The sequence below is a fragment of the Halorubrum marinum genome (genome assembly GCF_048381195.1).
Taxonomy (GTDB): domain Archaea; phylum Halobacteriota; class Halobacteria; order Halobacteriales; family Haloferacaceae; genus Halorubrum.
This window is the reverse complement of the sequence record NZ_JBLWMM010000006.1, coordinates 443,747-497,918: the sequence shown is the minus strand read 5'-3', so window position 1 is coordinate 497,918 and position 54,172 is coordinate 443,747. Positions and strand designations below refer to the sequence as shown.

Sequence of the window (54,172 nt, the reverse complement as noted above, 5' to 3'; positions counted from 1 at the left end):
GGCCCCCAGACCGAGTTAGGACAGATCGAGTGCGATCGGGGTTTCTCCGCCGAGGTTATCGCTCACGGGACATCGCTGCTCGACGCGAGCGAGCCACTCGTCGCGAGTCTCGTCGTCGACGGGATCACCGTCGTTCGACCGTAGCTCCGCCTGGACCGACGCGCGAATCTCTTGGAAGCCAGCGCGGGTGTCGACGTCCGCTCCCTCGAACTTCGCCGGGTCGAGGTCTCCTTCGAGGTCGATCGCCAGCTCGACGATCTCGATGTCCATCTCGCCGGCGACGACGCGCCCGACGATACTCAGACAGCCGCCCAGGGAGCCGAGCAGGTACTCGACCGGATTCGGTCCCTCGTCCGTGCCGCCGAGCGATTCCGGCTCGTCGATCACGAACTCGAACTGCCGGGTCTCCGCGCGGACCTCCATGCCGTCTTTGAGTTCCGTACGGGCGTCGAACGTCGCGGTCTGGTTTACGTCGCTCATACGTGACGACACGTGTCAGTCGAATATCAACGTCGGGGACCGTTCCCACGACAAGAGATCGGCTACGCCAGCCGCTTATCGCGAAACGCGCGGATCACGTCCTGTCGAGCGATGATCCCGACGAGTCGCCCGTCGTCGTCGACGACCGGAACGCGGTTGATGTCCGGGTCGTCGCCAGCGAGCAGGTCGAGAACCGTATTGACGTCGGCGTCCGGCGTGACCGTCGCCACGTCAGTACTCATGACGTCGGAGATAGGGCGGTCGGCGTTCCGTACCATGTCGACGCCCAGATCGAGGTCGGCCCACGGCGGCTTTATCTGATACGTGAGCGTGTCGACGAACGGCGGGAGCCCGATCGGGATCCACAGCGTCTCGTCGTCCGGCTCGAACAGGTCCACGAGGTCGGACTCGGTGACGACACCGACCACCCGGTCCGCGTCGTCAACGACGGGGAACCCGCTGAATCCGTAGCGGGCGAATCGCTTGAACACGTCCGCGACGTCGTCGTCGGGAGCGACCGTCTTCACGTCGGACTCCATGAGGTCACGCGCTTGCATACGGGAGCCGTCGCGTCACGGGCGGGTAGTCGTTTCGGCCGCGAGCAGGCGACCCGAAAGCACTCCTCGAGAGTGTGGACGGAGGGTAGACGGGAAGAAGGCCGAAAAAGGAGGGTCGCCGCGTCACCTCACCGGCGAGTCACGTCGGCTCACTCTCGTCAGATTCGTGAACCTGAACCCACCCGTTGCCCCGCACTCTGATCAGGTATTCGGTGTAGCGAAACTCGACGCTACCGGTGCCGTTCGTAACGATTCGTTCGCCGTCGCGACCGAAAAGGGCCGTTTCGATGGCAGCCACGTCGACGCTCTCGTACAGGGGTGGAGACGATATCTCGTCCGGAGGTACCCCCTTAGCGTCCGCGATCGCGAACACGATAACGGTCGAGAGCTCCGTGTTGCCTGCAGGGTCGTAGGGCCGTTGTGCGACTTGCTTCCAGTGCGCGTCTCGCCCGAGGGTCGAATCGTCGTCACGGTCTGAGTTGCTATTATCACTCATCGTCATCCTGATCGCTCCGTGCGTGTGCCTCTCGGGGGCTATCGAGGCTGCCGCCTATCCCTTCGAGTGCCGCCAAGACCTGCTCGGCGTTCCTCGCAGCCGTAACCGTCTCGCTCGCCGCGTCGAACCAGACAACACCGTCATCAGCCAGCTTCGGAACGTGGACGTGGTAGAGCGAAACGTACACACGTTGCTGCTGGCTGTCGGTGACGGCGTCTTCGGGTATCTCGTTCTCCCAGGCGGCGATATTTCTCGCCAACTCTCGTAACGACCTCCGTGTGTCCTCGAGAAGCGAATAACAGAGGTATCGGCGCCGAGGGTGACTCAGTGCCTCGTAGACGTGGGCTAACTCCAGTACCTCTACCGGGATCTCCTGTCCCTCGCTCGACGGACTCTCAGAGCCAGTGTCAGTCTCGGTATCCTGCTCAGGCTCTTCATCCATGTGATATCTACCAAGCAACCAACGTATTAACCGGTTTCGTCGATTAGTATATAACTGGCGCAGATCTGGTGAACTCCCCGGTAGAGACTACAATCGAAACCGGTTACGGTCGACAGAGAGACAGCGCGTGTCCGGTCTGGGCGAGCGATTCAATTGACTCGCCAGCGAAACTACCGCCATGAGTGATAACCCACTCAACAACCTCGATCGCCGGATCCTGCACCTGTTGCAGGTGGACGCCCGTGGGGCCTCCGACACGGACATCGCGAATGAGACGGACGTGACTGGAACGACGATTCACAACCGAATCACGCAATTGGAGGAAAAGGGCATCATCACCGGCTACAATCCGGAAATTGACTACGAGCAGGCGGGGTATCCGATGCAAGTGTTGTTCATCTGCTCGACGGACCTCTCCCGTCGCTCGGAGATGGCGGAGAAGGCCCTCGAAGTTCGGGGTGTCGTTAACGTCCGGGAGATGCTGTCCGGCGAGGAAAACCTACATATCGAGGTCGTCGCCGAATCGACTTCCGAGATCAAGGAGAGTACCGACCAGTTAGACGACCTCGGCCTGCGAATCGTGAGCAGCAACCTGCTGGCAGAAGAACACATCCAGCCGTGGAATCACTTCCATCAACGGCTCGCCGGAGAGGACGCCGATGCGCCCGAGGAAATCGGTTCGTCCGAAGAGTAGCCGCTCGCCGAACGGAAGAGAGTAGTTGGAGAACCGAATCCGATCCCCACGCGCTCCGGTCTGCTGACTCTGTTTCCTTGGAGAAGTCAAACAAACACCCGGTTTCGTTCGATATTATCAATTATGTATAATTATATTAAAAAAGACATTAAGTCGGTCCGGCCAGGAGGACAGGCAGTGACATCATCGAACACAGCGAGTTTGGGCGAGACATTCGATCTGCTGACGCACCCCTACCGACGCTACGTCTTATATTACCTACGAACACACTCCGAGGTAGTCGCCATCGACACCCTCACGGCGATGCTCGCCAACGAGCTGGAAGATCCATCCGCGACGGCTGCGAACGATACGACCGAACGCATCGAGATCGCCCTCCATCACATGCACCTCCCGAAACTCGCCGACGCTGGCCTCATCACGTTTGCTCGGGGCGGGCAATCGGTTGCATTCGACGGGATAAACGGGCACGGCCAGTTCATCGATCAAGCGGCACGTGTCGACGGCTATGTACCGCCCGCCGCGGGCGATTGAGAACGGTGGCTCGACCAGATCGATTCCATCCACGGCGCGAACGATAGAGATAGTATGACAGGGAATCGTGACGACGAACTCATTCATCGGGAATTGAACACCGACAGAGGGGTGCCGGCTGTTGCGATCGCGGAAGGTGTCGCTGACTTTGAGGGAACGCGAGTGAGCGAACTGACGCCGACATGCGACTGTATCGACGGGATGATCGCGGAATCGTATCCGAACCCGCCCTCACCAGAGGCACAGATAACGGTCGAGTTCACGTATCGCGGCTACCGCAGTACCGTCGAGCGGAGCGGCGCCGCGCAGTTCGTCCGGGCTGCGTACGCGGGCTGTATCACTGGACAGGTTAACGACAGTGTAGTATGGCCGGGGTGGGCTCCGAACCCACGATCTCCGCATGTCCCAGGTCCGAGGCTCGGCGGAGCCACGGGAAGGACGCGGACGCTTCCAAGGCGTCACCGCACCGAATCTCCGAACCCTATGAGTGCGGCGCTATGTCCAGCTAAGCCACCCGGCCTCACTCGATCGTACCGCGATGAAACTCTTTAACCTTCCCATCCGTCGGAGGGTTGTGAGTGGGTGACAGAGGCGGTCCGGGCGAGCGGATCTGAGAACTGGACCCCGCGGATTTATCACCGGCGGGGCGGATAGCCGCGATATGAGCCTTCCCGAACTGCTCGCGGAGACCGTCGGCGACGAAAGCGTCGTCGCCGCGGTCTCACTCGGGGGTGACGACCGCCTCGCGGTCACGCCCACGCGAACCCTCATTTACCGCGGCGACGGGCTGTTGTCCGACGAGTCGGTCGCGGAGTACTCCCACGACGTCGAGCGCATCGCGCTCTCGACGGGTCGCCGCAAGGCGAAGCTCACTCTCGACTACGGCCTCGACGGCGACGAAACGCTCTCCGTTCCGACGAAACGCGCCGACGAGGTCCTCCATCCGATCCTCGCGGGAGTCCTCTCCGCGAGCGGCGTCACCGGTCCCGGCGAGTCGGTCGTCCGCACGTTCCGCTTTTCGGAGCTCACCCTCGTCGTGACCAGCGACCGGCTCGTCAAACACGTCGGCTCCGCGGTGTGGGACGACGAGTTCGAGGAGTTCCCCTACGCCTCGCTCACCGACCTCGACTTCGAGGAGGGAACCGTTGCGACCGCAGTCGTGTTGACGCACGACGGTCGATCGGAGCGGTTTAAAGCGCCAAACGAATCCGCCCGGGCCGTGCGGGAGACGCTCGTCGATGCAGTCTGTGCGTTCCACGGCGTCGACAGCCTCGAAGAGTTCCGAGTGACCGTCGCCGAAGACGGGGACGGCGAAAGCGGCGGCAGCACGGAAGACGCCGCGACGAGTACCACCGACTTCGGCGAGGGTCCGGACCCGCTGTCGGCCTCCCCCGTCGCAGACGCGGAGGCCGAGGCGGAAGCCGAGGCAGGATCCGGGACGAACACGGCAGTTGAGACGGACCGGACGACCGAGGCGACCGGGACAGGCGGAACGGCCGGGACGAGTGCAGACCCGCTCTCTGCCGACGTGGGCGACGCCGAGCCGTCTCCCGACGTACCGACGGAGGCGGCGGACGAGGACCAATCCGAGGGCGCCGCAGCCGCGCGGGATGCGACGAATACGGACGTAGACGCGATTGACGACTCGGTCGGCGGCCACCCGGCCGACGCTGACCTCAGCCGGAGCGAGTCGGACGACGGCGGCGGGGTCGACACCGGTTCAAGTGACGGCCCGGCAGCCGACTTCGCGACCGTCGGGACCGGCGAACCGGACCCCGCGTCTCCCGCGACTGACACCTCGGCAAACGCGGCGGATATCGACGACGCGACCGACGACGCCTTCGATGGGTCACCGTTCGAGACCGCTGGCATCGAGGGGGAAGACCTCGCGACCGAAGTCGCCGAACTCCGCCACGCCGTCGAGACGCAGTCGGAACGCCTCGACCGGCAGTCGGCGCTCATCGAGCAGCTGATCGCGGAGCTCCGGCGGGGTCGGTGAGGCCGCAGTCGGCCGTTTGTCGGCAGTTGATAGGACCGCAGTCGGCCGTCCGTCGACGGGAAATGCACTCGTCGCGGCGTTCTCCGATCCGATAGCTGCGACGCGGGGTTTATAAGCGAAACGACGAAGCTTCGAAGAGTGACCGCGGAACTCGGAACACAGGCCGACGCGCTGCTCGGCAGCGTCGCAACGATAGAGGCGCGGCTCGCGGTGACTGTCGGGATCCTGTTCGCGACCGTCGCCGTCGGCTGGCTGGTGCTCCCCCGGCTCGTTCGTGTGGCCGAGCGAGCCGTGTCCCGCTGGGTGGAGCGCTTCCTCGACGACCGCGGGGAACACTCGATCGAGACGCTCCGCGAGGCGGTTCCGATCTCCTTCGGACTGCGGCTGCTCGTCGGCACCCTCCAACTGGCGCTGTTCGCGCTTGCCGCCGCCGCAACCCTGACCCTGTGGGGCCAGTTCAACGTCGTCGTCGCGGTGCTGCCCGTCGCGGAGAACGCCGTGACGATCGGGGCACAGGCCGTGCTTTCGGGGCTGCTACTCGGCGCCGCCTACGTCGCGAGCGACGTCTTAGAGGAGTACGTGTCGGCGATGTCGAACGACAGCGACCGCATCACGGCACACCAAGAGCAGCTGCTCACCCGGATCATGCAGGTGGGACTGCTCGTGGTCGCCGGGATCACCGTCCTCGGCATCTGGGGGGTGAACCTCGGTGGACTCCTCGTCGGAGCGGGGTTCCTCGGCATCGTGCTCGGGATGGCAGCCAGACAGACGCTCGGGTCGCTCATCGCCGGCTTCGTGTTGATGTTCGCGCGCCCGTTCGAGATCGGCGACTGGGTCGAGATCGGCAACGAGGAGGGGTTCGTCACGGAGATCACCATCATGAACACGCACATGCGGAACTTCGACGGGGAGTACGTGGTGGTGCCCAACGATCTCGTGACGAACCAGGCGATCACGAATCGGAGCCGCGAGGGACGGCTCCGGATCCACATGGAGGTCGGGATCGGGTACGACGACGACCCGAACCGCGCGAGCGACGTCGCCGAGGACGTCCTCACGGAGATCAACACCGTCGCGAACAACCCGGAGCCGTACGTGATTCCCTCGGAGTTCGGCGACTCGGCGATCGTGCTCGATCTCCGCTTCTGGATCGACCCGCCGACGCCACAGGCGCGGTGGCGGTCGAAGGCGACCGCCGTCGAGGAGATTCAGCGCCGATTCGCCGAGGCCGGGATCACCATCCCGTACCCCCAGCGCACGGTCTCGTACCCGCCCGGAACCGCCGAGGGCGACGAGACGGTCGAACGCGTCGAGCGGTTCGAGACGCCGGAGGGGCGACCGACCGGCGACGACTGACCCCCGCGAAACGCGCAGCGTCTGGCAGGCGGGGATCAGTCACCGATCCCGACCGAACGCCGCCGCGAACGTCGCTTCCTCGACCGCCATCACGGTCGGCCGTCCGTGCGGACACGCGTACGGGCGCTCGCACTCGCCGAGCCGATCGAGCAGCGATCGCACCTCGTCACGCGTCAGTTCTCCGAGGTCGCCGCGCTTCAGCGACGGGTGACAGGCGAGGTCGGCGAGCAGCGCCTCGCGGGCGTCTCGCGGCGACTCGCCGTCAGTCAGGGCCGCGAGCGCGTGCCGGAAGGCGTCGTCGTCGGCGGTCCGGCCGAACGGGGCCGGGACCGCGCGGAGCCGGACGGTTCCCCCGCCGAACGGCTCCGTCTCGAAGCCGAGCGCGGTGAGGGCGTCCGCGTGCGCCTCCGCCGCGGCCGCCTCGGGCGCCGACAGCGACGCCGTCGCGGGCGGGTCGAGCTCGGCCGTCGGCACTGGGTCGCCGTCGAACGCCCGCGAGAGCCGCTCGTAGTTCACCCGCTCGTGGGCGGCGTGCCCGTCGATCACGAGTAGCTCGTCGCCCGACTCGACGAGCACGTAGAGGTCGCGAAACGTCCCGATCGGCTCGGCGTCGGCGAACGCCACCGAGCGCGTCCCGTCCGCCTCCCCGACCGAACCGAGTGCGCTCTCGAGGTCGGTGTCGACCGCGGCCTTCCGCCGGAGGTCCGCACCGGTGAGCGCGTCGTCCACGGCGGACTCGACCGCCTCGGCGACCCGGCCCGCGTCCCGGAGGCCGATCGCTCGCTTCGCGGGGTGGACGTTCGGGTCCACTCGTTCCGGTGGCACCGCGACGTCGACGGCGGCGATCGGCTCGCGGCCGTCGGGGAGCAGTCGACCGTACCCCGCCCGGACCGCGGCCGCGAGCCGGTCGTTCCGGACCGGCCGACCGTTCACCGCGATCCGGACGTAGTCACGCGAAGCGCGGGTGATCGAGGGGTATCCGAGCGCACCGGAGACGGCGACAGAAACCGACGTGGCGTCCGTCTCGTCGACCTCGATGTCGACCGTCGCCGCGAGAGCCGTCGACCGGCTCGCAGTCTCGCGGTCGTACACGCCCAAGAGCGCGTCAGTGATCCCAGATCCGGGCGTCGACAGCGTCGTCGAGCCGTCGTGGTCGAGGGTGAACGCCACGTCCGGGACCGCGAGCGCGTAGTCGGCGACGACCGTCGAGATCCGGGCGAACTCCGCGGCGGCGCTCGCGAGCGACTCCCGCCGCGCCGGGCGGGTCGCGAACAGGTCCTCGACGACGACCGTGGTACCGCGGGCGCGGCCGGCGTCCGTGACGGTCGGGTCGTCGCCGTTCGTTGAGGTACCGTCGCCGTTCGCCGCCGTCCCGTCGACGACGACCCGAGTCCCGACCGGACCGCCGTCGCTCGTCGTCAGTTCGAGCCGCGAGGCGTCGGCGATCGCGGCCAGCGCCTCCCCGCGGAAGCCGAGCGAGTCGACGCCGACCGGGTCGCCGTCGGGAGCCAGCTTGCTCGTCGCGTGACGCTCGACGGCGAGACGGGCGTCCTCGCGGGTCATACCCCGGCCGTCGTCGGCGACCCGGATTCGGTCGGTGCCGTCGCCGTCGACCGCGATCTCGACGCGTGACGCGCCGGCGTCGATGGCGTTGTCGATCAGCTCGGCGACGACGCGGGCGGGTCGGGTGACCACCTCGCCGGCCGCGATCCGGTCGACGGTGTCGGCGTCGAGCCGACGGACGCGAGACGATTCGTCGTCGACGGGGCCGGGGTCGGTCGTCTCGCACTCACTGACCGAGTCGTCGTGATCGCCAGTCGGCCCGTCGCGCTCACCGCTCATCGTCGAGCCTCGACTGAATGTCGTGTAACGCGTTCAGGGCCTCGATCGGGGTCATTCGTGCGAGGTCGAGGTCGCAGAGATCGGCCACAAGGTCGGGTGGAGCGCCGGATTCGGCCTCGCGAATCGCATCGTCTCTTCCGCGTTGTCGGATCTCGTCGTCCCGTGCGTCGACGGTGTCGGCGGGGTCGGCGTGCTCGGCGGTGTCGGCGTGCTCGGCGGTGTCGGCGTGCTCGGCGGTGTCGTTCACTGCGGATCCGTCGGACCGCGCCACCTCGTCTCCGTCGACGAGCGCTCGCGAGCGATCGACGACGGGCGCCGGGACGCCGGCCAACTCAGCGACCTCGACTCCGTACGACGAGGAGGACGCGCCGGGAACAACCCGGTGGAGGAACGTCACCTCGCCGTCCTCGCGGGTGGCGGTAAAGTGGAGGTTGAAGACGCGCTCGCGCTCGTCCGCGAGGTCGGTGAGTTCGTGGTAATGCGTGGCGAACAGGGCGGTCGCGCCGAGTTCGTCGTGGACGAACTCGATCGCGGCGCGGGCGATGGCGCGCCCGTCGGTCGTCGCGGTGCCGCGGCCCACCTCGTCCAAGAGCACCAGCGAGTCCGGTCCGGCGTCGTGGAGGATCTGCGTTAGCTCGCTCATCTCCCGCATGAACGTCGACTGCCCGCCGGCGATGTCGTCGGAGGCACCGACTCGGGTGAACAGCCGCTCGAAAACGGGAAGTGTGGCGGCCTGTGCGGGAACGAACGACCCGGTCTGTGCGAGTACCGTCGCGAGCGCGACCGACCGCATGTACGTCGACTTCCCGCTCATATTCGGGCCGGTGATCACGGCGACGCCGCCCCGCGGGAGGTCGACATCGTTGGGGACGAACGACGGCTCGGTTCGCTCGACGACGGGATGACGACCGCCCTCGATCGAGACGCCCGCGTCGGGGTCGCTAACCATCACGGGGCGGACGTAGTCGCCCTCGACGGCGACGGTCGCCAGCGAACAGAGCGCGTCGAGGGCGGCGAGCGCGTCCGCCAGCGACTGGATCCGCTCTGTCTCGCTCGCCACGCGCTCCCGGACGTCGACGAACAGCTCGTACTCCACCGCGTCCGCGCGCTCGGCCGCGCCGACGATCTCCTCCTCGCGCTCCTTCAGCTCGGGGGTGACGTACCGCTCGCTGTTCTTCAGCGTCTGGCGCCGACGGTAGTCGTCCGGGACGCGATCGAGGTTGGCGTCGGTCACCTCGATGTAATAGCCGTGGACCTGGTTGTGTCCCACCGACAGCGAGTCGATCCCGGTGCGCTCGCGCTCCGACACCTCCAGGTCCGCGACCCACTCCCGCCCCTCTCGCTCGGTCGCACGCAGCGCGTCGAGCTCCTCGTCGAATCCCTCGCGGATCACGCCGCCGTCGGTGATCTCCGGCGGCGGGTTCGCGGCGATAGCGCCGTCGATCAGCTCGCGGATCTCGGCCAGTTCGTCGAGCCGGTCGCGGAGTTCGCGGAGGTGAGCGGTTCGGGGGTGCTCCTCATCCGTGCCCTCCGGGTCGCCCTCACCCCCCGCTAGCGTCGACTTCAGCTCCGGGACGACCGCGAGCGTCGCGTGCAGCGATCGGAGGTCACGGGCGTCGGCCCGCCCGCGGGAGACCCGCCCGACCAGCCGTTCGAGGTCGTACGCGTCGGCGAGCGCGTCGGCGACGCCCTCCCGGACGAGGCTTCGGTCAGCCAGCTCGCCGACCGCGTCGTGGCGGCTCCGGATCGGGTCGGCGTCGACGAGGGGCCGCCGGAGCCACCGCTCCAGACAGCGGCGGCCGAGCGCACAGTTCGTCTCATTGAGGGCGTCGAACAGCGTGTCGCTCGCCCCGAGCCCGCGGTTCTCGAACAGTTCGAGGCTCCGCTGGGCGGCCGCGTCGAGTCGGAGCCGGTCTCGCGGGTCGTACCGGCGAATCCGGGTGACGTACGAGAGCGGGCCGTCGTCGCCCTGCGTGTACTCCGCGTACGCGAGCACGGCACCGGCAGCGCGAAGCTCGGCGTCGGCCTCGAAGCGACGCTCGGGAGCGGGGAGATACGCCTCCAGCCGCTCCGTCGCGGCCCGCCGGTCGAAGACGCTCGAGTCGTACTCGTGGGCCGTCCAGCCGCGCTCGGCGTCTGCGGGCTCGAACCCCGGTGCGTTCGGACCCGCGATCAGCTCCGCCGGGGCGACGCGGTCGAGTTCGCCGGCGATCGCGTCGCGGTCGCCGGACGTGACGAGACACTCGCCGGTGGAGACGTCGACGGCGGCGAGGCCGATAGAATCCAGAGAGCCGTTCGTCTCTCCACCCCCGGCCGCCACCGCCGCGACGTAGTTCGTCGTCCCCGCCTCCAGAAGGTCGTTCTCGACGACGGTACCCGGGGTGATCACCTCGGTGACGGCGCGGTCGACGAGTCCGGAGGCCTGTTCGGCGTCCTCGACCTGATCGCCGAGCGCGACCCGGTACCCCGCGTCGAGCAGCGATTCGAGGTACGGGGCCGCGTTGTCGATGGGAACGCCGGCCATCGGATAGTCGCCGGTCGAGTCCGATCGCTCGGTCAAGGTCACCTCGCAGACGCGGGCGACCGCCTCGGCCGCCTCGCAGAACGCCTCGTAGAAGTCCCCGACCTGGAACAGCACGAGCGCGTCCTCGTGGGCGGCACACAGGTCCGCGTACTGCGAGAGCATCGGCGTGAGCTCGTCGCGGGCGGCAGCGACCCCGGGCGGGAGCCCCGTCACCGTCTCTCGGTCCGCCGTTGGCATATCACGGATCCGGTCGGCCGCGGACATAAACGGTGCGGAGGCGTCGCTCCGCGAGAGCAATCGTTCTCCCGATCACCGGTCGCCGCAACCGTTGCCGTGCCCCCGCCGAGACGCTTACAACGCTGGCGCCCCGATTACGGCCGTGACGAACCGCGCGATCATCGTCGGACTGGCCGCGACGTTCATCGGGCTGACGGCCCTGCTCGCCGTCGCCGGAGTGGTCGTCTCGCCGGTGCTCCTCGCCGTCGCCGTCCCGTTCGGCGTCGTCTCCTACTTCCTCTGGTACCACGCCAGCGGCCGACTCCGCGACCGCGTCCGTCGAGAGGCGTCGCAAGCGGGCCCGGCCGAGCGCGAGCGGGCCCGACGGCGAGCCCGAGCCGCGGAGCACCGCCGGAACGCCTACCGCTCCGCCGGGGCGACAGACGGGGGCGTCGGCGGGTCAGCCGACGGGTTCGGCCCCCGAGGAAGCGGGAACGCCGGTGCGTGGGACCCGCGCGACCGCGCGCCGCCCGCCGACGGGATGACCGAACGGGAGGCGTACGAGACGCTCGGCCTCGACCGGACCGCCGACCGCGAGGCGATCCGCTCGACGTACCGCGAGCGAGCGAAGCGACTCCACCCGGACGGCGAGGACGGCGACGAGGAGGCGTTCAAGCAGCTGAACGAGGCGTACGAGGTCCTGAAGGGCTGAGTCGGAGGCCGGCGTGTGACCCGGGTTGTGGCGAATTCGTTACTCGTTCCGAGCCGCAGCGACGACCGCCTCCGCCTCCGCGAGCTCCCCGCGCGTGTTGACGTTCGTGAACGTGCGCTCCGTCGTCCGCTCGTGAACCGTCGCGTCATCGACGGTTATCCAGTTCAGCCCGTCGAGCGGCGCGACCAGCTTCCGGTCGCCGCGGTCGAGCGCGCGGTCGCAGGCGGCAGCCATCGCGTCGGCCCGGTACACCGCCTGCGTCGTCTGGAGCCATCGGTCGTCGATCCGGGGGATCGCGGCGTCGTGGCCCGCGGCGTCCGCGACGAGCGAGTCGAGGAAGCCGGGGTCGACGAACGGCATGTCGCAGGCGACGACCGCGACGTACTCGCCGGGCGCCGCCCGGCAGGCGTTCCGGACGCCCGCCACCGGCCCGAGGTCGACGTCGTCGTCGAGCGCCCAGCGGACCGGGAGTGTGATCCCGTCGAGTGCGGCGGCGACGGCGTCTCGCTGGTCGGGTCGGCAGTTGATCACGAGGTCGTCGACGACCGGGTCGCCGGCCGCCGCGCGGTCGCCGCCGGGAGGGATCGGGTCGTCCGTCCCCGCGAGTCGGTCGGCGACGCGGCGGATCATCGGAACACCGCCGAGCTCGACGACCGACTTGTCGGCGTCGCCGAAGCGGGTCGACCGTCCGCCGGCGAGAATGGCTCCGCTGGTCATGACTGACCGGTCGGTCGCGGGGCACTTCGCGGTTGCGGTGCGGCGTCGAAATCGACCGGTATCTCGGGCGAACGCCTCGCCCTGGAAAAACGTCCGAGCCGCCGATATCCGGGCGAAAGCGACCCGTTAAGTGTCCGGCGTTCCATCGATCGTACATGGCAGAGGCCACGGATTTGGCGGAGCTGAAGCGGGGGACCGAACTGGTCAAGCGCGGCTTCGCGCAGATGCAGAAGGGCGGCGTCATCATGGACGTCGTCAACAGTGAACAGGCCCGCATCGCGGAGGACGCCGGCGCGGTCGCCGTGATGGTACTGGAACACGTTCCGGCGGACATCCGCAAGCGCGGCGGCGTCGCGCGGATGCCCGACCCCGAGCGGGTCCCCGAGGTCATCGACGAGGTCTCGATCCCCGTGATGGGCAAATCGCGTATCGGCCACCGCAAGGAAGCGGAGATCCTCGAAGCGCTCGGCGTCGACATGATCGACGAGTCCGAGGTGCTCACGCCCGCCGACGACGAGTACCACACCGACAAGCGCGACTTCGCGTCGCCGTTCGTCTGCGGCGCCCGCGACCTTCCCGAGGCGCTCCGACGCATCCGCGAGGGTGCGGCGATGATCCGCACGAAGGGCGAGGCCGGCACCGGCGACGTGAATCAGGCGGTCAAACACCAGCGCACCATCAAAACCCAGATCCGCACGCTCACCGGACTCAACTACGAGGAGCGCGAGAAGTGGGCCCGCGAACACGGTGCCCCCCGCGATCTGGTCCACGAGACCGCGGAGGCCGGCCGCCTCCCGGTCGTCAACTTCGCCGCAGGCGGGATCGCGACGCCCGCCGACGCCGCCCTCATGATGTACCACGGCTGTGACGGCATCTTCGTCGGCTCCGGTATCTTCGGCGCAGAGGACCCCGAGGCGATGGGCGAGGCCATCGTCGAGGCCGTCAACAACTGGGACGACCCCGACGAGCTCGCCCGGATCGCGAGCGGCACCGGCAAGGGGATGAAGGGGCAGTCGAACGCCGACATGCCCGAAGAAGAGAAGCTGCAGGGTCGCGGCGTCTAGCTACCGAGACGCGGATGCGGGACTGATTTTCCCGATCACGGCAACACGAGAATGAGCGCGGTTCGGCTCTGTTACGGCGCGCGAGCAACTACGCCGAACGTCTCCGTGCGCTCGGCGGCGGTAACGATGTCAAACCCTTCGGTCTCCAACGCCTCGACCGCGTCGCTCGCGGCGTACCGTTCGTCGGCCGACGGACCGTGCTCGCCGTCCCCCGCGGCGGACCAGTCGAAGATCACGAGCGGCGCGCCCGGGTCGAGCACTCGGGCGAGCTCGGCGGTCGCCGCCGGGCTCGCGAACTCGTGGTACGTCATCGTCGAGACCGCACCGTCGAGTTCGCCGTCCGCGAAGGGGAGGTCCGCGACGTCGCTCGCGACGAGTTCGACGTTCTCCGGGACGCCCTTCTCGCGGTAGAATTCGTGCATCTCGGCCTGCACGTCGACGCCGTAGACGGTCTCGGCGTGTGGCGCGAGGTCGTCGGTATAAAATCCGGTGCCGCTGCCGAGGTCGGCGACGGCGTCCAAGTCGGCGGACGCGGACTCGGCGCCAGCCAGCAGCGGTCCGATCAGCTCCTCGGCCGACACCCAGCGGTATCTGACCTCGGGACGCTCCAAGCGAGCCGCCTTGTCGGCGTCGAACGTGTGGAAACCCATATGCGGTCTTGCACGGCGAACACTAAAACGCGTCCGATTGCGGAGGAAAAGCGAGAGCGGACCGGCCTCACCACTCGGCTTCGAGCGCGTCGAGCAGCCGGTCGATCTCGGCCTCGGTCGAGACCGCGTGGACGGAGGCGCGGATCCCGTCGGGATGCGGGAGCGACCGGACGACGATCCCCTCGTCGGCGAGTCGTTCGACGGTCGCCTCGGGGTCGTCGACGTCGATCGTGACGAGACCCGATTCGTACCGTCGGGGACTCAGCAGCCTACCGGCGGGCACGCCCGCCTTCAGGCGGTCGGTGAGCGTCTGGATGCGGGCCGCGATCGCGTCGAGCCCGACGGCCTCGATCGCGTCGAGCGCCTCGACCAGCCCGACGTGCGCGGCCGCGGTCGTCGATCCGACCTCGAAGCGCTTCGCGCCCGCCTTGTACTCGATGTCGGGCGCGTTCGGCGCCTCGACGCTTCGGTAGCCGACCGCTCGCGGGGCCAGCTCGGTCGCGGCGTCGCGGTCGACGTACAGGAACCCGGCCCCCCACGGGCCGAGGACCCACTTGTGACCGGCCGCGGCGACCGCGTCGGCGCCCCACTCGGCGACGTTCATCGGCCCCTGCCCGGGCGACTGCACGGCGTCGACGAGAGTGAACGCGCCGGCCTCGTCGGCGATCTCCACGAGGTCGGCGACCGGGAGTCGCGTCCCGTGCGTCCACGTGATCGCGCTGAAGCAGACGAGTCGCGCGTCGGCCACGGCCTCGGTGTACGCGTCGCGATCGATCCGGCCGTTCTCGGTCTCGAGGACGCGGACCTCGACGCCCTCGCGTTCGAGCCGCTTCCACGGCAGGATACCCGCGGGATGTTCGAGGTCGGTCCGGACGACGACGTCGCCGGGCCGCCAGTCGATCGCCCCGGCGATCCGGTTGATCCCGTCGGTCGTGCTCTCGGTGAGGGCGATCTCGTCCGGCTCGGCCCCGACGAAGTCGGCGATGCGCTCGCGGACCGCCTCGTACGTCTCGAAGGCGTGCGTGTACGGGTCGGTCGTCGCCGAGCCGTACTCCTGGTCAGCGATGTAGTCGGCCGCCGCGTCGACGACGTACTCCGGGCTCGGTCCGTGCGCGCCGAAATTGAAGTAGGCGGCGTCCGCGAGCGCCGGGACGTCCGCGCGCAGCTCGCGAGGGGTCATCCCGTCAGCGTCGAGCTCGGAGACGCTCATTCAGGCGGTATACCCTGCGACGGTCTGGGTGAGCGCCTGTTCGGTCTGTGCGCCGACCATGCGCTCGGCGAGCTCGCCGTTCGCGAAGACGAGGAGGGTGGGAATTCCCTGTACCCCGTACTGCGAGGCGAGCGCTTGGTGGACGTCGACGTCGACCTTCACGACGGCGGCGTCGGTCTCGGCGGCGATCGACTCGATCGTCGGTTCCATCATCTGACACGGGCCGCACCAGTCGGCGTAGAAGTCGACGAGGACGACGGCGTGGTCGGCCACGAGATCGTCGAAGTCGGCGGCGTCTGTCAGCTGTATCGGTTCCGTGGGGACGGATTCGGTTGAACTCATCACCATACCGTACGCGCCCCCCGCAGATAATAGTTTTGGATAGTTATTACAATACCATACATCAAGAGGCGACGCCGTCAGCAGTTAGGCCGAGGTCGCGACGCCGCGGCGACGCCGGACCGCCAGCGCGCCGTGGTAGAGAATGACTCCGCAAACCAGAAGCGAGGAGCCGATCAGGATGACGAAGCTGATCTGATCGAGAATCGGCATCGCGAGCCACGTCGCGAGCTCCCCGAGGCCGACCGCGAAACTCGCCAACAGGAGCATGATGCCGAAGTAGATCGTCACGTCGTCCTCGTTGACGTACGCGGTCGCGCCGGAGCCGATCCGCGCGCCGAGCGCGCTGCCCAAGAGCAGCGCGGTGACGATTCCGAGGTCGATAACGCCGGAGCGGCCGTACGTGAACGCGCCGATCGCACCGGACATCAACCCGCCGAACAGGCTGGTCCCGACCGCGGCCGCCAGCGAGGTGCCGATCACGTAGTAGATGGCCGGCATCCGCACGAAGCCGCCGCCCACGCCGAGAAAGCCGGAAACGAGCCCGACGCCGCCGCCGACTCCGGAGATCGTCCACAGCGACGCCTTGCTCCCGTCGGCCAGCGTCATCATCGGCGGAATGTTGTACGACTGGATCTTCCGAGCGATTCCGGGGACGTCGTCGCTGGGGCCGCCCGCGCCCGCGTCGTCCGTATCGTCCGCGTCGTCCGCCTCGTCGTCGTCCTGGTTCATCGCGCTCCGGGTGAACAGGACTCCGATAGCCGCGAGCAGGAGGACGTAGGCGGTGCCGATCACGACGTTGGCGATGCCGAGCACTTCGAGTCCGAACACCAGTCGGCTGCCGAGCTCGATGCCGAGGGTGATACCCACGAACATCAACGCGCCGAGCCGGTAGTCCACTTGGCCGGCGTCGTGGTGTTTCATCGTCGCGATCACCGCCGTTCCGAAGACGAACGCCATCGAACTGCCGATGGCGACCGGGGCTGGATACCCGAGGATCAGCAGCGCGGGCGTGACGAGAAACGACCCGCCCATTCCGAAGAAGCCGAAGAACACGCCGACCATGAACCCGAAGGCGACGAAGAGGGCGAACAGGCCGGAGCTCAAGCCGAGTAGCTCGAACATTAGATCCGTTCGAGTCGCCTGAACACGGTCGGGCCGAGTTTCTCTTCCAAGAATCCGTACCCGACGTACAGCACGGCCGCTTCGACGAGAACGACCGAGATGACGGCCAGCGCGGCCATCGACGGCGACGCGCCGGGAAGCAACTCCGTGCCGGTCATCGGCGATTCCCCCCAAGTGTGACGGCCGAGTCCGCGGACCGCATCGGATCGATTGCGCTCATGTATCTGCTCGTAACAGGCGGCAGGATATAACGGTTTTGGGCTAAATATACAATACTATATCTCCATGACGGACGGAGCACCATAGATAACTTATGAGTCAGTTATTCGACCGAGAGAGTCCGAGCGATAGTATTCAACGGATCGCCCGACTCGACAGTCAACGTGTGAGCGAGTAGTGTACACACCGAATGGGTACCGGACCGTGATCAGCGATCGCCGATGAGCGTCGCCGCTCGATTCGTCTAGAGATGTGTGTACGTGGGTTTTACACACACAAATACGTCCGAATCGGAGCCACCACAACCGCCCGATCGTACCCGGTACGACCGCTCAACCGATCGGCTATCGGTCGTCGCTCTCGTTGTACCGCTCGGGGAGATGCGGCGTCAGCGCCGGCGGCAATAGCGGAATGATCCGGGCCGTGAGCTCCGCGAGGTACCGGCGGAGAACGGTGTACACGATCGCGACGAGCAGCGATGCGATCACCACCTGTCGGAGCGTCCCGTCGACGAGGTACAACAGCGGGAGCGACAGGCCGGTCGCCAGCGCGAGGTCCTGATAGGAGCCGTCGTACGGGATCCTGCCGCGTGGGGCGATCCAACGGCGGCGGTAGTGATCGTACACCGCGCGGTCCGATGTCCCTTCCCACGGCCGGAGCTCTAAGCCGCCACCGTACACGTCGGAGAAGCTGTGAAGCGCCGCTCCGAGCAGGAACAGCGCGGCTCCCACCGTCACCGTCGACGGTGCGACGACCGCGACGAGGAGAGCGACCACGGCGAGTACGGAGTAATACACGGGGTAGTGGAGGGTCTTCCGGTGGCCGGTGTACATGTCGAGATCGGGGAAGAGCCCGCCGAGCGCGCCCGCCGCGAACCCGACCGTCGCGAACTCCGGCGCTATCCACACCAGCGGGGCGGCGAGGAGCATTCCGGCGATCACGTGGGTCGGCAGCATCATCTTGCCCAAAACCAGGCGACAGAAATATATGAACGTGTCGACCGCCACCGGAGAATCAAACGGCTGTTACCCCGTTTCACAGCCGTAGATAACCGATTTCTCCGGATACGGGCGGAGGGATCCGCGACGCCTCAGATATCTCGGCGCTCGAACAGCGCCTGTGAGAGGATGAGGAGTCCGACGAACGCGACGAGGAGGATGACCGTATCGATGAGGTCGTACGAGCCGTCGATGAGTATCGGCGTCGGTTCGTAGTACTGCGTCGGGCTCAGGTACTGGATCCAGTCGTAGGCGTCGGCCCCGCCGACGACCGACTCGACGAGGTACAACACGAACACGGTTCCGACGGCGGCCCGCTCGGCGATCGCCGCGCGGTCGACGGCGACCGAGAAGGCGAAGCCGATGCCCGCACACACGAGGAGGTAGGGAATCGACAACAGGTGCGCCGCGACGAGGTTTCCGACCGCGATCGTCTCGCCGATCGCGACGACGAACAGGTAGATGATCGGGCCGCCGAGGACGTTGACGGCGAGCATCGGCACCGAGAGCGCGGCGAACTTCTCCACGAGGAGCCGCGAGCGCGTCACCGGAAACGACAGCAGCAGGTCCATCCGCTCCGACTCGACGTCGCCCGCGATGGTGCCGCCGCCCACGTACGCGAAGTACAGCCCCAAGCCGAGCAGCCACACGAAATTGAACACCTGCGCGCCGAGAAACCCCTCGACCGTCGAGAGGCTCTCGATGCCGAACGCCTCCAGCATCGCGGGCGGGAGCTCCTCGAAGATGTCCTCGTAGTCGACGCCCTCCAAGACGCTGAAGTACCAGACGATGAAGCCGGAGTACGCCGACACGCCGGCGGTGAGTATCGCCGCCCCGCGTACCTTCCGTCTCGCCTCGTACCGCGCCGTCTCAAACATCCGCCGGCCCCTCCTCCCGCTCCCCCTCCCGCTCCACCGAATCGTCGACACCACCGGCGCCGTCGGCGTCGGCCGTTCGGCGATCGTCGCCGCCGCCATCCTCGCCGTAGTAGTGCACGAACACGTCCTCGATCGGCGGCTCGCCGATCTCGATGTCGCGGACGTCGTGGGCCGCGAGTTCGCGCAGGAGGGCGTTCGGGTCTCCGGCGTAGATGAACTGTGCACCCTCCGCGAACGGCGTCGGGTCGACGACCCCGTCGAGCGCGGTGATGGCCTCGATCGCCGCGTCGCTCGCGTGGATACGGACGTGTTTTCCCCCGCGGTCCAGCAGCGCCTCGATTCCTTCCAGCTCGACGAGCGATCCCTCGCGGAGGATGCCGACGCGGTCGCAGATCCGGCGGACCTCGCTCAGCACGTGCGACGAGAAGAATATCGTCGTGCCGCGGTCGCGCTCGCGCCGGACGAACTCGTTGAACCCCTCCTGTTTCAGCGGGTCGAGCCCGGCGGTGGGCTCGTCCATGATGACGAGATCGGGGTCGTGCATGAACGCCTGCACGAGCCCGAGCATCCGCTTGTTCCCGGTCGAGTACTCGCGTATCGGTCGCTCCACCGGCGGGGTGAACACCGAAAGCAGCTCCTCGCGGCGACTCTCGCCTTTGACCGCGCCGTGGTAATCGAGCACCGTCTCACCGGTCGCCGTCTCGTCGAATCCGAGCTGCGCCGGGAGGTAGCCGATACGCCGTTTGGCTTCGGTCAGGGCGACCTCGTCGCCGATGTCGGCTCCGAGCACCCGCGCGGTCCCGGACGTGGGCTTCAGCAGTCCGAGGAGGAGGCGGATCGTCGTCGACTTGCCCGCGCCGTTGGGGCCGAGGAAGCCGAATATCTCGCCGCGATTGACGGTGAACGAGACGTCGTCGTTCGCGAGGACGCTCCCGTAATCCTTCGTCAGCCCCTCGACGACGAGCGGCGAGGCGGGCTCATCGGACATAGTACCACCACGCGCCGCCGGCGACGACGATCAGGAGGACGACGAGCACGACGACCTCTGCGGGGAACTCACCGCCGGACGAGGGGACGACCGAAACGGCGACCGTCGCGGTGTCACCGGTCACGCGGACGCCGTCGAGGTCCGTGTAATCGGTCGTCACCGTCGCGGGGTACCGGCTCTCCGGTGCGGCGCCGTCGACCTCGACGTCGAACGCGACCTGTCCCGTCTCGCCCGGTGCCAGCGATGGAATCACCGTCGTCCGAAACTCGCTGTCCAGCGGCGCCTCGACCGCGAGCGTGAGCGAGACGTCCCGCAGTTCCACGTCGCGCTGATTGGTCACGTTGAGGCGTAACACGCCGTCGTCCCCGGCCGTGAACGTCGGATCGACCGGAGCGACCCGCACCGCGTCGCGGCGCTCGGCCACGTCGACGCGGACGGACGACGCCGCCACGCGCTCGTTGCTGGCGGCGGTCCGGTAGCTCGTCGAGAGTCCCACCTGCTGTGGCACCGCGTCGGCCGCGTCGGGGACCTCGCCGCGGAACCGGAACGCGGCCGTTTCGCCCGCCCCGAGGTCGCCGACGGCGTACCGCGGACTGCGCGGGACGAACGTCGAGTCGTCGACCGCGAGCACCACGCCGCTCACGTCGGTCGGGCCGTCGTTCCGGATCGTTCCTCGGACCGTTCCCGTCTCGCCGACGCGGAGCGTCGACTCCTCGACCGCGAGCGTGAACGACTGCTCGGGCCGCGGCTCGAAGCCGACGGGGATCCCCTCGTGGGCGCCGCGGACGCCATCGGGGGCAGTGTATCGGACGGCGGCGGTGAGATCGAACGGCCGAACTGGCGCGTCGGCACGAACGCGTGCCGGGAACTCGACCGCCGCCGTCTCACCGGGATCGAGCCGATCGATTCGCGCCGTGTTCCGGTCCGTCTCGCCGAGCGTGAGATCGGGACTGCTGGCCACGAGTTCGACCGAGAGGTCACGAGCCGCTCGGGCCCCGACGTTCGTCACGTTCGCCGTGACCGTTCCGGCGTCGCCGACCTGCACGTCCGACGCGACGGTCCCCACCGCGAATCGGGGGGCGTCGTCGACGGTCACCGAGACGCGCTCGGTCGTCGACCGCGAACGGTCCTGCACGACGCCGCTCTGCGGGGCAGAGAGGAACGTGTGGGAGTACCGGAGCCGCACGTCCACGTCGTACTCGCCCGGCTCGGCGTCCGCCGGCACTCGGACCGCAATCGGGACGTCTCTGACGCCGCCGTCCGGGATCGAGCCGACGGCGACGCGCCCGGTCTCGATGACCAGCGGGGAGTTGCGCGGCCGGACCTCAACGACGACGCTCCGGGCGGTCGTCACGGTAGCGCGTCGGGCGTCGGAGCCGGCGGCCACCTCGCCGTCGTTCGCGACTTGGAGTGTGAGCTCCGTCGCGGTCCCCGGAGAGAGCGTCGAATCGGGGGCATACACGTTCAGATCCGGCTCGCCGCGAACGAACGAGGCGTCTGTCTGCGCGACCACGTCGCTCTGTGCGGCTCGGTCATCCTGTGCGACTCCGAACCCGGCGAACGCACCGACGCCGAGGCTCGCGACGGCGACGAAGACGAGCGCACCGAGGAGGAACCCGCCGTAGCGCTGGCGGGACATCTACGCCTCCGGGCCATCGCCGAACTCGTCCCGACGAATGGAGGGGGTCGGCCACGCGCTGCGGTGACGGCTGCGTGTCATGTTTGGACGTGCACCCTCCCGACATATATGTGTATGCGTGTGGTACGGTAGCACAATTGTCGGTGGCTTCGAGTAGTCCGCGCGCTTATCCCGACGGCGACGAGTGAGAGCGTATGCTCATGACGCCGGGACCGACCGCGGTCCCCGAACCCGTCCGCGAGGCGATGAGCCGCGAGCTGATCAATCCTGACGTCGATCCCGCGTTTCGGGAGATATACAGCCGGGTCACTGCCCGACTGGCGACGGTGTACGGCGTCGACGATGTCAACGGCATCGACGGCGTCAACGACGTCAGCGGCGGAGCGGAAGCCGAGCGCGACGGGGTCCATGACATCGTCGTCCCCGGCGGTGAGGGGATTCTGGGTCTAGAGGCCGCGATCGCCTCACTCGTCGAGCCGGGTACCGAGGTGTTGTGTCTCTCAAACGGGCTTTACGGCGACGGATTCGCCGACTTCGTCGAGCAGTACGGCGGGGAAGCGACGCTGGTCGCGGCCGACTACGACGAACCGCTCCCGATCGCCGACCTCGAATCACGTCTCGCGGACGAGCCCGACCGGTTCGATATCGCGACGATGGTCCACTGTGAGACGCCGACGGGGACGCTCAACGATCTCGGTCCCGCGCTCGACGCGCTGGAGGGGGCCGGAACCGGGGACGGAGTTGCCGGTGGAGATCCGGACTCGGGGGTTATCACCGTCGTCGACGCGGTCTCCTCCCTCGGCGGGACGCCCGTGCCGACCGAGCGGATCGACGTCTGTCTCGGGGCCTCACAGAAGTGTTTCAGCGCGCCGCCGGGACTCACGACCGCCGCTATCAGCGATCGCGCGTGGGCGGCGATGGAAGAGCGGGATCCGCACACGTTGTATACGAATTTCCTGCCGTGGCGGGATACCTCCGGAGGATTCCCGTACACCCATCTCACGACCGAGGTCGTCGCACTCGACGAGGCACTCTCGTTACTCCTCTCGGAGGGCCTCGACGCGGTTCACGACCGTCACCGGACCGCCGCGACACGGTGTCGCGAGCGCGGCAGAGAAATTGGGCTAGAGCCGTATCCGGACCCGGAGCGCAGTTCCCCGACCGTGACCGCGTTTCACGTCCCCGACCGTGCAGAGGCCGTACAAACGGCGCTCCACGAGGAGCACGACGTGCTCGTCGCGACCGGGCTCGGAGAGCTGTCGAACGATGTTCTGCGGGTCGGACATATGGGACATAACGCACGAGTCGAACGCGTGGAAGAGACGATGGACGCGCTGGAATCCGCGTTGTAGCGCTCGCACTCGGTCCAGTTCCTCGCCCGCGCTCAATCCAGTTCCTCGATCGCTCGGGCGGCGGCGAGCACCTCGTCGTGGAGGTGCCCGTTCGAGACGACGAGTCCCGTCGAGTCGTGTCGCCAGCGGTTTCCGTCCAAGTCGGTCGCTTTCCCGCCCGCCTGGCGGACCATGAACACGCCTGCGACCGAGTCCCACGGGTTCGCCCGCAGGTTCGAGATCGTTCCCTCCAGCCCGCCCGCGGCGACCGTCGGGAGCACGACCTGTGCCGCGCCGAGCCGGCGCATATCCCCGAATCCCTCGACGATCGCCTCGCAGGCGCGGGCGTACTCGTCGCGCGAGTCGTGGTCCCACCACAGCGTCGGGTCGACGACGCCGCGGCGGGGGTCTCGCACGCCGCTGACGGTCATCCGCTCGCCGTTGCGGTACGCGCCGTCGGCGTCCGCGGTGTAGGCGTCGCCGAGCGCGGGCGCGACGACCGCGGCCGCGACGGGCTCGCCGTCGACGACGGCCGCGACCGCGGTGCACCACACCCGAATGTCGCGGACGTAGTTGTGCGTGCCGTCGATCGGGTCGATCACCCACGCCGCGCCCGTCTCGGGGACCGTCTTGCGTTCGTCCTCCTCCTCGCCCACGACCGCGTCGTCCGGGAACGACTCGCGTATCTCGGCGATCACGGTGCGCTGGGCCGCCCGGTCGGCCTCGGTGACCACGTCGTCCCGGCCCTTGCGCTCCACGTCGACGCCGTCCCGGAAGCGCTCGTTTGCGACCGCCGCACCGGCCCGCGCAGCGCGCTCGGCGACGACGGCACGAACCTCTGTATCGCTCATGTCGATGCGCTCCGCGCGCCTCACGCGTATAAACGTCGATCCGACGGATCGGATCCGGCGGCGACTCGACGCCGTCCGACGACTGTGAGTCGGGAGGTCCCGCGAGTATTAACTCAATTCCGAATCCGAGTACCTTTAAGTAGGTCCGAGTGGAAGAGTGGTGTATGGAACCCGAGGAAGCGGTTCGTCAGCTCGAGTACGCCATCGACGCCTCGCTCGACGAGACCGGACAGCGCGCGGCCGCCGGCTACCGCCCGACGTTCGAGCGCGTCGCCGCGGACGCCGACGGGACCGCGGTGTACACCCTCGCCAGCAAGCTCTCCGACGAAGTCGTCGCCGGAGGCTGCCCGACACCGGCCGAAGCGAACGAACGGGCGGAGCGCGTGCTCGGCGACCGAGCGTACACCGACGGCGGAGCGTAGTCTATTCAGATATAAGACCTTTTTAGACGCAGTGCAGATGCTAGAAGGGTCTTACAGACAGGTCCAATTCACCCAACATAGATACAAACACACGTCGTCGGAAGCGTCTAAACGGGGCTAAATATGTTAAAATAGATACGGCGCGTCCTATCTCTACAATCCGTTACCCTGTTCCTCAGCAACGACTTGGAAGCTTTCGTCAATATTGTCGCTGCTAAGGTTACTTTGGTCTATTTTGACACCAACGGCAACTGCCTGACCAGGACTCAAACTTTCAGAATTATTTTGGCTTAGTTTTGTTCGGTTTCCGGGAGAACTACCGGTATAAAAAGTCACACCGTCAATACTTTCAGTGATCCACACATCAATTTCACCAACGCCACTCCCAGAGTTATTCGACAGGTTTCGGATCTCGAATGTCCCGTCGAACCAGTAAGTCGAATCCGGATTCACGCCATCGCCGCCTAACGAATTTCCTTCTTCAGGATCCCCACTACGCGCACTCGTTGGGTTGTCGCTAGTGAAATCAAGACTCAGCTTCTCATCCTCGTACTCGACAAAATTCCCGTTTCGCGTATCGCCTCCGTCGCTGAGACCACTATCAGGCCGCTGCAGAGCGATGTATGCGGATGCGTCACCGACTGTTTCAATTTCAATGGCTCGATCGCCTGAATTAAATTGAGACACAGCCCCCGTACCCATTGCAGCCGCGCTTCCAGTTGCCAATGCACCTGCGCCGATCACGAATTTGCGTCGTTCCATATCGTATCTCACCTGTGTTCACGCACCCCCGCAACCCGAACGTCCGGGCCGGGAGCGCTCAAATAACCCATATGCAGGGTGGTACTTCGTTATGATATTCCCGATGTGAAGGCGGGACGAAGTCGTTGCAGCACAACCGTCTCCCGTTGGAGCGCAGGCTGTCCCCGCAACCGGCACCGGTGAGATCTTGTAACATGGTATACGGCTCTCGACTCGATTCAAGCATTCACATCGAACCCCACAACTCCACCCTGAAACCCCGTATATGGCCCCTACCGAATGATAAACGGCTACTAACGATTCATAGGGAGCGCCATCTCATGTCAGTATTCATGATACGAAATATAAACTATCCTACCTGTTTATGAGGGAGCCCCGCACACGATCGTGCGAACACAGCCCGCGTCGCATGGGCGTCTCAGACCGATAGCCAATCATGTCAGAATCAATATCGGCCGCCACTACCCCAGCGGAAGTATCGAACGAGAACCGAGGTGAACTCTCCGATGAAGAGATCTTCGACGTCCTCTCGAACCGCCGCCGCCGGTACGTGATCCACGCGCTGAAACACGCAGAGCGTCCGATCGGCGTGTCCGAGCTCTCGCGGCACGTCACCGCGTGGGAACGCGGCGTCGAGCCGGAGGAGGTCACGTACGAGGAGCGCCGAAACGTGTACAGCACGTTACAGCGGATACACATTCCAAAGCTCGAAGAGAACAACGTCGTCGCGGTCGACGACACAGAGAACATGATTCGACCGACCGACGAGCTGAGGAACCTCGAGATCTACGTCGAGGTGCTCCGGAGCAGAGAGATCCCGTGGAGCACCTACTACCTCGGACTCGTCGGCGTCTGCGCCGCGCTCTTATTCGCCGTGATGACCGACATCCCGGGATTCGCGGCGCTCTCGTCGCTCAGTGTCGGCCTGTTCGCGGCGACTGCGTTCAGCGTCTCAGCGATCGCCCATCACTTCATCGGCCGCCGAACGCGACTCGGCCACACTGAAAAGCCGACCGAACTCCACGCGCACGAATGAGCACAGCAATCCGAACACCGTCGACCCGCGTGAGCGCCCTGCGCGCGTTGAGCATTGCCCTCGCGTTCGCGGCGGTGCTCGGGCTGATCTTTGGCACCGCTGGCTTCTCCGCGATGACTGCCGACCGCGGGCTCGCGGTGAACGTCACCGGCGATGAGAGCGCGTATCTCGGGTACGATCCGGTCACGGACGCGGTACAGGACGGCGATCCAACCCCCGTCGTCGAGTACCGGAACCAGTTCGACGACGACCTCGACGAGTTCGATGTCACCGTCTCCCTGTTAGATCCCGAGGGAACACGAACCGAGATCGCCTCGGCTGACTACCCTGACAGTCTCCCGAAGGGCGGAAGTGGGACGGTCGACCTCACCCTTTCGTGTCCCGTCGGAGAGGACGTCGACCTCCGCTTCGAGGCGTCCGGAAGCGGAACGGGCGTCAGCGTCTCGCTCGACCGCGTCCACACGGTGACGTGCGTCCCATCGGGACCGGCGGTCGCAGGGGTCCAGTATGCGGGCGTCGGGAGCGCCCACGTCGAGTCGACGGATGGGGATGCGACCGTCGAGGCGATCGTCTGGCTCACCGATGCCAACCCCGGTGCGGGCGGCTCCGACGGAGCGCTGCGCTCCGAGAGAATCTCGAGGCTGAACACCGCGAAATCCGTCCAGTCGCAGCTTCCGTCCAGCGTCTCGAACCGGCACGTGGCTGCCATCGAGTTCCCCGAGCAAGGGGTCGGCTTCTTCCATCCCGGATGGAACGGGGAGACACACGTGAGTCCGCAGAGCGGAGCCGGAGTCGAGTCCGACGAAGTCCCGCTGGACGCCGAGACCGTGTCGAACACGTCGATCGTCTACGACCAAGACCGCGACTGATCTCTCCTAGAGTTCGATTCGATCGCCGATCGCTGGCGCGCTCGCCGCGAGGCCGTCTTCACGCAAGTCCGCCGCGAACGACTCACAGCGGTCCCCGTGGTTCACTAACACCCGGGCGTCGCGATACGAATCGAGGAACGACTCCAACCCGTCCCGGTCCGCGTGCGCGGAGAAGTCGTACGACTCGACCCGTGCGCTCACCGGACGCACCTGTCCGTTTATCGCCAGCCGTCCGTGTTCGACCAGCTCCCGACCCGGCGTCCCCTCGACCTGGTACCCGGTCAGCGTCACCTTGTTCGTCGGATTCCCGCGGATCTTCGGGAGATACGAGTGAACGGGGCCGCCCGCGAGCATCCCCGAGGTGGTGATGATCAGCGCGTTGTCGGCGGCGATCCGTTCGCGCTGGCCGTCCCGACCCGTCACGAAGCGTGCCGCTCCCTTCGCACGGCGGAGCGCCTCCGGATCGCGGAGGAACTCGGGGTACTGCCGGATCAGCCGCGTCACTTCGATCCCCATGCCATCGACGTAGGGCGTGAAGTCGTTGGCGGCGGCGACGAGCAGCAGCTCCTGCGTCCGACCGATCGCGAAGGCGGGAGCGACGACCGTTCCGCCCTCCCATATCGTCGTGCGGACGCTCTCGGCCCAGCGGTCCTCCACCGCCCGACGGTCCTCGTGGGTCACGTCCGCGTACGTCGACTCGCAGATGACGACGTCCGCGTCGGGCCGAGCCGTCGTCCCCGACACGAGCCGTTGGTCGTCGGTGTGGAAGTCGCCGGTGTACAGCAGGCGAGTACTTTCAGTATCGGGCTCCGTCCGATCGCCGGTGTGACCCCGTCCCACGCTGTCGTCGACGAGGACGTGCGCCGATCCCGGAATGTGACCCGCGTTGAACAGCGTCACCTCGTATTCGGTCTCGCCGGCCTCGACGACGAACGGCTCGTCGTAGGCGTGTCGCTCCTCCACCTCGCCGAGCCGCGCGACGTGTTCCTCTGAAAAGGGACACAGCGGGCTGTTACCGTGTAATTTGAGCGTGTCACGCGCCAACGTCCGCGCGAGCTCCGCGGTCGGCGGCGTCCAGTGGACCTCCGGTCGTCGGTCGCCCTTTAACAGCGCCGGCACCGCGCCGACGTGGTCGAGATGACCGTGCGAGACGACGACGGCGTCCGGTTCGGGGTCGCGCACCGGGTACTGCGGGGGGTCCGCGGTCAACAGCCCGTAGTCCAAGAGCAGCGCGTCGTCGACGAGGACCGCGCTCCGACCGACCTCGCGGGCACCGCCGAGGAACTCGACCTCCATTACCGGCCCTACTCCTCCGCGGCGTTAGTGTTCGTCGGTCGCGAGCGTGTCGAGGGCCGGGAGCGGGCCGACCAACCACACCCACGCCGCGAGCATGAGCGCGCCCGGGAGTTCGGGCAGGGCCAGCCCCGTCACGGGCCACCAGCCCGAGAGGAACGTCGTCCAGACCGCGAGGTGGATCGGCACGAACGCGAGCGTGATCCGCCCGGTTCGCGTACTGCGTCGAGCGAACCCGTCGACGGCGAACAGCAGCGTAACGAGCGCGTAGAACCCGACCGCGGCCGGGCCGTGTAGGGGCTGCGTGAGGTCGAACGCGCCGATACCTGCCATCGAAACCATCGCCAGTCCGAGGACGGCCGCGCGGAGCGAGCCGACGAGTCGTTCCCGCAGGGAGCCGCACCCACCCCCCATATCCCGTGACCGTCCGACCACCCAGAGGCCGACGGCGTAGCCGACGCCGACGGCGCCGCCGACGATGAGGCCCCAGTTGAACGCCGGGGCGCTCCGCGGTCGCACGCCGAGATCGGAGAGCGCGTCGCTCGTCCACGAGAAGGTCGGATCGAGAACAGTTGCGCTCGCGATTCCCCCGAGCGCCAAAAGCGTCGCGACGGCGCCGAGTGCTGCGGTTACAACGCGGAGACGGGCGGCGCGTGAGACCCCCTCGTCACCGGCCCTCGCGACGGCCTCGCGCATCCGTGAGCGCTCCGGTCAGTCGAGTCGCTCCGCGGCGTCTCGCTGGACGAGCGGAGCGGCGTTCTCGACGGGAAGGGTCACGACGTCCTCGCTCGCGAGGTCGTACTCGCGCTCGTCGACGCCGAAGATAGCTCCCACGTCGCGCGTGATGCGAACCGTCGCGCGGTCGTCGGTATCGCTCGACTCCGCCGGGTTGGGCGCTCCGATCGGTTCTCCGGATGACGAGGGACCGCTCGCCGTATCGTCCGGACCGGTCACGTCCGGAGCGCCGGGCGGTGCGGGCTCGGGCGGCACCGCCGTCGGGCCGCCGTCGGTCGTGGCGTCGGTCGTGGCGTCGGTCGGCGGGTCGGCCGACGCGTCGCCGTCGGCTTCGGTCTCGGTCGGATCCAGTTGGCCCGAGGATTCCGCGGCGGTCGACGACGGATCCCCGGACGCGTCGAGCGCGTCGGCGACCTCGTCTCCCGGCCCGCCCATGGCGTCGGCCAGCGCGCCGCTCCCGTCGTCAGTGGGATCGGCCGCTGCGTCTCTCTGAGAGGAGTGTGGCGCGTCAGCCGAGTCGGCGACGTCCGCTGACCCGTCACCGTCAGTCGGTGCCGGTTCGTCGGCGAGATTCGACGGGGGCGGTGCGGGCCCGTCCGCCGCGCCCGTCGTCCGCGGGTCGGCGGGGCCGGGATCGCTGGCCGGCGGGGTCTCGCCCGAGAGCACGTCGAGGACTCGCGATTTGTTCTCGCTGATCCGGTCGACGAGGTCGTCGAACAGCTGCCGCTCTTCGGTCGTCATCCCGTCGGCGTCGACCGACATGTCCGCCGCCGCGAACGACGCGAGCTTGACGACTTTTCCGACGCGGCGCTCGTAGAGCGCTTCGGCGACCTCCTCGGCCGTCTCGACCTCGTCGGACATCCGCCGAACGTCGTCGTCGGAGAACGGTTTGGCGACCTGCTCGGCGCGTCGGTCGCGGGCCGCGCGCATGTCGCCGACGTACGCGGCGACGTCGTCGTAAAAGGAGTCCCGCAGGTGCTGGAGGCTGTCCTTGCGGCGTTCCTTCGCCTGGGCCGATCTGAGCTCGTCGAGATTCATCGTTCGGGGGCTTTCCGCGCCTCGCCGCGGGCCATCAGGAAGACTCCCACGAACTCGGGCACGGTGTTTCTACCGGGTTCAACTCTGACGCGCTCACCGTTTAATTCTACCGTCCGATCGGCGTCGGTCTCGATCCGGATCTCGCGACCGACGAACCGGTCGGGCACCGCGTCGCGCAGCGGGTCGAACGCGTCGAGATCGGCGCGGTCGATCGGGGTCACCACGAGCCCGGAGCCGCCGTGAAGCGTTCTGGGGAGGCGAATGAGCCGACGCGTGTCGGTGGTGACCGGCTCGTCGATCGGGGCGGTGTCGGTCGCGGCCACGCGCGCGGCGAGCGCGGAGACGAGCCGCCGCACGCCCGGACCCCCGGCCTCGACGTTGCCCTCGCGGACCGCGGTCGGGTTCCGCTCGAACGCGCCGAGGATCGTCTCCGCGCGTCCCTCGCCGATCCCGTCGAGCTCCATCAGCCGCTCGCGGGCCGCGTCCTCGTCCATGTCACGGAGGTCGTTAGCGTACTCGACGAGCGCCTCGTGGACGCGGGCACCCCAGCCGCCCTCGGTTCGGAGGACGCGCTTGGTCGTGCCGCGCTCGGAGACGGTCCGAATAAGCCCGTCCGTGTTGAGGTCGATCGCGCGGACGTAATCGACGACCTCGCGGCGAGCCTCGCTGTCGAGCTCGCGAACGCTCTCGTCGCGAACGTGCACGTGGTAGCCGCGCCCGCCCGAGAAGACGACGGTACAGTCGTCGAACGAGAAGTCGTCGTCGAGGAAATCGAGGAGCCGGAAGAGGGCGTCTTTACACGCGGCGAGCATGTCGGGGTATGCGGTCGCCTCGGGATCGACACCGGGCAGGTGGTCGGCGTCGAGGTCGAACACGAGATCCGCCGACCGCCACCCCTTCTTCGACATCGTCGACGCCCCGGGATCGTCGTATCGAGCCGCCGAGAAGTACGCGTGTCGAGGCGCGTTGTCCGCGAAGAACGTGTCCACGTCACCGAGATCGTACATCGACTGGTGACGGACCATGGTCGTGCCCGAGCCCGGGGTCCACGGGATGTGGCCCCACTCGCGGAGGTTCGCATCCGGAGGGAGCTCCGGCGACGCGTGGCGGTAGTAGTCGCCGAACCGCCCTTTCAGGTACTCGCGCGTCCGGTCGTCCATCGTCTCGTCGAGTACCCGCGGTCGACGTATCAACGTGTCGTTCGCGGGCGGCGGCTCCCTCACTTCCGTTGGAACCGTCGCTACAGGGTCGTGACAGCGTTCGACATAATCGGGAGAAAAACCGGGCTCTTAGGCGTACTTCGCGACGATATCGAGAACCTCGTCGAGCTCGTCGCCGTCCAGCGAGTAGCGCTCTTGGGCGAACACCGAGCGGAGCTCGGTGCGGTCCTCGGGGAGGAGGTCGGCGATCTTCACCGCCGTCGGCACGTCGATCTGTTCGAGCTCGGTGAGCTCTTCGACGAGCTCGCGGGACTCCTCGCCGTCGAGGCGCGCGAACCGGTTCACGTGCTCGATCGCGCGAGCGAGCTCGTAGCGGAGGTCGCGGTCCTCGTCTTCGGCCCGGTCGGCCTCGATGTCGACGAGGATCTCTTTCGCCTCCGCGGTGGTGACGTACTCCTCGTCGAGCTTCTCTTTGAATATCGTCATCTCAGTGCTGCTGGGCGGACATGTGTGCGGCGCGCACGATGAGCGTCTTCGTCTTGCCGCCGTCCGTGATCTCGACTTTGAACGCGGCGCCCTGCTTGCCCGTCACGGTTCCCGTACGGCCGTCGAAGCGCGGGTGGAAGCGGCCTTCCTGCACGCTGGGGTCGATCTTGAGGTGAACCTGTGAGCCCGCCTCGAACTCCTGGATCGCTCGCTGCGGCGGCGACGTACCGCGGTCGCGAGGTTTGTTCGAGAGCTTGTCACGGGTCGCCTTCTGGGGCCCATTGGAACTCGGCATGGTCTTGGGCGTCCTTCCGCTGCCGCAGGTATAAATGGTGCGTTACGTTCCGGCGAGCGCGATCCGGCCGTGGTACTTAACAGCGAAGCGACCGGTGAACCGCCTCGGGGTCAAGCCCCGAGACACTCGCCTTGCGTATCTATAGAGACCGGCGTGATTCGGGAACACGACCCGGTGAGAATTCGATGCGGCGCAGGAAGGCGACGACGCTCCCCCCATCGAAAGCACTAATCAACTGCCTCCCATACCAATGTTGGAATGAGTCATCAGCTGCCGGACGTGCAAGCGTCGGCGCCAGACGTGACCGTCGGGTTGTCGCAGGTCGGCGTCACCGGCGTGGAGAAACTCGTCAAACTCGCTCGCGGCGATAAGCGTCCAATCGTGCTCATGGCCGAGTTCGAGGTGTTCGTCGACCTCCCGAGCGGCCGGAAAGGCATCGACATGTCCCGCAATCTCGCGACGATCGACGAAATTCTCGAAGAGATCACCCGCGAGGAGGCGTACCGCGTGGAGGACGTCTGCGGCGACGCCGCCGAGAGACTCTTAGAGAAACACGACTACACCACCACCGCGGAGGTGTCGATGACGGCCGAGCTCGTCACTCGCGAAGACACGCCTGCGTCCGGTATCGAGACCCAGAGCACGGCGACGATCATCGCCAGCGCCATCGCGACCGACGACGGCACGCACGAGGAGATCGGCGCCGAGGTCACCGGGATGACCGTCTGTCCCTGCTCGCAGGGGATGAGCGAGTCGCGTGCCCGCGAGAAGCTCGCCGAGTTAGGTGTCGACGACGAGACGACCGAGGCGTTCTTGGAGGCCGTCCCGCAGCCCGGACACTCCCAGCGCGGCCACGCCACGCTGACGGTCACTACTGAGGGCCATCCGGATATCGACCTGCGTGACGTTATCGACGTCGCCCGCGACTCGATGAGCGCTCGCATCTACAACATGGCGAAACGTCCCGACGAGGACCACATGACGTATCAGGCGCACGCCGACGCGAAGTTCGTCGAAGACTGCGTTCGCGCGCTCGCCGAGGGGACCGTCGAGGAATTCGACCACCTCCCGGACGAGGCCGTGGTCCACATGAAACAGTCGAACGACGAGTCGATCCACCAACACAACGCCCACGCGGAACGCGAAGTGACGATGGGCAATCTCCGCGACGAGCTCGGCAACTGAGCCGGCTCGACCCGTTCGAGCGCCGAACTCATGCGGACGGGCGGGGACGGGACTGCGCGCGCGACGGTGGGAGCGGGATTCGAACCCACGAGGCCTCTCGGCCACCTGCTTTCCAAGCAGGCACCTTCGTCCGCTCGGTCATCCCACCACGGTCGGTCCGTCGGCTCGCGCCGCAATTATCTGGGGCCCGCCGCTGGGGGTCCCACGGAGAGGTCCGTCACGGGGGGTTCATCGTCGAACACGGATGCCACTACCCGTTTCAGTCGGCGGCGTCGACGATCTCGAACAGCTTCCTCCAGTTCTCGTCCGATTCGCTTTCGGGGAGCATGTCCCGAAGCTGTTGGAAGTCCGACTCCGGAACCTGCGCGTGGACGAGGTCCATCACGATCCGCGCGTGATACGCCGCGTCCGCCGGGTCGACACCCTCGATCTCGCTCACCCGCTCGACGAACTCCGACCAGTCGAAACGCTGTCCGTGTTCGTGGACCGCGCCGGTGAGATACCACTTGATCTCGATGGGAAGCGACGCGGCGAGGTCCTCCGCGTTACCTTCGGGGATCCGCTGTCCGAGCGTCATGAGCGTCGCGCGAATCGCTCGCAACGTCTCCCCGGTCCCGGGCGTGCCGAGTCGATGCTGTGCTTGACCGGTGAATTCATCGAAGTTCATACGTCCATAGACATCATGAACGATCATTAAGTAAGAGGGTCGTTCCCGCTCCGTGGAAACGGCGATCGAAACGGACCAGACCCGAGTCGACGGCCAAACGACCGCCTGCCCCGTCGATCGCTACCCCAGCGTCAGCGGCTCTGCCTCGGCCCACCGCGGCTCGAACTGGTCTTTCACGCTCGCTGCGAACTCGGCGTCCTTGACGTCTATCATCGCGAACGGCTCGTCGCCCGAGAGCGGGTGCGGCACCTCGATACACACCTCAACGCCGTCGAAGACGTTGAACGTCCCGTCGACATCGGGAACCGTCCGCACTTCAAATCCGTCCATGTCGGAGAGTTCCGCCGTGTACCGTCGGCCGACGCTTCGGGGTAGCGCGTCGACGGTCGCCGGCGACAGCAACACGCGGATCTCGACGCCTCGGTCGAGTGCCGACTCCAGTTCCGCCGCCACCTGCTCGCCGACGGTTCCGAGGTCGAATCCCGTCGCGGGCGCGCCAGCGACGACGACCATCCGGCGTTCGGCGGCCGCGATGCGTTCCAAGAGGAGATCGGTCGCGTCCTCGGCGCCGACGGCGGCGGTCCAGAACTGCCCGTCGACCGGTTCACCCGCGTCGAGCTCCGTCGAGAGGTCGTCGACGACCTCCTCGTACTGCTCGGCCTGCGTCGCTAACTCCCGCTTTTTTTCGTCCAAGAGCCGATCGAGCGCCGCGTCCGGTTCGACGGCGGCGTACTTCTTCGGCCGACTGGCCGCCTGACTCCGAACGAGGTTGTGCTGTTCCAAGCTGTTGAGCACGTCGTACACTCGCCCCATCGGGACCTCGCTGGCGCGCGAGAGGTCCTTCGCCGTCGTCGGTCCCGTCCGTAAGAGCGCGCGGTACGCCCGAGCCTCGTACTCGGAGAGACCGAGGTCGCGCAGAGATGCCATATGCGACGATTAGTTAGCAGCGTGATAAACGCGTCGGCGGTTTACACGGAACGCCGGTTGCTACGGCCGAAATAGGTCGTCGGAGGTCCGGCGTCAATCTTCTCGACGATAGGCGAGTAACGAGTGGACTGAGCCGATGGCGCTACTCGACCGTCTCCGCGACCCGCGACATCAACTCCTCCGGCGTTTCCGCTGGCATCGATGCCGACGCCGCGTCACCGGAGAGCACGACCGCCGTTCCCTCGTCGACCGGCACCGGGCTCGGCGCGTCCTCTCGGTGCGCGTTCGGCGCGACGACCTTCTCGTGGTCCGCCACGCGCCACGCGGCGCGGTGGAGGTCGCTCCCGGGCGCGTCGCCGACGGCGACGACGGTCGTCCCCCGGCGTATCCGTCCCGCGAGGCTCCCGTATCCGGCGACTTGGACGCTGAGACGCTCGGTCGCGCCAGCGAACGCCTCGGCCGTCTCTCTGGCGACCGTCTCGTAGCGCTCGTCGCCGGTGAGGGCGGCCAGATCGAGCAGCGAAGTCGCCAGCTCCACGTTCCCGTCGAGCGGGCGGAACGGCCGGTCGAGTAGTCCCGCGCCCGACCGCGGCCCGTCGACGAACGAGCCGTCGACCCGGAGCCGGTCGATCGCTCGGTCCGCAACCGCGCGGGCGGCGTCGACGCCGTCGCCGAGCACGCCGGCTGCGCGAGTGTACGCGCTCACGACCCGCGCGAGATCCTCCAAGAGGTCCGCCTCGCCGACCTCGTCGCTTCCGCGGTAGTGGACGACCTCGCCGGTGTCGGGGTCGATCAGGTCGCGTTCGAGCCCATCGAGGATCCGCTCGGCGTACTCGCGGGCGCGCTCGTCGTCGGTGTAGGCGGCGACGGCGAGCAGCGCGTCCGCCGCAAGCGCGTTGCCGCCGGCGAAGACGGTGAGGTCGCGGCGCGGCGCGTCGAGGTCAGCGCGGTCCTCGGCCGAGGCCGCGTAGTACGCGCGGCCGAGCCCCGGACCGAGGCTGCCGCCGACGCCGTAGCCGGTCCAGAGGTCGTCGGTGAGGAACGCGACGGCGTCCGTCGCAGGGTCGAGGTAGGCCGGATCGCCCGTGTAGAGGTACGCGTTCGCGAACGCCCGCGTGACGGCCGCGTTCGTGTCGAGCGGCTTCTCGTAGGCGACGTCTCCCCAGTCGCGAGTCCCGGCGAACCGGAAAAAGCCGCCAGCGACGTCGTCTGCGAGGTGGTCGCGCACCGCGTCGAGCGTTCGGAGGGCGCGGTCGCGGTCGCGCTTCAGCGCGAACTCCACGGTCCGCGGGAGCGGGAACTTCGCGTCGGTACCCCACCCGGCGTACTCCGCGTCGTACTTCGCCTCGAGCTGGCCGGCCAGGTGGCTCTCTATCGCGTCGGTCACCTCGCCGCTCGGCGGGAGGTCGGCGTCGAGCGCGCGCGGGATCCGACCCGCCGAGCGGCCCTTGTCGGCCCACAGCTGTCGAACCGATTCGAGCACCTGCCGCATTCCGTCGACGTCGAGGTAGCCAGCGCCTGTCAGCAGTTCGCCGTCCGGAGTGAGGAAGGCGGTCGTCGGGAACCCGCCCATGTTGTACCGCTCGCGAACCCGGGGATTCCGGTCGACGTCGACGCGTACCGGCACGAATCCCTCGTTGACGTTGGCGGCGATCCGCGGCTCCGCGTACGTGATCGCGTCCATCTCGTGACAGCCCTCACACCACGTCGCGGACAGCGAGAGGAGCACGGGCCGGTCGCGCTCGTCCGCCTCGGCGAACGCCTCGTGGCCCCAGTCGCGCCACTCGACGTGTGTCTCGTCGGTCATACGGAACGTCGGTCCGGGCGGTGGGTAAGCGCTTCGAGACCGATCGGTGAGGGCTGATCGGCGGGAACAGTGGAGGGAAAGCGAGAGCGTGGAGGGAAAGCGAGAGCGTGGAGGGAAAGCGAGAGCGTGGAGGGAGGGCGTCGTCGTCGGAGGGCGACGGCCTGTCGTCGTCGGTGGGACGATTCGGGGGGCGTGGCGGCCTCAGCGCTTGTAGTCGTGGCCGACCGCGAGCGCGAGGGCGTTGGCGACCAGCAGACCGACGAACAGCAATCCGGTGGTTCCGTTGAGCCCCATGTATAGCAGCACCGGGTACGCGGTCGGAATCGCGATCGCCGCCCAGAAGGCGGCGGCTTTCACCGTACCGGTCATCAGTCCGGCGACCTGTCGGCCAGATGCGAGTCGCGTGGAAGCGGGGGTTGACATGGACGATTATTCATATAACTGGACACCACATATAGCCCGCCGAGGGTTCGGGGGATTTCACCACGTTTCCCGCCTATCCGGGACGTTTTAAAACGCCCTAAGAATCAACGTAACTCTTTATCGAGCGCTCTGATACTTTGTTACCCGATCATAGTTTCGAACTACTGCCGGTCCGGACCGGTCGGTCGATCCTCGACTCGCGCTCGCTCGCTCGGTTCCGCCTCGTACCGATCCGCCGCGGACGCTGCCGCGGGACCAACCGCTTTACCGGTCCGGTGAGATCACCCGGTATGACCGCGAACGAGCCGACGACGGACGAGGAACGCGACCCATCGAGCACACCCTTCGAGGCGGCGAGGAACGCGAGCGCACCGAAACCGGCGGCGACCGACGGCGGGTCGCTCCCGCACGTTGCCGTCGTCGCCTGCGGCGGTACGATCGCTTCGGAGCCCGACGAGGGCGGCGCGGCGCCGGCGAAGACGGGCGACGACCTCGTCGCGGCGGTCCCCGGCGTCGAGCGGTACGCGACGGTGACCGCGCGCGAGGTCTGCTCGCAACCGGGGTTCGACGTCCGCTGGCGCGACGTGCTCGCGACCGCGGCCGCCGCCCGCGACGCGGTTGACGACGGGGCCGACGGCGTCGTCGTCACGCACGGGACGGACACCCTCGCCGACACCGCCTTCGCGCTCGACCTGCTGACCGATCTGTCCGCACCGGTCGTCGTCACCGGCGCGCAGCGACGGCTGGACGAGCCGTCCAGCGACGCGCCGGCGAACCTGACGCTCGCGGTCCGGGCCGCGGCCGACGATCGGTTCACGCCGGGGGTCCACGTCGCGTTCGACGACGAGCTTCACGCCGCACGCGACGTGGTCAAGGGCCACAGCAACGCGCTCTCGACGATGAAATCACCGGGAACCGGACCGGTCGCGACGGTCACTCGCGCCGACGAGCGGATCGTTCGCGAGCCGCGCCGCGGCGTCGCCGCCGCCCCGCTCGACGTCCTACTCGAGACACCCGACGGGGTCGACGTTCCGGAGGTGCCCGTGATCCACTCCGGGACCGGCGTCGGGGCCGACCACCTGGTGCGCGCGGTCGACGCCGGGGTCGGCGGCCTCGTGATCGAGGGGACCGGACTCGGGAACGTCACCGGCGCACTCGGCGACGCCGTGAGTGAGGTCGACGATGACGTACCGGTCGTCGTCGCCGGGCGGCCCCCTGCGGGCCCGACCGAACCGGTCTACGGGACACCGGGCGGTGGGGTAACGCTGGCGGACCACGGCGTCGTCTTCGCGGGCGCGCTCCCCGCCTCGAAAGCGCGGATAGCGCTGGCGCTCGGCCTCGCGGCCGGGGTCGACCGCGACACCCTTCCGTCGCTGTTCCGCCCGCCCGCGTAACACAGACCGTCGTTTGTGCCTCCACGAGGCCCTTATGTATCGGCCGCCTAGGGGAGAGCATGACCGAACGCGGCACTGAACGCGAGCGTACCCGACGGCGGTTCCTGTGGGGCGTCGGCGCGAGTGGGGCCGTCGCCTTCGCTGGCTGTACGGACGGCGGAGATCCGAGAAGCGGAGACGACTCCGGTTCCGGAGACGATACCACCGACGGAAGCGGTTCCGACGACGGAGACGAGCCGGATGACGGCGACGCCGACGACGGGTCCACTGACGACCTCGTCACGGCGGTCCACCAGACCGGCGGCGCACTCACCGGTCCCGCGTGGGACCCGGAGGTTCGACGGGGGTTCTGCGTCCTGTTCCGCGACGCGGGGGAGGCGTCGTGGTTGCTCCGCGACGCCGACGCGGAGACGCGGGCGTTCGTCGAGGAGACCGATTTCGGTGCGTCCGCGCTCGCGTACGCGGAGTCGATCGGACCGACCACCTGCCACAACGAGATCGCCTTCGCGGACGTCGCCGTCCAAGACGGGGTCCTCGTCGGGGACGCGGCCGTCGAGAACACCGCCGGAGACAACGAGGCGTGCGGCGAGGCGATCACCTATCCGGGGGCGCTTCTCCGGGTCACGGTCGACCCGCTCCCGGACGCGATCCGGCTGTCGATCACGGACGGCTGGGGAGAGACGAGCGTGGTGACCGGCGAGGACGGCGTCAGCGACTCCGAGGCACTCCCCGGCGGCGTGCGCCCGGACGGTGAACCAGCGGTGATCCCGACCGAGTTCGAGTGCGAGACGGACGGGTTCGAGCGCCACCCGCAGGCGTACGAGGGAGCGGTCAACTGGGGTGGCGGGAGCGACGTCGACGACGGCGACTCGAACGGCGACGCCGACAGCGACGACCGGACCGGCGGCCCGCTCGCTCTCCGAGTCGTGATCCCCGGCGACGACGGGGGCGGCGACGGGAGTGACTCCGCGCTGACGATCGCCCGCGGCACCGGGTTCCGGATCGAGTTGACGAACGTCTCGGGCCGCCTGACGTACGTCGGTAACCGAGGAAAGTACAACCTCGAACTGCGCACGGGGTCCGGGTGGACCGAGATCCGCGGCACCGACGGCGACGCCGCCTTCGTCTACACCGACGAGGCGCTCGCGATTCGGCCGGGCGAGACGCTCAGCTGGGTGTTCGAGATGACGGAGACGGGTCTCGTCGAGAACGGGCCGCACGCGGACGCGCTTCGGGTGTGTCCGGACCTCGTCCCGGGGCGCTATCGGTTCGTCTTCTGGGGCGCGGACGACCTCGCGGTCGCGTTCGACTACGAGGGCTGAGGCCGCCAGCGCGTCCTCCTCGCGAACCCACCGGGGCGCGATCGACACTCACACCCGGATCTCGATCAGGAGGTCAGATTCGGGGGAGTCGCCCATCACGCTCCGAATCCGGTCCCACGAGAGGTCCGCCCGCGCGGTGACGGTCTCGGCCGCGATCGCGCCGCAGGCGTTGCCGACGAGCAGGGGGACCTGATAGTCGCGGGGGTCGTGGGAGAACCCCTCGTCGCCGACGATCGCCGGTTCGCGGAGCGCGGCACCGAGGAACCCGGCTGCGAAGGCGTCGCCCGCGCCGGCCGTGTCGACCGGATCGATGTCGAATCCGGGGTGTGAGACGTCGCCGTGGGGGGTACGGATCGTCGCCCCCTCGCCTCCGAGCTTGATCGCGACGACGCGGTCCTCGGGCTCCCACGGGTCGATATCGGTCGCGTCGGCGAGCGCGTCCGCCTCGCGGGCGTTCACGAAGAGCACGTCAGTGGCGTGTACCGCGGCGTCGAACTCGCGGTCGCCGACCCGCCGACCCGGGTCGAAGCTGCGGGTCGCACCCGCCTCGCCCGCGGCGGTCGCCAGCGCGGCGGCCGTCTCGGGCTGCTGGCCGGTGAGATGGAGATGATCGGCCGCCGCCAACGTGTCGCGGTCGAGCTCGGCCGCCGTGAACGACTCGTTGGCCCCGTCGTTCGCGAGCATGAGCAGCTCGCCGCCGCCGTCGACGATGACGTACTTCACCGAGGTGGGTTCGTCGGCGTCGACCAGTACCTGTCCGGGGTCGACGCCGGCGCTCGCCAGCTCGCGGAGTGCGAGCGCGCCCGACTCGTCGCCGCCGACGCTGCCGTAGACGACCGACTGCCCGCCCAGATCGACGAGCCCGACCGCGACGTTCGCGGCGCTGCCGCCGCCGGACTGTTCGAGTCGCGTGATGCGCGTCTCGCCGTCAGGCTCCGGGAGTCGGTCGACGTGGATCGTCACGTCCCAGTTGATGTGGCCGGCCGAGATCACCTTCGGGGTGCGGCTCGACTCCTCGGGAGCGAGGTCGGGATCGGAGTCGACGGTGAGGTCGGAGTCGGCCTCGGGGTCCGACTCGACCCCGAGGCCCGGACGGTCGCCCTCGCTCATGATTCCGCCCACGGCTCCGCGGCCCCCTCGCCGAACAGCTCCCGCATCAGCGTCACGATGCTCTCCGGCGGGAACTGGCCCTGCTCGGTGACGATCGCATCCATGTACCGCGGGGGCGTCACGTCGAACGCCGGGTTCCGGACGTCGATCTCGCCGATCTCCTCGCGAGACTCCGGATCGATCACCTCCTCCTCCGACCGCATCTCGATCTCGACCGTGTGTCCGGTCAGCGTCTCCGGGTGGAGCTTGATCGTCTGTGCCGCGGTCATGATCGGGACGCCGCGCTCGCGGGCGTTGACCGCGAGCCCCGAGGTACCGATCTTGTTTATGACGCCGCCGTCGGCCGCGATCGAGTCGGCGCCGACGATAACGTGATCGACCTCGTTGAGGTATCGACGCGCCGCGGAGTCGACGATGAGCGTAACTGGGACCCCGATGTCGCGGAGCTGTTCGGCGGTGATGTGCCCCTGCTGTCGCGGTCGCGTCTCCTTCACGACCGCCGATATCGACTTCCCCTGCTCGACGGCCGCCTCGATACACGCCAAGGCGTCCGTCGAATGACAGTGAGTCATCACCGTGTCGCCGTCGGCGAGGCGGTTCGCGCCGACTCGACCGAGATCGTCCTGCGCGCGGTCGAGCTGGCGGACGAACTCCTCGCTCGCAGAGATAACGCTGTCGCGCAACTCGTCCGCGTCCTGCCCGTCCATCCGCTGGAGCACGTACCTGAGGGCGTTCGGCAGCGAGACCGCGGTCGGGCGCGTCTCGCGCAGCGTCCGCGCCGCCGCTCGCATCGACGCCCGAAACGCCTCCGGGTCGCTCGCGGCCGAGCCTTCTGATGCGGCCGCACGGGCCTGTTCGGCGAGCGCTTCCGCCGCCGCGGAGGCGATGGTCGCGGCACCGCGAATCTCCATCGTCGCGATCGATTCGGCGGTCTCGCGTACCGCGGCCGCTTGCTCGGTATCGGTCATACCGATCCCGTAGCCGTCCGGGTATTTATAAAACCGGGCGACCGACCCGCCGAGGGTGCGGCGAGCGGGGCGGAGGGACGGACCCGACGGGAGAGCGGCGAGCGGGGCGGAGGGACGGACCAGCCGAGGTGCGGCGGGCGGACGAGCCGCGAAGTCCCGCGCCGACTACGGCTCGTCCGCGTCCGGCTGCTGGCCGTAGCTCTCGAACCGCTCCTCGACGGTCGCCATCTGCTCGTCGGTGAGGACGTGGGGCTCCCCGACGGACGACGCCCTGAGGTAGAGCCGACAGATGTCCTCGACGTGTCGCGTGTTCTCGACCGCCGTCTCGATGTCGGGGCCGGTGACGACGAGCCCGTGGTTCGCGAGGATCACGGCGTCGGAGTCGGCCTCGGCCATCGCGGCGACGGCGTTCGCGGCCAGCGCCTCCGTGCCGTACGGCGCGTAGTCGGCGAGCGGGACCTCGCGGCCCACGGCGGCGATCATGTAGTGAACCGGCGGGAGCCTCCGGTGGAGCGTCGCCATGGTCGTCGCCCACGGCGAGTGAGTGTGCACGATCGCGCCCGGTCGGTCGTGTTTATAAATGCCCGTGTGCATCGGCACCTCGCTCGACGGGGCCATCCGCCCCGCCACCCGTTCGCCGTCGAGGTCGACGACCGGAACGTCTGCGGCGTCGAAGGAGTCGTACGGGACGCCGGTGGGGGTGACCGCGACCCTGTCGCCGTCGCGGACGCTCAGGTTTCCGGTACGCCCGGGCGTCAGGTCGGCGAGCGCCGGCGCGTACTCGACGACGGCGTCGCGGGCGTCCCGCAGCACGTCTGGCGCGGCGTCGTCGAGCCCGGCGTCGACGTCGTCGGTCACAGCGCCACCTCCGTGAGATCCGCAAACTCGTCGACACGGTAGTCCGGGATCCGTGGCCCGCGAAGCTCGTCGCGGTCGGGCGTCTCGCCGTCCGCGACGAACAGCGCGGTGTCCATCCCGAGCGCGTTCGCGCCCTCGACGTCGGCCTCGACGTTGTCGCCGACCACGAGGACCTCGCTCGGGCGGCAGTCGAGCGCCGCGAGCGCCGTGGTGAACGGGAGCGCGCTCGGCTTCTCGCGACCGACCTCTTCTGAGGTGACGAGGCGATCGACGTAGTCGTCGATTCCGAGCCGAGCGAGCTTCTCCAACTGGACGTTGGTCGTGAGGTTCGTGACGACGGCGATCGACGTTCCCGCGTCGGCGAGCGCGTCGAACACGGCCTCGACCCCGTCACAGAGCGCCATCTCGGTCATGTACCCCTCCCAGTACGCCTCGCCGACAGCGAGTGCGGCCGCAGCGTCGTGGGCGTCGGCGTGGGCCCGGAGCGCCCGCTTGAAGTAGATAAACCGCTCGTGAGACGCCGCCGTGCCACCGGTCTCGCGCTTCGCCTCGCGACGACCGGCCGCGTACAGTTCGTCGAACGTCTCCCGATCCATCTCGTACCCGTGCGCTCGAAACGCGTCGAGCGCCGCTCGCTTTCCCGCCTCGTTACAGGGGGAGTACGGGTAGAGGGTGTTGTCGAGGTCGAAAAACACTGCCTCGTAGCTCATGTACGCCAACTCGGCGCGGCGGTTACTTAAGCGTGGTTCGACGGAGCAAAGCGCTGGCCGCCTCGTGCGACTTGCGTGATCGCTTTTCAACGATGCCGCGGCCAACGGCCCCGTGAGCTGACTCGTCGCCCGCGGCGGCCGAGGCGGGAGCCCGGCGCACCGCCGTGGGAGAGCGGCCGCGCCGGCTGTTCGCCATCGCGGTCGGCCGCCGATAAACGACGAAAGTGCCGAGGGAGCTTACTGCTCGTTCATCGCCTCGCTGGCGATGTTGCGCCCACGTGAGTTCAGGGCGACCTCGCGGCGGATTCGTACCTCCTCGACGACCTCGAGGTCGACGAGCCGCTCGAACGTCTCCTCGACACCGTCGACCTCCATCCCGAGGAACGCCGGGATCTCGAACGGCGAGACCCCGGAGTACAGCGCCATCAGCACCTCCCGGTCGCGGCTGGAAAGATCGACGTTCGTGGAGCTACGCTCCTCGCCCTTCCGGAGCCACGCCTCGACGAACCGCATTCGGCTGGAGTCGCCCGCGACGTGAGTCTCGATGCTCGTCCCCTCGTCGTCGGTGTGTGACACCTCGATCACGGGCTTCTTTTCGCCGTTGACGGTGCGTTTGGCAGCGTCGAGGCCGCTGATGTCGTCGAGGTCGAACTCCACGAATTTGCCGCCCTCGAGCGCGGCGTTGAGACCGTTCTCATCGATTTTCACGCGAGCCTGTTCCCACTCGGTGTCCTGCACGACGCCGCCCTCGATGGCCGGATGTTTTGCCATCAGAGTCCGCTGATCGAGCAGCGCACGGTAGACGTCGAGCTCGAACTCCTCGTGGTCGGCGGCCGCGACGAGCAACACCTGCTCGCCGAGGTCGAAGCTCACGTAGTTGGACACCCGGGCGACCGACTGGTTAGCGTCGTGTCGACCGCTCAGCCCGTGCAGTTTCGAGAGCGGGATCGTCCGCTTCCCGTCGTTCCCCGCGAGGATCAGGCGCTTGTTCGAGAGAAGTACCCGACCGGGAGTCCACGAGACGTCGTTCATCTTGCGTCCCTCGCGGACGGCGACCGCGAACCGCCCTTGGGTGTCTGCGACTTTGTACTCACCTTCCCCGTCGCTCATCTATGGTCCCTCCGCGCGAAGCTTGGACACCGCCGAGAACACGCGCTTGCGGACTGCTGCGCTCTCGTCGTCGGTGAGCGCTTCGAGGCGGTCCAGCGTGGTCTGCCCGCCCACCTGTCCGAGCACGAACACCGCCTTCGCCCGCGCGTCCTCGGGGTGTTCCGTCCCGAGGCGGTCGACCAGTCGGTCTTCGACGACCGGTCCGCCGAGACTCTTGAGACTCGTCGCCGCGAACTGGGCGGTCTGAGGATCGTCGTCCGCGAGCGCCTCAGCCAGCGCCTCGACCGCGAGCGTCGACTCCGGCTCGGCGACGCGGCCGAGGATCCACGCCGCGTTCCGACGCTGGCGGCGCTGCTGGCCGTCGATCAGGATCTCGACGAGCGGTTCGACGACCGTCTCGTCGTCGGCCTGCTTCAGTTCGGAGACGACTCGGTCGCGGACCGCGTGGCTCTGCTGGGTCGGTACGTTCGAGAGCAGCTCGATAATCGAGTAGACGGCGGCGTTGCGGACGACGGCGCTCTCGTCGCCGAGCGCTCGCGCCAGCGGTTCGACCGGCTCCGGGTTGTTCGCTTTTCCGAGTGCCCCGGCGGCGATGCGGCGGACCGACTCGTCCGGGTCCGCAAGAAGGTCGAGAAGCGGCGCGAGCGCCTGGTCGGTGCCGATGTTTCCGAGCGAGTTCGCCGCGGCCCGCTTGACGCGCGGCTCGTCGTCCAACCGCCCGGTCAGTCCAGGCACCGCCCGCGGGTCGGCAAACGTTCCGCAGGCCTCGCATGCGCGGAGCCTCACGCGGGGATCGTCGTCGTTCAACGCGTTGACGAGGGCTTGGAGCCCGCTCGCGTCGCCGAGACGGCCGAGCGCCCGCGCGGCCGCCATCCGCAGCTCCGGACGGTCGGCCCGCAGCGCGCGTGCGAACTTCCGAGCGGTGACCCACTCCGCCTCGGAACCGCTGGTCCCCGTGAGCTCCGCGAGGAGCTGTTCGAGAGCCGACTCGCCGATATCGTCGAGCGCGTCGACCGCGGCCCCCCGAACCGCCGGGTCCTCGTCGGTCGTCGCTGCCCGCAGGAGCCGGTCGATGGTCGCCTGCTCGTCGACGTCGCTGAGTTCGCCGAGGAACTCGACTGCCCGCTTCCGAACGGCGGTGCTTTCGCTGCCCAACGCGTCCCTGAGCCGCTCGACGTTCCCGTCACGCGCGTGCTGGTAGAGCGACATCAGACCCTCCGGAACACCCGTCGACGCTTGTCTATCGACTCGTACCTGTCCGCGCGGTCCGGCGGAACGCTCTCCGTCATTCCGAGGACGAGCACACCGTCCTCGGCCAGCGACGCCTCCAGCGTGTCGAACAGCGCGCCCTTGTGGTCGACGTCGATATAGATCAGGAGATTCCGGCAGAACACCACGTCGAACGGGTCCCGCGCGCCGTCGCGGATCAGATCGTGCGTCTCGAAGTCGACGAGCCGCCGAACCTCGCGCCGAACGCGGAACGCGTCTCCGTCCTGCTCGACGTAGCGGTCGGCCTCCGACAGCGGTTCGAGCTCGGCCGCGATGTCGGTCGTGCGCGTCGTCTGGTAGACCCCTTCGCGGGCGTTCTCCAGCGCCTGCTCACTGATATCCGAGCCGAGCACCTCGACGCGCGACTCGTCGATCTCCGGATCGTCACAGGCCAACATCGCGACCGAGTACGGCTCTCGCCCGTCGGCCGAAGGGGCGGACCAGACGCGGACGCGTCGCCGGTCGCTCGTCCGCTCGCGGAGCACGTCCCGGAGCACGTCCCACATCTCCGGGTTGCGGAAGAACTCCGTCACGTTGATCGTGAGCGCGTCCATGAGCGCCTGCCGCTCCGATTCGTCGTCGCGGAGAATTCGCTCGTACTCGGCGTGCGAATCGGTGTCTCGCCGGCGCATCCGGGCGGTGATACGTCGATCGAGGTACGACTCGTTGTAGTACCCCGGCTCGAACGGGACCGTGTCGTCGATCTGTCTGAGGACGCCCTCGAAGGCTGTCTCGTCGCTCATAGACTCACCACGTCGAGAACGGCGACGACGTCGCCGTCGCCGAGGACGGCAGTCCCGCTGAGTCCGGGAGTCCCGGACAGCGGACCGTCGAGCGGTTTCACGACCACTTCTTCCTGATCGAGGACGGCGTCGCAGTGGAGTGCGACCTGCCGCGTCTCCTCGCGGATACGGACCAGCATTCCGCCGTCGACGGTGCCACCGTCGGTCGTCGCGGACTCGGCGCCGACGGGTTCGGTGGCTGTGGACTCAGCTTCGGCCTCGGCGGCCGAAGAGTCAGCCGCGGCGACGCTGCTGTCGGCGAGCCGGTCGTTCAGTCGGACGACGGGGTACAGGTCGTCCTCGTGCCGGACGATCTCGTCGCCGTGAACCGCTTCGATATCGTTCGCACGGGCGACCTCCGCGATCGATTTTATCGGAATGCCGTACTCCGTGCCGCCGACGTCGACGAACATCACCTTCACGATGGCGACCGTGACCGGGAGCCGGAACCGGACCGTGGTCCCCTCCCCGGGCTCGCTGTCGACGGAGACCGAGCCGTCGAGGTCGCGAGCGGTGGTTCGGACGACATCCATCCCGACGCCTCGCCCCGAGACGTCCGTGACCTCCTCGGCGGTGGAGAATCCCGGGTGGAACACCAGATCGTACACCTCGTTATCCGTCATCGCGTCGACCGCCTCTCGGCTCTTGACGTCCTCGGCGATCGCCTTCTCGCGGAGTCGATCAGGGTCGAGACCGCCGCCGTCGTCGCTCACTTCGATGATGACGTGGTCGCGTTCGCGCTCCGCGCGGAGTTGGACGTGACCGGTCGGGTCTTTTTCGGCCGCCTCACGCTCCCCGGGCGATTCGATCCCGTGATCGACCGCGTTCCGAAGGACGTGCACGAGCGGGTCGCGCATCTCGGTCAGGATCGTCCGATCGAGTTCCACGTCGGCGCCCTCGATATCGAAGGCGATCTGCTTGTCGAGGTCGCGCGAGATATCGCGGACGAGTCGCGGGAACGAGTCGGAGACCTGCGAGAACGGAATGAGCCGCATATCCATCGCGGTGTCTTGGAGACTGGAGGCGAGCTTGTCGAGTTCGTCTAACGCGTCCGACTGAGCGTTCGCCTCCTCCAGCTCGCGGCGGAGCTTGATACGGCTCGTTACGAGCTGTTCGACGAGCCCGTAGAGCTCGTCGACCTGGTCGACGTCGACACGGATCGACTTGATTTCGTCGCGCCCGTCAGAACTAGATCCGGATCCGGTGTCTTCCGATGTGGACTCTTCGGCGTCGTCGTCCGCCGTCGTTTCAGCGGCGGCCGCGTCGCCGACAAGCACCGTCTCGACCGCCTCGACCTGCGTGAGGGCTTCGAGCCCCTCGGCGACGACGTCACGGTCGGCCCCGGCGACGAATGCGTCGAACCGCTCGTCGTACTCGCCGTTTTCCAAGGCTTCGGGAGACGGCTCGGTAACGTGATCGTCGAACTGGCTGTCAAGCGCCTGGAGGACGAGCGTGGCGTCGACGCCCGCCATCGCCGTTTCGCCGATCGTCACGTCCGCGTACACGACCGGGCTATCAAAGTCGTCGACGGCGGGCGGGAGATCCGGAACCGAGAGGGTATCGGCTTCCGTGTCGTCACCGTCGTCTGCTATCTCGTCGTCTGCTATCTCGTCGTCTGCTATCTCGTCGTCTGCTATCTCGTCGTCTGTGCTCGTCTCGACCTCGGAATCCGCATCGTCGGCGGACTCGCCCTCCGCCTCCGCGGTCCCGTGTTCCTCCATCGCGCGCAGGCGACGTTCCAGCTCGGAGGGGTCGGTCGTCACATCGCCGGAGTCGGCGATCTCCGCGACCATCGCCTCGACGGTGTCGACCCCCTCGAACAGGAGGTCCATCAGCTCTGGTGTGGCTTCCCGATCGCCCTGCCGAACGGCGTCAAGCAGGTCCTCCAGCGCGTGGCCGAACGAGGAGACGTCCTCGTACCCCATCGCCGCGGCGTTCCCCTTGAGCGTGTGTGCGACCCGAAACACGTCGTCCATCGCGGCGGCGTCTCCGGGGTCGGCCTCTAAGGCGAGCAGCGCGTTGTTGAGGTCGGTGACTCCGTCTTCGGCCTCGGCGACGAACGCGGCGCGGTGCGAGTCCATCAGGCCTCACCCCCCACGATTGCGCCGGCCACGTCGTCGAGGTCGTACACCTCGTCGACACCGCCCGTCTCGACGGCTCGCTTCGGCATTCCGTAGATGACGCAGGTGTCCTCGCTCTGTGCGAGGGTTCGTGCGCCAGCGTCCGCCATCGCCTGGATACCCGCAGTCGCGTCGGATCCCATCCCCGTCAGCACGACGCCGACCAGGGGCCCATCGACGACCTCGGCGGCCGAGCGCATCGTGATGTCGGCGGCGGGCGTGACCGACTGGTCGTCATCCTCGTCGAGCTTGACGCGGAGCCGTCCCGCCCGGTAGCTGTCGATCCGCGTGTGGCTCCCGCCCTGCGCGACGAGCGCTTCGCCGGCACCGATCCGCTCGCCGTCGCTCGCCTCGCGAACGTCGTAGGCCGAGGCGGCGTCGAGCCGCTCGGCGAATCGCGGCGTGAACGCCTCGGGCATGTGCTGGACGATAACGATACGGCAGTCAGCCATCGGCAGCGCGCCCATCACGCGCTCGACCGCGTTCGGGCCGCCGGTCGAGGCGGCGATCACCACCGTCAGCGGACCGTCCACGTCGAGCGTTGCGGTCGACTCGATCGGGCTCGACTCATCCGACGCCGGCGGCGCGGAGCTTCCCCCGGGCGGGTCGGAATCTGCGGGGCTCGCAGCGCGCTGGTCCCGCTCGTGCAGGTCCTGCTCGCGCCGGTTACGCGTCGCCGCGTCGAGGTCGGCCTCCGCCACGGATCTGACGGCCTCGACGAGTCGGTCCGACTCGCGAGAGACGCCCGTAGAGACTTCGCCGCCCGGTTTCGAAAAGAAATCGACCGCGCCGCGTTCGAGCGCCTCGAAGGTGACGTCGGCGCCCTCCGCGGTGTGTGCCGACAGCATCAACACGGGCGTCGGCGTCTCGTCCATCAGCCGTTCGACGGCTTCGAGTCCGCCCATCCCGGGCATCTCGACATCCATCGTCACCACGTCCGGACGCGTCTCGGCGACAATCGACAGCGCCTCCGCACCGTCGCCGGCTTCGCCGACCACCGACACACCGGCGTCCGCCAGGAGGTCGGCGATCAGCCCTCGCATGAACGGCGAGTCGTCGACGACCACCGCCCGCACGGACCCCTCGCGTGTGCCCCGTCGGTCCGTCGTCCTACTCATGTCCGTAAGCGGTCGCAGAATTAGCATAAATGCACGGACCCAGTAATCACCCCTGATAATTCAGGGGACACGGTTATTGGGAGGTTGACCGCACCTGCCCCCATGGCAGCCATCGAGACGGACGCCGAACCCACGAAGGTGCTGGAGTTCGGTCTCGGCGACGGCACGTACTGTCTGGACATCGGCGTGATCGACGAGATCGTCGACGCGGGCGAACTCACGCGGATCCCCAACTCACCCGCTCACGTCGAGGGCGTGATGGACCTCCGCGGTCGGACGACGACCATCGTCGATCCGAAGACGCTCCTTGACATCAGGGATGACGGGCCGCAAGAACGGATCGTCGTGTTCGACGCCGCGGAGATCGACGAGGGCGGTACCGTCGGCTGGATGGTGGACGAGGTGTTCCAAGTCCGCGACGTCGCTCCCCAAGACGTCGACCAGGGCACGACGATCGACGAGGAGGGGGTCCACGGGATCGTCAAGTCCGACGACCGGTTCGTCGTCTGGGTGTCGCCCGACATCGACGAGTTCGACGGTGGAGAGATCGTCTCCGAAGCGGAGGAATCGTAGCGCTCCCGGATCGGACCGTGTCCCGTACTCGATGGTTCTCACCCGTGAGAACCGGGGGCCAACCCTTATCTGACAACCGACGATTTCCAACGTATGCGCGCTTCAAGTGGCGTTCCCGGGTTCGACGCCATCGTCGACGGCGGGTTCCCGGAGAACCGTCTGTACGTTGTCAGCGGCCCACCCGGAAGCGGGAAGACCACGTTCTGTTCGCAGTTCGCTGCGCAGGGCGCCCGCAACGGGGAAGACGTGCTGTACGTCAGCATGCACGAAACGAAGGAGGGGATCCGTCGCGACATGAGCGGCTACGAGTTCGGCTTCGACCGAGCGCTCGATACCGACCGGGTTACCTTTCTCGATTCGTTCTCCTCCGACGGACGGCGGTTCTTCGGTCTTCCCGGTGAGCGACGGGACCACTCCGGGGTGACGAACCGCCTCACCGGCTTCATCAACTCTCGAGACATCGACCGCGTGGTGTTCGACTCGACCATGCTGTTGCGGTTCCTCCTCGACGACGACGAGGATACGATGATCCAACTACTCTCGTCGCTGAAGCGGACCGACGCGACGACGCTTCTCATCTCGGAGATGACGGATCCGAGCGCCTACTCCGAGGAGCACTACCTCGCTCACGGCGCCGTATTCATGCATAATTACCTCGAAGACGACGGCATGCAACGCGGTATCCAGGTGTTGAAGATGCGCGGCACCGACGTCGACACCGATATCCAGGACATCGAGTTCACCGACGGCGGCCTCCGCGTCGGGGCGGCCACGACGGTGACGCACTGATGTACGACCGGTTGTTCGGTACCAAGTGGGACGATATCACCCGAGAGGAAGCCGCGAAGCGGGCGTTTGCGCTGGGCGTCGCCGCTGGCATCGGTAGCCCGCGTCCTGAAGAGCTCGATCGGGTTCTCTCGTCGTTTCAGAGCGCGTACGATCGGAGTCTCGTCGAACTCGCGTACGACGAGGGACGGACGAAGGCGATTGAGGCCACCGCCGAGGCGGACAAGCCTGAAGACGTCTGGGACGAACTCGTCGACCCGACTGGAACACCGCTGACGGCGCCAGTCTCGGCTTCGCTCCCCGGTGCTCTCACCAAGCTGACACTCACCGATCCGCCGGAGGAAGGCCCACCGTCGTCGCTCGACCTCCCGTCGATGCTTCGAAAGTGATCCCTCGGAAGGGTTTTACCCGATACCCACTCAATCCAGACACATGACGGTGCTTCCCGACGCTGTCCGTGACGCCGACAGCGTACTCGTCAGCGGCCCCCCGATGAGTGGGAAGTACGACCTGTTTAACAGACTGCTCGCCGAGTGGTCGACCAGACCGATCGTCGTCTCGACCGGTCGGACCGCGGAGAAGGTCCGCGACGACTACGAGGCGATCACCGGGAACGACGGCGACGACGTGATCGTCATCGACTGCGTCACCCACGAGCAAGGAGACAAGCGCGACGACACGCCGACGACGAAGTACGTCGGCAGCGCCGGAAACCTCACCGATATCGGGGTCAAGTTCACCGACGTCGTCGAGTCCTCGGCCGGACGCGAGCGTGCGGTCGGCGTCTACTCGCTGTCTCAGCTGTTGATGTACTGGGATCCCGATCGGATCTACCGGTTCACTCGCGTGATGACTTCTCAAACCTCGGGCGAGGGATGGCCGTTCGTCGGCGTGCTCAACTCGAGCGCACACGACGAACAGGTGGTCCACACCCTCCACGAGCCGTTCGACGTGGTCGTCGAGACACGCATGTCTGACGACGACCGAGAGTTCCGCGTCCGCGGACGTGTCGGGCAGCCCTCCGACTGGATCGCTTTCTAATCAGTCGACAGCTATCGATTGTTGGGATTCGTCCGGCTACGGCAGCTCATCCGACGAGTTCGAACTCGACCCCGATCGGCCGCGCGTCGACGATTCCCCAGTAGACGAACCGGTGCGTTCCAGCACCGAGCGGCGGGCAGACGCCGAGCTCGCGGTCGGGGACGGCCGATCCGAGCGCGTCTTCGTCGAGGTCGATCGACCAGCTGTAGGAGGATCCCGGCTCGAACGTCTCTTCCGTCCGCGGGAGGTCCACGGAGTCACCGCTAGTCGATCCCCGCACGTCGAGCCAGCCCTCGGCGGTCTCCCGCTGGACGGAGTACGCGTGCTCGCCGAGCACGGTTCCGGCCCCGTCGCCGGTGTTCCGAAGCACGAGCCGGATCGACTGCCCGTACGTCTCCGCGGTCCCCTCCGCGGACAGCTCGAAGCGGGTGTCTGGGGCCTCGACGACCGTCCCTTCAACCGGTTCGTCGAACGGCTGGGCGAGGCGGACGAACCCGTCGTCGGCACACGACAGCGTCGCGGGCGTCCCCTCGGGTCCCTGTGGTCCGTCGCCCGCGGCGAAGTCGAGACAGCCGGCGGCGCCGATCGATCCCGCGGCGGTGAGGGTCGCGGCCCCGTTCGCCAGCAGATCGCGTCGCGTTCGCTCCATGTGACCGGTACGGGCGCAGCGGGTTTCAACCGCACGCGTCGAGCCGTGCCGGTCGGAGGCGGGGCAAGGGCCGTCCGGGATCGCGGCGCGCGTTCGGAACCGCTTTCCCGTCGGCCAGCGCATGGCTGCCCATGGAGCTGTTCGGATCTAGCGGTATTCGCGGAGTCGCGCTGCGGTACCTCACGCCGGAGCTCGTCCTCGATATCGCGAAGGCGGCCGGATCGGTGTGGGACGCCGATCGAGTCGCCGTCGCCCGCGACACCCGTACGACCGGCGAGCTGTTCGCCAACGCCGCCGCAAGCGGCCTCGCCGCGGTCGGCTGTGACGTGGACCGGCTCGGCGTCGTGCCGACGCCGGCGGTCGGCCACTACTGCGAGTCCACGGGGGTACCTTGCGTGCTCGTCACCGCCTCGCACAACCCCCCCGAGTTCAACGGGATCAAGCTCGTCGGCGACGACGGCGTCGAGCTCTCCGTCGACGTGCTCGAACGCGTCGAACGCCGCGTGCTCGACGACGAGTACGATCTCGCGGACTGGCAGACGGTCGGCGAGACGACCCGTGTCGACGGCGCCGTCGACGACTACGTCGATCAGCTGATCGAGGCGGTCGACGCCGAAGCGATCGCGGCCGCCGACCTGACCGTCGCGGTCGATCCGGGTCACGGTGCGGCCTCGATCAGTTCACCGCGGATCTACCGCGAACTGGGTTGTGAGGTTATCACGGTGAACGCGACCCCGGACGGTCACTTCCCCGGGCGGGAGTCGGAGCCGGTCCAGGAGAACCTCGGTGCCCTCACCCGGCTCGTCGCGACCTCCGACGCCGACGTCGGGATCGCTCACGACGGCGACGCGGACCGCGGCGTGTTCGTCGACGAGACCGGGACGTTCGTCGACGGCGACACGTCGTTCGCGGCGATGGCCGACGCCTGTCTGGAGCCCGGCGACGCCGTGGTCAGCGCGGTGAACGTCTCGCAGCGCCTCGTGGACGTCTGTGCCGCGAACGACGCCGACCTCGAGCTCACGCCGATCGGCGCGACGAACATCATCACGCGAACTCGCGAACTCCACGACGAGGGGACGAACGTCCCCATCGCCGGCGAGGGCAACGGGGGCGTGTTCTTCCCGCCGTACCGCCTCTCACGGGACGGCGCGTATATCGGCGCGCGCTTTCTCGAGCTGCTCGCGGCCGGCGACGGGGCGCCGGTCAGCGAGGTGGTCGCCCCCTACGCAGACTATCACTTCGTGCGCCACAACGTCGAGTACGCGGACGGCGACGAGCGCGACGACATGCTGGCCGCGGCGCGGGCGTACGTGGAGACGGCGGACGCGGAGCCGAACACCACCGACGGCTATCGTCTCGATTACGGTGACGCGTGGGTGCTCGTCCGCCCGTCCGG

General features: G+C 67.7%; 56 protein-coding genes, 2 tRNA genes and 1 pseudogene (1 of these 59 only partly in view). 19 read left to right on the top strand and 40 right to left on the bottom strand.

Features of this window, described 5'->3' with window-relative positions; all coding sequences use genetic code 11:
- Window positions 1–15: 15 nt before the first annotated feature.
- The 4 genes from ACNSN4_RS11885 to ACNSN4_RS11870 form a co-directional block, all read right to left on the bottom strand.
- Window positions 16–480, bottom strand: coding sequence for an OsmC family protein (locus tag ACNSN4_RS11885; protein ID WP_418286031.1), 465 nt, complete (start codon window positions 478–480; stop codon window positions 16–18).
- Between the two features lie 62 nt (window positions 481–542).
- Window positions 543–1,037: a CBS domain-containing protein gene (locus ACNSN4_RS11880; protein WP_418286030.1), complete on the bottom strand. Its 495-nt coding sequence runs from the start codon at window positions 1,035–1,037 to the stop codon at window positions 543–545.
- 139 nt (window positions 1,038–1,176) lie between these two features.
- Window positions 1,177–1,533, bottom strand: a complete 357-nt coding sequence (locus tag ACNSN4_RS11875; protein ID WP_418286029.1) for a HalOD1 output domain-containing protein — start codon at window positions 1,531–1,533, stop codon at window positions 1,177–1,179.
- Window positions 1,526–1,975 (bottom strand): DUF7344 domain-containing protein, encoded by a 450-nt coding sequence (locus tag ACNSN4_RS11870; RefSeq protein WP_418286028.1) that lies wholly within the window; start codon window positions 1,973–1,975, stop codon window positions 1,526–1,528. The genes ACNSN4_RS11875 and ACNSN4_RS11870 overlap by 8 nt, the downstream gene beginning before the upstream one ends.
- Window positions 1,976–2,153: 178 nt before the next feature.
- On the opposite strand from ACNSN4_RS11870, the gene ACNSN4_RS11865 reads away from it, so the two are divergent.
- The 3 genes and pseudogenes from ACNSN4_RS11865 to ACNSN4_RS11855 form a co-directional block, all read left to right on the top strand.
- Window positions 2,154–2,669 (top strand): Lrp/AsnC family transcriptional regulator, encoded by a 516-nt coding sequence (locus tag ACNSN4_RS11865; RefSeq protein WP_418286027.1) that lies wholly within the window; start codon window positions 2,154–2,156, stop codon window positions 2,667–2,669.
- A 177-nt stretch (window positions 2,670–2,846) separates the two neighbouring features.
- Window positions 2,847–3,203: a DUF7344 domain-containing protein gene (locus tag ACNSN4_RS11860; RefSeq protein WP_418286026.1), complete on the top strand. Its 357-nt coding sequence runs from the start codon at window positions 2,847–2,849 to the stop codon at window positions 3,201–3,203.
- A 54-nt stretch (window positions 3,204–3,257) separates the two neighbouring features.
- Window positions 3,258–3,497, top strand: a pseudogene (locus tag ACNSN4_RS11855) (HalOD1 output domain-containing protein); the annotation flags it as partial.
- A gap of 72 nt (window positions 3,498–3,569) precedes the next feature.
- Here the strand turns inward: ACNSN4_RS11855 and ACNSN4_RS11850 are convergent.
- Window positions 3,570–3,723 (bottom strand) — tRNA-Met (locus ACNSN4_RS11850).
- 141 nt (window positions 3,724–3,864) lie between these two features.
- On the opposite strand from ACNSN4_RS11850, the gene ACNSN4_RS11845 reads away from it, so the two are divergent.
- Window positions 3,865–5,202 (top strand): DUF7115 domain-containing protein, encoded by a 1,338-nt coding sequence (locus ACNSN4_RS11845; RefSeq protein ID WP_418286025.1) that lies wholly within the window; start codon window positions 3,865–3,867, stop codon window positions 5,200–5,202.
- A 138-nt stretch (window positions 5,203–5,340) separates the two neighbouring features.
- Window positions 5,341–6,558 carry a mechanosensitive ion channel family protein gene (locus ACNSN4_RS11840; RefSeq protein WP_418286024.1) on the top strand — a complete coding sequence of 406 codons (1,218 nt, stop codon included), beginning with the start codon at window positions 5,341–5,343 and terminating at the stop codon, window positions 6,556–6,558.
- A 39-nt stretch (window positions 6,559–6,597) separates the two neighbouring features.
- Here the strand turns inward: ACNSN4_RS11840 and mutL are convergent, their stop codons facing one another.
- Window positions 6,598–8,400 (bottom strand): DNA mismatch repair endonuclease MutL, encoded by a 1,803-nt coding sequence (gene mutL, locus ACNSN4_RS11835; RefSeq protein WP_418286023.1) that lies wholly within the window; start codon window positions 8,398–8,400, stop codon window positions 6,598–6,600.
- Window positions 8,390–11,161, bottom strand: coding sequence for a DNA mismatch repair protein MutS (gene mutS, locus ACNSN4_RS11830; protein ID WP_418286022.1), 2,772 nt, complete (start codon window positions 11,159–11,161; stop codon window positions 8,390–8,392). The genes mutL and mutS overlap by 11 nt, the downstream gene beginning before the upstream one ends.
- Before the next feature lie 142 nt (window positions 11,162–11,303).
- Between mutS and ACNSN4_RS11825 the strand changes: the two genes are divergently transcribed.
- Window positions 11,304–11,852, top strand: coding sequence for a J domain-containing protein (locus ACNSN4_RS11825; RefSeq protein ID WP_418286021.1), 549 nt, complete (start codon window positions 11,304–11,306; stop codon window positions 11,850–11,852).
- A gap of 39 nt (window positions 11,853–11,891) precedes the next feature.
- Here ACNSN4_RS11825 and ACNSN4_RS11820 read toward each other — a convergent pair whose 3' ends face one another.
- Window positions 11,892–12,569 carry a molybdenum cofactor guanylyltransferase gene (locus ACNSN4_RS11820; RefSeq protein WP_418286020.1) on the bottom strand — a complete coding sequence of 226 codons (678 nt, stop codon included), beginning with the start codon at window positions 12,567–12,569 and terminating at the stop codon, window positions 11,892–11,894.
- 155 nt (window positions 12,570–12,724) lie between these two features.
- Here ACNSN4_RS11820 and pdxS point away from each other — a divergent pair, with 155 nt between their 5' ends.
- Window positions 12,725–13,633, top strand: coding sequence for a pyridoxal 5'-phosphate synthase lyase subunit PdxS (gene pdxS, locus ACNSN4_RS11815; RefSeq protein ID WP_418286019.1), 909 nt, complete (start codon window positions 12,725–12,727; stop codon window positions 13,631–13,633).
- Window positions 13,634–13,704: 71 nt separating this feature from the next.
- Here pdxS and ACNSN4_RS11810 read toward each other — a convergent pair whose 3' ends face one another.
- The 9 genes from ACNSN4_RS11810 to ACNSN4_RS11770 form a co-directional block, all read right to left on the bottom strand.
- Window positions 13,705–14,283, bottom strand: a complete 579-nt coding sequence (locus ACNSN4_RS11810; RefSeq protein ID WP_418286018.1) for a class I SAM-dependent methyltransferase — start codon at window positions 14,281–14,283, stop codon at window positions 13,705–13,707.
- A 67-nt stretch (window positions 14,284–14,350) separates the two neighbouring features.
- On the bottom strand, window positions 14,351–15,493 hold the full coding sequence (locus ACNSN4_RS11805; RefSeq protein ID WP_418286017.1) for an aminotransferase class V-fold PLP-dependent enzyme: 1,143 nt from the start codon (window positions 15,491–15,493) through the stop codon (window positions 14,351–14,353).
- Window positions 15,494–15,835 (bottom strand): thioredoxin, encoded by a 342-nt coding sequence (trxA, locus tag ACNSN4_RS11800; RefSeq protein WP_418286016.1) that lies wholly within the window; start codon window positions 15,833–15,835, stop codon window positions 15,494–15,496. It lies immediately after the preceding gene.
- Window positions 15,836–15,919: 84 nt separating this feature from the next.
- Entirely contained in the window at window positions 15,920–16,957 is a 1,038-nt protein-coding gene (locus tag ACNSN4_RS11795; protein WP_418286015.1) for a TSUP family transporter, read from the bottom strand.
- Window positions 16,957–17,115: a DUF7512 family protein gene (locus ACNSN4_RS11790; protein WP_418286014.1), complete on the bottom strand. Its 159-nt coding sequence runs from the start codon at window positions 17,113–17,115 to the stop codon at window positions 16,957–16,959. Before ACNSN4_RS11790 ends, ACNSN4_RS11795 begins: the two co-directional genes overlap by 1 nt.
- A gap of 405 nt (window positions 17,116–17,520) precedes the next feature.
- Complete coding sequence (locus ACNSN4_RS11785; protein ID WP_418286013.1) at window positions 17,521–18,135, bottom strand: metal-dependent hydrolase; 615 nt, start codon at window positions 18,133–18,135, stop codon at window positions 17,521–17,523.
- Between the two features lie 131 nt (window positions 18,136–18,266).
- A complete protein-coding gene (locus tag ACNSN4_RS11780) occupies window positions 18,267–19,052 on the bottom strand; it encodes an ABC transporter permease subunit (RefSeq protein ID WP_418286012.1) in 786 nt (261 codons plus the stop codon).
- The gene (locus tag ACNSN4_RS11775) at window positions 19,045–20,040 is read right to left on the bottom strand and encodes an ABC transporter ATP-binding protein (protein WP_418286011.1); all 996 of its coding nucleotides are present in this window, start codon (window positions 20,038–20,040) and stop codon (window positions 19,045–19,047) included. Before ACNSN4_RS11775 ends, ACNSN4_RS11780 begins: the two co-directional genes overlap by 8 nt.
- The gene (locus ACNSN4_RS11770) at window positions 20,030–21,679 is read right to left on the bottom strand and encodes a COG1361 S-layer family protein (protein WP_418286010.1); all 1,650 of its coding nucleotides are present in this window, start codon (window positions 21,677–21,679) and stop codon (window positions 20,030–20,032) included. The genes ACNSN4_RS11775 and ACNSN4_RS11770 overlap by 11 nt, the downstream gene beginning before the upstream one ends.
- 194 nt (window positions 21,680–21,873) lie before the next feature.
- On the opposite strand from ACNSN4_RS11770, the gene ACNSN4_RS11765 reads away from it, so the two are divergent.
- Window positions 21,874–23,031 (top strand): pyridoxal-phosphate-dependent aminotransferase family protein, encoded by a 1,158-nt coding sequence (locus ACNSN4_RS11765; RefSeq protein ID WP_418286009.1) that lies wholly within the window; start codon window positions 21,874–21,876, stop codon window positions 23,029–23,031.
- A gap of 32 nt (window positions 23,032–23,063) precedes the next feature.
- Here ACNSN4_RS11765 and ACNSN4_RS11760 read toward each other — a convergent pair whose 3' ends face one another.
- Window positions 23,064–23,861, bottom strand: coding sequence for an inositol monophosphatase family protein (locus tag ACNSN4_RS11760; protein WP_418286008.1), 798 nt, complete (start codon window positions 23,859–23,861; stop codon window positions 23,064–23,066).
- A gap of 164 nt (window positions 23,862–24,025) precedes the next feature.
- On the opposite strand from ACNSN4_RS11760, the gene ACNSN4_RS11755 reads away from it, so the two are divergent.
- Window positions 24,026–24,283 carry a hypothetical protein gene (locus ACNSN4_RS11755; RefSeq protein WP_418286007.1) on the top strand — a complete coding sequence of 86 codons (258 nt, stop codon included), beginning with the start codon at window positions 24,026–24,028 and terminating at the stop codon, window positions 24,281–24,283.
- A 153-nt stretch (window positions 24,284–24,436) separates the two neighbouring features.
- Here ACNSN4_RS11755 and ACNSN4_RS11750 read toward each other — a convergent pair whose 3' ends face one another.
- Window positions 24,437–25,045 (bottom strand): DUF1102 domain-containing protein, encoded by a 609-nt coding sequence (locus tag ACNSN4_RS11750; protein ID WP_418286006.1) that lies wholly within the window; start codon window positions 25,043–25,045, stop codon window positions 24,437–24,439.
- 436 nt (window positions 25,046–25,481) lie between these two features.
- Here ACNSN4_RS11750 and ACNSN4_RS11745 point away from each other — a divergent pair, with 436 nt between their 5' ends.
- Complete coding sequence (locus ACNSN4_RS11745) at window positions 25,482–26,081, top strand: DUF7344 domain-containing protein (RefSeq protein WP_418286005.1); 600 nt, start codon at window positions 25,482–25,484, stop codon at window positions 26,079–26,081.
- Entirely contained in the window at window positions 26,078–26,950 is an 873-nt protein-coding gene (locus ACNSN4_RS11740) for a hypothetical protein (protein WP_418286004.1), read from the top strand. Before ACNSN4_RS11745 ends, ACNSN4_RS11740 begins: the two co-directional genes overlap by 4 nt.
- A 6-nt stretch (window positions 26,951–26,956) precedes the next feature.
- On the opposite strand, the gene ACNSN4_RS11735 is transcribed toward ACNSN4_RS11740, so the two are convergent.
- The 6 genes from ACNSN4_RS11735 to ACNSN4_RS11710 all read right to left on the bottom strand — a co-directional run bounded on the left by ACNSN4_RS11735 (window position 26,957) and on the right by ACNSN4_RS11710 (window position 31,957).
- Window positions 26,957–28,246: an MBL fold metallo-hydrolase gene (locus tag ACNSN4_RS11735; protein ID WP_418286003.1), complete on the bottom strand. Its 1,290-nt coding sequence runs from the start codon at window positions 28,244–28,246 to the stop codon at window positions 26,957–26,959.
- Between the two features lie 24 nt (window positions 28,247–28,270).
- Window positions 28,271–28,939 (bottom strand): DUF998 domain-containing protein, encoded by a 669-nt coding sequence (locus ACNSN4_RS11730; RefSeq protein WP_418286002.1) that lies wholly within the window; start codon window positions 28,937–28,939, stop codon window positions 28,271–28,273.
- Between the two features lie 15 nt (window positions 28,940–28,954).
- Entirely contained in the window at window positions 28,955–30,016 is a 1,062-nt protein-coding gene (locus ACNSN4_RS11725; protein ID WP_418286001.1) for a DNA replication complex subunit Gins51, read from the bottom strand.
- The gene (gene priS / locus ACNSN4_RS11720; protein ID WP_418286000.1) at window positions 30,013–31,176 is read right to left on the bottom strand and encodes a DNA primase small subunit PriS; all 1,164 of its coding nucleotides are present in this window, start codon (window positions 31,174–31,176) and stop codon (window positions 30,013–30,015) included. The genes ACNSN4_RS11725 and priS overlap by 4 nt, the downstream gene beginning before the upstream one ends.
- 129 nt (window positions 31,177–31,305) lie before the next feature.
- Entirely contained in the window at window positions 31,306–31,662 is a 357-nt protein-coding gene (locus tag ACNSN4_RS11715) for an RNA polymerase Rpb4 family protein (RefSeq protein ID WP_418285999.1), read from the bottom strand.
- Window position 31,663: 1 nt separating this feature from the next.
- Window positions 31,664–31,957 carry a 50S ribosomal protein L21e gene (locus tag ACNSN4_RS11710; protein ID WP_418285998.1) on the bottom strand — a complete coding sequence of 98 codons (294 nt, stop codon included), beginning with the start codon at window positions 31,955–31,957 and terminating at the stop codon, window positions 31,664–31,666.
- Between the two features lie 258 nt (window positions 31,958–32,215).
- On the opposite strand from ACNSN4_RS11710, the gene mptA reads away from it, so the two are divergent.
- Window positions 32,216–33,142 carry a GTP cyclohydrolase MptA gene (gene mptA / locus ACNSN4_RS11705; protein WP_418285996.1) on the top strand — a complete coding sequence of 309 codons (927 nt, stop codon included), beginning with the start codon at window positions 32,216–32,218 and terminating at the stop codon, window positions 33,140–33,142.
- A gap of 64 nt (window positions 33,143–33,206) precedes the next feature.
- On the opposite strand, the gene ACNSN4_RS11700 is transcribed toward mptA, so the two are convergent.
- The 5 genes from ACNSN4_RS11700 to ACNSN4_RS11680 form a co-directional block, all read right to left on the bottom strand.
- Window positions 33,207–33,290, bottom strand: a tRNA-Ser gene (locus tag ACNSN4_RS11700).
- A gap of 111 nt (window positions 33,291–33,401) precedes the next feature.
- The gene (locus ACNSN4_RS11695) at window positions 33,402–33,809 is read right to left on the bottom strand and encodes a DUF2267 domain-containing protein (RefSeq protein WP_418285995.1); all 408 of its coding nucleotides are present in this window, start codon (window positions 33,807–33,809) and stop codon (window positions 33,402–33,404) included.
- Window positions 33,810–33,929: 120 nt separating this feature from the next.
- Window positions 33,930–34,736: a TrmB family transcriptional regulator gene (locus ACNSN4_RS11690; RefSeq protein WP_418285994.1), complete on the bottom strand. Its 807-nt coding sequence runs from the start codon at window positions 34,734–34,736 to the stop codon at window positions 33,930–33,932.
- Window positions 34,737–34,878: 142 nt separating this feature from the next.
- Window positions 34,879–36,543: a DUF255 domain-containing protein gene (locus tag ACNSN4_RS11685; RefSeq protein ID WP_418285993.1), complete on the bottom strand. Its 1,665-nt coding sequence runs from the start codon at window positions 36,541–36,543 to the stop codon at window positions 34,879–34,881.
- A 201-nt stretch (window positions 36,544–36,744) separates the two neighbouring features.
- Entirely contained in the window at window positions 36,745–36,966 is a 222-nt protein-coding gene (locus ACNSN4_RS11680) for a DUF8028 family protein (protein WP_418285992.1), read from the bottom strand.
- Window positions 36,967–37,256: 290 nt separating this feature from the next.
- Here ACNSN4_RS11680 and ACNSN4_RS11675 point away from each other — a divergent pair, with 290 nt between their 5' ends.
- Together ACNSN4_RS11675 and ACNSN4_RS11670 are read left to right on the top strand one after the other, a co-directional pair.
- Window positions 37,257–38,360 carry an asparaginase gene (locus ACNSN4_RS11675; RefSeq protein WP_418285991.1) on the top strand — a complete coding sequence of 368 codons (1,104 nt, stop codon included), beginning with the start codon at window positions 37,257–37,259 and terminating at the stop codon, window positions 38,358–38,360.
- Window positions 38,361–38,419: 59 nt separating this feature from the next.
- On the top strand, window positions 38,420–39,682 hold the full coding sequence (locus ACNSN4_RS11670) for a hypothetical protein (protein ID WP_418285990.1): 1,263 nt from the start codon (window positions 38,420–38,422) through the stop codon (window positions 39,680–39,682).
- Between the two features lie 48 nt (window positions 39,683–39,730).
- On the opposite strand, the gene ACNSN4_RS11665 is transcribed toward ACNSN4_RS11670, so the two are convergent.
- The 9 genes from ACNSN4_RS11665 to cheB all read right to left on the bottom strand — a co-directional run bounded on the left by ACNSN4_RS11665 (window position 39,731) and on the right by cheB (window position 49,727).
- On the bottom strand, window positions 39,731–40,792 hold the full coding sequence (locus ACNSN4_RS11665; protein ID WP_418285989.1) for an ATP-dependent ribose-1-phosphate kinase: 1,062 nt from the start codon (window positions 40,790–40,792) through the stop codon (window positions 39,731–39,733).
- On the bottom strand, window positions 40,789–41,760 hold the full coding sequence (locus ACNSN4_RS11660) for a ribose 1,5-bisphosphate isomerase (protein WP_418285988.1): 972 nt from the start codon (window positions 41,758–41,760) through the stop codon (window positions 40,789–40,791). Before ACNSN4_RS11660 ends, ACNSN4_RS11665 begins: the two co-directional genes overlap by 4 nt.
- Window positions 41,761–41,925: 165 nt before the next feature.
- Window positions 41,926–42,618, bottom strand: coding sequence for a ribulose-1-phosphate aldolase (locus ACNSN4_RS11655; RefSeq protein ID WP_418285987.1), 693 nt, complete (start codon window positions 42,616–42,618; stop codon window positions 41,926–41,928).
- Entirely contained in the window at window positions 42,615–43,328 is a 714-nt protein-coding gene (locus tag ACNSN4_RS11650; protein WP_418285986.1) for a ribulose-1,5-bisphosphate 5-phosphatase, read from the bottom strand. Before ACNSN4_RS11650 ends, ACNSN4_RS11655 begins: the two co-directional genes overlap by 4 nt.
- A gap of 237 nt (window positions 43,329–43,565) precedes the next feature.
- On the bottom strand, window positions 43,566–44,438 hold the full coding sequence (locus tag ACNSN4_RS11645) for a CheF family chemotaxis protein (RefSeq protein WP_418285985.1): 873 nt from the start codon (window positions 44,436–44,438) through the stop codon (window positions 43,566–43,568).
- Window positions 44,439–45,647 (bottom strand): HEAT repeat domain-containing protein, encoded by a 1,209-nt coding sequence (locus ACNSN4_RS11640; protein ID WP_418285984.1) that lies wholly within the window; start codon window positions 45,645–45,647, stop codon window positions 44,439–44,441. It abuts the gene before it with no gap.
- Window positions 45,647–46,450 carry a CheR family methyltransferase gene (locus ACNSN4_RS11635; protein WP_418285983.1) on the bottom strand — a complete coding sequence of 268 codons (804 nt, stop codon included), beginning with the start codon at window positions 46,448–46,450 and terminating at the stop codon, window positions 45,647–45,649. Before ACNSN4_RS11635 ends, ACNSN4_RS11640 begins: the two co-directional genes overlap by 1 nt.
- Window positions 46,447–48,570 carry a chemotaxis protein CheA gene (locus tag ACNSN4_RS11630; protein WP_418285982.1) on the bottom strand — a complete coding sequence of 708 codons (2,124 nt, stop codon included), beginning with the start codon at window positions 48,568–48,570 and terminating at the stop codon, window positions 46,447–46,449. The genes ACNSN4_RS11635 and ACNSN4_RS11630 overlap by 4 nt, the downstream gene beginning before the upstream one ends.
- Entirely contained in the window at window positions 48,570–49,727 is a 1,158-nt protein-coding gene (cheB, locus tag ACNSN4_RS11625; RefSeq protein WP_418285981.1) for a chemotaxis-specific protein-glutamate methyltransferase CheB, read from the bottom strand. The genes ACNSN4_RS11630 and cheB overlap by 1 nt, the downstream gene beginning before the upstream one ends.
- Window positions 49,728–49,829: 102 nt before the next feature.
- On the opposite strand from cheB, the gene ACNSN4_RS11620 reads away from it, so the two are divergent.
- The 4 genes from ACNSN4_RS11620 to ACNSN4_RS11605 all read left to right on the top strand — a co-directional run bounded on the left by ACNSN4_RS11620 (window position 49,830) and on the right by ACNSN4_RS11605 (window position 52,127).
- Window positions 49,830–50,300 carry a chemotaxis protein CheW gene (locus ACNSN4_RS11620; RefSeq protein ID WP_418285980.1) on the top strand — a complete coding sequence of 157 codons (471 nt, stop codon included), beginning with the start codon at window positions 49,830–49,832 and terminating at the stop codon, window positions 50,298–50,300.
- Window positions 50,301–50,393: 93 nt separating this feature from the next.
- On the top strand, window positions 50,394–51,089 hold the full coding sequence (locus ACNSN4_RS11615) for an RAD55 family ATPase (protein WP_418285978.1): 696 nt from the start codon (window positions 50,394–50,396) through the stop codon (window positions 51,087–51,089).
- The gene (locus ACNSN4_RS11610) at window positions 51,089–51,475 is read left to right on the top strand and encodes a DUF8057 family protein (RefSeq protein ID WP_418285977.1); all 387 of its coding nucleotides are present in this window, start codon (window positions 51,089–51,091) and stop codon (window positions 51,473–51,475) included. Before ACNSN4_RS11615 ends, ACNSN4_RS11610 begins: the two co-directional genes overlap by 1 nt.
- Before the next feature lie 43 nt (window positions 51,476–51,518).
- Window positions 51,519–52,127, top strand: a complete 609-nt coding sequence (locus tag ACNSN4_RS11605; protein ID WP_418285976.1) for a DUF7504 family protein — start codon at window positions 51,519–51,521, stop codon at window positions 52,125–52,127.
- A 46-nt stretch (window positions 52,128–52,173) separates the two neighbouring features.
- Here ACNSN4_RS11605 and ACNSN4_RS11600 read toward each other — a convergent pair whose 3' ends face one another.
- Window positions 52,174–52,776, bottom strand: coding sequence for a hypothetical protein (locus ACNSN4_RS11600; protein ID WP_418285975.1), 603 nt, complete (start codon window positions 52,774–52,776; stop codon window positions 52,174–52,176).
- 131 nt (window positions 52,777–52,907) lie between these two features.
- On the opposite strand from ACNSN4_RS11600, the gene glmM reads away from it, so the two are divergent.
- Window positions 52,908–54,172, top strand: partial view of a phosphoglucosamine mutase gene (gene glmM, locus ACNSN4_RS11595; RefSeq protein WP_418285974.1) — the 5' portion only. 100 nt of this gene lie beyond the right edge of the window; the window shows 1,265 of its 1,365 coding nt (coding positions 1–1,265); it begins with the start codon at window positions 52,908–52,910; its stop codon lies beyond the right edge, outside the window.

Excerpts from the sequence above, each read along its gene's own strand:
- ACNSN4_RS11745 (WP_418286005.1), top strand. The coding sequence starts at position 25,482 with ATGTCAGAATCAATATCGGCCGCCACTACCCCAGCGGAAGTATCGAAC.
- ACNSN4_RS11635 (WP_418285983.1), bottom strand. The coding sequence starts at position 46,450 with ATGAGCGACGAGACAGCCTTCGAGGGCGTCCTCAGACAGATCGACGAC.
- ACNSN4_RS11750 (WP_418286006.1), bottom strand. The coding sequence starts at position 25,045 with ATGGAACGACGCAAATTCGTGATCGGCGCAGGTGCATTGGCAACTGGA.
- ACNSN4_RS11870 (WP_418286028.1), bottom strand. The coding sequence starts at position 1,975 with ATGGATGAAGAGCCTGAGCAGGATACCGAGACTGACACTGGCTCTGAG.
- ACNSN4_RS11820 (WP_418286020.1), bottom strand. The coding sequence starts at position 12,569 with ATGACCAGCGGAGCCATTCTCGCCGGCGGACGGTCGACCCGCTTCGGC.
- ACNSN4_RS11790 (WP_418286014.1), bottom strand. The coding sequence starts at position 17,115 with ATGACCGGCACGGAGTTGCTTCCCGGCGCGTCGCCGTCGATGGCCGCG.
- ACNSN4_RS11735 (WP_418286003.1), bottom strand. The coding sequence starts at position 28,246 with ATGGAGGTCGAGTTCCTCGGCGGTGCCCGCGAGGTCGGTCGGAGCGCG.
- ACNSN4_RS11755 (WP_418286007.1), top strand. The coding sequence starts at position 24,026 with ATGGAACCCGAGGAAGCGGTTCGTCAGCTCGAGTACGCCATCGACGCC.
- ACNSN4_RS11810 (WP_418286018.1), bottom strand. The coding sequence starts at position 14,283 with ATGGGTTTCCACACGTTCGACGCCGACAAGGCGGCTCGCTTGGAGCGT.
- mptA (WP_418285996.1), top strand. The coding sequence starts at position 32,216 with ATGAGTCATCAGCTGCCGGACGTGCAAGCGTCGGCGCCAGACGTGACC.
- ACNSN4_RS11775 (WP_418286011.1), bottom strand. The coding sequence starts at position 20,040 with ATGTCCGATGAGCCCGCCTCGCCGCTCGTCGTCGAGGGGCTGACGAAG.
- ACNSN4_RS11715 (WP_418285999.1), bottom strand. The coding sequence starts at position 31,662 with ATGACGATATTCAAAGAGAAGCTCGACGAGGAGTACGTCACCACCGCG.
- ACNSN4_RS11785 (WP_418286013.1), bottom strand. The coding sequence starts at position 18,135 with ATGATGCTGCCGACCCACGTGATCGCCGGAATGCTCCTCGCCGCCCCG.
- pdxS (WP_418286019.1), top strand. The coding sequence starts at position 12,725 with ATGGCAGAGGCCACGGATTTGGCGGAGCTGAAGCGGGGGACCGAACTG.
- ACNSN4_RS11695 (WP_418285995.1), bottom strand. The coding sequence starts at position 33,809 with ATGAACTTCGATGAATTCACCGGTCAAGCACAGCATCGACTCGGCACG.
- priS (WP_418286000.1), bottom strand. The coding sequence starts at position 31,176 with ATGGACGACCGGACGCGCGAGTACCTGAAAGGGCGGTTCGGCGACTAC.
- mutL (WP_418286023.1), bottom strand. The coding sequence starts at position 8,400 with ATGAGCGGTGAGCGCGACGGGCCGACTGGCGATCACGACGACTCGGTC.
- ACNSN4_RS11740 (WP_418286004.1), top strand. The coding sequence starts at position 26,078 with ATGAGCACAGCAATCCGAACACCGTCGACCCGCGTGAGCGCCCTGCGC.
- cheB (WP_418285981.1), bottom strand. The coding sequence starts at position 49,727 with ATGAGTAGGACGACGGACCGACGGGGCACACGCGAGGGGTCCGTGCGG.
- ACNSN4_RS11765 (WP_418286009.1), top strand. The coding sequence starts at position 21,874 with ATGCTCATGACGCCGGGACCGACCGCGGTCCCCGAACCCGTCCGCGAG.
- ACNSN4_RS11845 (WP_418286025.1), top strand. The coding sequence starts at position 3,865 with ATGAGCCTTCCCGAACTGCTCGCGGAGACCGTCGGCGACGAAAGCGTC.
- ACNSN4_RS11875 (WP_418286029.1), bottom strand. The coding sequence starts at position 1,533 with ATGAGTGATAATAGCAACTCAGACCGTGACGACGATTCGACCCTCGGG.
- ACNSN4_RS11600 (WP_418285975.1), bottom strand. The coding sequence starts at position 52,776 with ATGGAGCGAACGCGACGCGATCTGCTGGCGAACGGGGCCGCGACCCTC.
- ACNSN4_RS11680 (WP_418285992.1), bottom strand. The coding sequence starts at position 36,966 with ATGTCAACCCCCGCTTCCACGCGACTCGCATCTGGCCGACAGGTCGCC.
- ACNSN4_RS11805 (WP_418286017.1), bottom strand. The coding sequence starts at position 15,493 with ATGAGCGTCTCCGAGCTCGACGCTGACGGGATGACCCCTCGCGAGCTG.
- ACNSN4_RS11615 (WP_418285978.1), top strand. The coding sequence starts at position 50,394 with ATGCGCGCTTCAAGTGGCGTTCCCGGGTTCGACGCCATCGTCGACGGC.
- ACNSN4_RS11770 (WP_418286010.1), bottom strand. The coding sequence starts at position 21,679 with ATGTCCCGCCAGCGCTACGGCGGGTTCCTCCTCGGTGCGCTCGTCTTC.
- mutS (WP_418286022.1), bottom strand. The coding sequence starts at position 11,161 with ATGCCAACGGCGGACCGAGAGACGGTGACGGGGCTCCCGCCCGGGGTC.
- ACNSN4_RS11605 (WP_418285976.1), top strand. The coding sequence starts at position 51,519 with ATGACGGTGCTTCCCGACGCTGTCCGTGACGCCGACAGCGTACTCGTC.
- ACNSN4_RS11780 (WP_418286012.1), bottom strand. The coding sequence starts at position 19,052 with ATGTTTGAGACGGCGCGGTACGAGGCGAGACGGAAGGTACGCGGGGCG.
- ACNSN4_RS11880 (WP_418286030.1), bottom strand. The coding sequence starts at position 1,037 with ATGCAAGCGCGTGACCTCATGGAGTCCGACGTGAAGACGGTCGCTCCC.
- ACNSN4_RS11725 (WP_418286001.1), bottom strand. The coding sequence starts at position 30,016 with ATGAATCTCGACGAGCTCAGATCGGCCCAGGCGAAGGAACGCCGCAAG.
- ACNSN4_RS11760 (WP_418286008.1), bottom strand. The coding sequence starts at position 23,861 with ATGAGCGATACAGAGGTTCGTGCCGTCGTCGCCGAGCGCGCTGCGCGG.
- ACNSN4_RS11685 (WP_418285993.1), bottom strand. The coding sequence starts at position 36,543 with ATGACCGACGAGACACACGTCGAGTGGCGCGACTGGGGCCACGAGGCG.
- ACNSN4_RS11885 (WP_418286031.1), bottom strand. The coding sequence starts at position 480 with ATGAGCGACGTAAACCAGACCGCGACGTTCGACGCCCGTACGGAACTC.
- ACNSN4_RS11690 (WP_418285994.1), bottom strand. The coding sequence starts at position 34,736 with ATGGCATCTCTGCGCGACCTCGGTCTCTCCGAGTACGAGGCTCGGGCG.
- ACNSN4_RS11660 (WP_418285988.1), bottom strand. The coding sequence starts at position 41,760 with ATGACCGATACCGAGCAAGCGGCCGCGGTACGCGAGACCGCCGAATCG.
- ACNSN4_RS11665 (WP_418285989.1), bottom strand. The coding sequence starts at position 40,792 with ATGAGCGAGGGCGACCGTCCGGGCCTCGGGGTCGAGTCGGACCCCGAG.
- ACNSN4_RS11795 (WP_418286015.1), bottom strand. The coding sequence starts at position 16,957 with ATGTTCGAGCTACTCGGCTTGAGCTCCGGCCTGTTCGCCCTCTTCGTC.
- ACNSN4_RS11650 (WP_418285986.1), bottom strand. The coding sequence starts at position 43,328 with ATGAGCTACGAGGCAGTGTTTTTCGACCTCGACAACACCCTCTACCCG.
- ACNSN4_RS11675 (WP_418285991.1), top strand. The coding sequence starts at position 37,257 with ATGACCGCGAACGAGCCGACGACGGACGAGGAACGCGACCCATCGAGC.
- ACNSN4_RS11670 (WP_418285990.1), top strand. The coding sequence starts at position 38,420 with ATGACCGAACGCGGCACTGAACGCGAGCGTACCCGACGGCGGTTCCTG.
- ACNSN4_RS11645 (WP_418285985.1), bottom strand. The coding sequence starts at position 44,438 with ATGAGCGACGGGGAAGGTGAGTACAAAGTCGCAGACACCCAAGGGCGG.
- ACNSN4_RS11640 (WP_418285984.1), bottom strand. The coding sequence starts at position 45,647 with ATGTCGCTCTACCAGCACGCGCGTGACGGGAACGTCGAGCGGCTCAGG.
- ACNSN4_RS11630 (WP_418285982.1), bottom strand. The coding sequence starts at position 48,570 with ATGGACTCGCACCGCGCCGCGTTCGTCGCCGAGGCCGAAGACGGAGTC.
- ACNSN4_RS11730 (WP_418286002.1), bottom strand. The coding sequence starts at position 28,939 with ATGCGCGAGGCCGTCGCGAGGGCCGGTGACGAGGGGGTCTCACGCGCC.
- ACNSN4_RS11610 (WP_418285977.1), top strand. The coding sequence starts at position 51,089 with ATGTACGACCGGTTGTTCGGTACCAAGTGGGACGATATCACCCGAGAG.
- trxA (WP_418286016.1), bottom strand. The coding sequence starts at position 15,835 with ATGAGTTCAACCGAATCCGTCCCCACGGAACCGATACAGCTGACAGAC.
- ACNSN4_RS11620 (WP_418285980.1), top strand. The coding sequence starts at position 49,830 with ATGGCAGCCATCGAGACGGACGCCGAACCCACGAAGGTGCTGGAGTTC.
- ACNSN4_RS11865 (WP_418286027.1), top strand. The coding sequence starts at position 2,154 with ATGAGTGATAACCCACTCAACAACCTCGATCGCCGGATCCTGCACCTG.
- ACNSN4_RS11710 (WP_418285998.1), bottom strand. The coding sequence starts at position 31,957 with ATGCCGAGTTCCAATGGGCCCCAGAAGGCGACCCGTGACAAGCTCTCG.